General features: G+C 42.4%; 53 protein-coding genes, 1 tRNA gene and 1 pseudogene (2 of these 55 cut by a window edge). 24 read left to right on the top strand and 31 right to left on the bottom strand.

Annotation, left to right across the window (positions count from 1 at the left end):
* On the top strand, positions 1-506 hold the 3' portion of the coding sequence (locus tag F2B13_RS12180) for a GNAT family N-acetyltransferase (RefSeq protein ID WP_149304328.1). It extends 439 nt beyond the left edge of the window; the window shows 506 of its 945 coding nt (coding positions 440-945); the start codon falls outside the window, past its left edge; the stop codon is at positions 504-506.
* 58 nt (positions 507-564) lie between these two features.
* On the opposite strand, the gene F2B13_RS12175 is transcribed toward F2B13_RS12180, so the two are convergent.
* A tRNA-Ala gene (locus F2B13_RS12175) sits at positions 565-641 on the bottom strand.
* Between the two features lie 52 nt (positions 642-693).
* Positions 694-1,494, bottom strand: a complete 801-nt coding sequence (locus F2B13_RS12170) for a universal stress protein (protein WP_149273436.1) — start codon at positions 1,492-1,494, stop codon at positions 694-696.
* A gap of 48 nt (positions 1,495-1,542) precedes the next feature.
* Here F2B13_RS12170 and F2B13_RS12165 point away from each other — a divergent pair, with 48 nt between their 5' ends.
* From F2B13_RS12165 to F2B13_RS12145, 5 genes are all read left to right on the top strand, one after another.
* On the top strand, positions 1,543-2,043 hold the full coding sequence (locus F2B13_RS12165; RefSeq protein WP_149273434.1) for a GNAT family N-acetyltransferase: 501 nt from the start codon (positions 1,543-1,545) through the stop codon (positions 2,041-2,043).
* Between the two features lie 13 nt (positions 2,044-2,056).
* Positions 2,057-3,388 (top strand): MATE family efflux transporter, encoded by a 1,332-nt coding sequence (locus F2B13_RS12160; RefSeq protein ID WP_394348970.1) that lies wholly within the window; start codon positions 2,057-2,059, stop codon positions 3,386-3,388.
* 54 nt (positions 3,389-3,442) lie between these two features.
* Positions 3,443-4,213 (top strand): enoyl-CoA hydratase/isomerase family protein, encoded by a 771-nt coding sequence (locus F2B13_RS12155; RefSeq protein WP_149273430.1) that lies wholly within the window; start codon positions 3,443-3,445, stop codon positions 4,211-4,213.
* Positions 4,214-4,524: 311 nt separating this feature from the next.
* Positions 4,525-4,773, top strand: coding sequence for a hypothetical protein (locus tag F2B13_RS12150; protein WP_149304327.1), 249 nt, complete (start codon positions 4,525-4,527; stop codon positions 4,771-4,773).
* 69 nt (positions 4,774-4,842) lie between these two features.
* Positions 4,843-6,063 (top strand): PHP domain-containing protein, encoded by a 1,221-nt coding sequence (locus F2B13_RS12145; RefSeq protein WP_149304326.1) that lies wholly within the window; start codon positions 4,843-4,845, stop codon positions 6,061-6,063.
* 10 nt (positions 6,064-6,073) lie between these two features.
* Here F2B13_RS12145 and F2B13_RS12140 read toward each other — a convergent pair whose 3' ends face one another.
* Positions 6,074-6,715 (bottom strand): 2OG-Fe(II) oxygenase, encoded by a 642-nt coding sequence (locus tag F2B13_RS12140; protein WP_149304325.1) that lies wholly within the window; start codon positions 6,713-6,715, stop codon positions 6,074-6,076.
* Between the two features lie 87 nt (positions 6,716-6,802).
* Here F2B13_RS12140 and F2B13_RS12135 point away from each other — a divergent pair, with 87 nt between their 5' ends.
* Together F2B13_RS12135 and F2B13_RS12130 are read left to right on the top strand one after the other, a co-directional pair.
* Positions 6,803-7,252 carry a 6-pyruvoyl trahydropterin synthase family protein gene (locus tag F2B13_RS12135; RefSeq protein WP_149304324.1) on the top strand — a complete coding sequence of 150 codons (450 nt, stop codon included), beginning with the start codon at positions 6,803-6,805 and terminating at the stop codon, positions 7,250-7,252.
* A gap of 55 nt (positions 7,253-7,307) precedes the next feature.
* The gene (locus F2B13_RS12130) at positions 7,308-8,063 is read left to right on the top strand and encodes a UDP-2,3-diacylglucosamine diphosphatase (protein ID WP_149304462.1); all 756 of its coding nucleotides are present in this window, start codon (positions 7,308-7,310) and stop codon (positions 8,061-8,063) included.
* Between the two features lie 36 nt (positions 8,064-8,099).
* On the opposite strand, the gene F2B13_RS12125 is transcribed toward F2B13_RS12130, so the two are convergent.
* The 3 genes from F2B13_RS12125 to F2B13_RS12115 form a co-directional block, all read right to left on the bottom strand.
* Positions 8,100-9,359, bottom strand: coding sequence for an MFS transporter (locus tag F2B13_RS12125; protein WP_149304323.1), 1,260 nt, complete (start codon positions 9,357-9,359; stop codon positions 8,100-8,102).
* 246 nt (positions 9,360-9,605) lie between these two features.
* Positions 9,606-11,294: a single-stranded-DNA-specific exonuclease RecJ gene (gene recJ, locus F2B13_RS12120; protein WP_149304322.1), complete on the bottom strand. Its 1,689-nt coding sequence runs from the start codon at positions 11,292-11,294 to the stop codon at positions 9,606-9,608.
* Positions 11,295-11,585: 291 nt separating this feature from the next.
* Entirely contained in the window at positions 11,586-12,014 is a 429-nt protein-coding gene (locus tag F2B13_RS12115; protein WP_149273412.1) for an OsmC family protein, read from the bottom strand.
* A gap of 50 nt (positions 12,015-12,064) precedes the next feature.
* Between F2B13_RS12115 and F2B13_RS12110 the strand changes: the two genes are divergently transcribed.
* The gene (locus tag F2B13_RS12110) at positions 12,065-12,667 is read left to right on the top strand and encodes a carboxymuconolactone decarboxylase family protein (RefSeq protein WP_149273410.1); all 603 of its coding nucleotides are present in this window, start codon (positions 12,065-12,067) and stop codon (positions 12,665-12,667) included.
* A gap of 68 nt (positions 12,668-12,735) precedes the next feature.
* On the opposite strand, the gene rsmI is transcribed toward F2B13_RS12110, so the two are convergent.
* Entirely contained in the window at positions 12,736-13,404 is a 669-nt protein-coding gene (gene rsmI, locus F2B13_RS12105) for a 16S rRNA (cytidine(1402)-2'-O)-methyltransferase (RefSeq protein WP_149273408.1), read from the bottom strand.
* A gap of 222 nt (positions 13,405-13,626) precedes the next feature.
* On the opposite strand from rsmI, the gene F2B13_RS12100 reads away from it, so the two are divergent.
* On the top strand, positions 13,627-14,466 hold the full coding sequence (locus tag F2B13_RS12100; protein WP_149304321.1) for a hypothetical protein: 840 nt from the start codon (positions 13,627-13,629) through the stop codon (positions 14,464-14,466).
* 37 nt (positions 14,467-14,503) lie between these two features.
* Here F2B13_RS12100 and F2B13_RS12095 read toward each other — a convergent pair whose 3' ends face one another.
* Positions 14,504-15,211, bottom strand: a complete 708-nt coding sequence (locus F2B13_RS12095) for a hypothetical protein (RefSeq protein WP_149275378.1) — start codon at positions 15,209-15,211, stop codon at positions 14,504-14,506.
* 123 nt (positions 15,212-15,334) lie between these two features.
* Here F2B13_RS12095 and F2B13_RS12090 point away from each other — a divergent pair, with 123 nt between their 5' ends.
* From F2B13_RS12090 to arfB, 7 genes and pseudogenes are all read left to right on the top strand, one after another.
* The gene (locus F2B13_RS12090) at positions 15,335-15,979 is read left to right on the top strand and encodes a thymidine kinase (RefSeq protein WP_149304320.1); all 645 of its coding nucleotides are present in this window, start codon (positions 15,335-15,337) and stop codon (positions 15,977-15,979) included.
* Complete coding sequence (gene alr, locus F2B13_RS12085; protein WP_149304319.1) at positions 15,979-17,103, top strand: alanine racemase; 1,125 nt, start codon at positions 15,979-15,981, stop codon at positions 17,101-17,103. Before F2B13_RS12090 ends, alr begins: the two co-directional genes overlap by 1 nt.
* A gap of 86 nt (positions 17,104-17,189) precedes the next feature.
* Positions 17,190-17,597 (top strand): large conductance mechanosensitive channel protein MscL, encoded by a 408-nt coding sequence (gene mscL, locus F2B13_RS12080; protein ID WP_149273399.1) that lies wholly within the window; start codon positions 17,190-17,192, stop codon positions 17,595-17,597.
* Between the two features lie 210 nt (positions 17,598-17,807).
* Positions 17,808-18,797: an aspartate-semialdehyde dehydrogenase gene (locus F2B13_RS12075; RefSeq protein WP_149304318.1), complete on the top strand. Its 990-nt coding sequence runs from the start codon at positions 17,808-17,810 to the stop codon at positions 18,795-18,797.
* A 172-nt stretch (positions 18,798-18,969) separates the two neighbouring features.
* Positions 18,970-21,035, top strand: a pseudogene (locus F2B13_RS12070) (prolyl oligopeptidase family serine peptidase); the annotation flags it as partial.
* Positions 21,036-21,124: 89 nt separating this feature from the next.
* Positions 21,125-22,105, top strand: coding sequence for an ABC transporter ATP-binding protein (locus tag F2B13_RS12065; protein WP_149273393.1), 981 nt, complete (start codon positions 21,125-21,127; stop codon positions 22,103-22,105).
* Entirely contained in the window at positions 22,105-22,509 is a 405-nt protein-coding gene (gene arfB / locus F2B13_RS12060; RefSeq protein WP_149273390.1) for an alternative ribosome rescue aminoacyl-tRNA hydrolase ArfB, read from the top strand. Before F2B13_RS12065 ends, arfB begins: the two co-directional genes overlap by 1 nt.
* 54 nt (positions 22,510-22,563) lie before the next feature.
* Here the strand turns inward: arfB and F2B13_RS12055 are convergent, their stop codons facing one another.
* From F2B13_RS12055 to F2B13_RS20465, 3 genes are all read right to left on the bottom strand, one after another.
* Positions 22,564-25,038 (bottom strand): outer membrane beta-barrel family protein, encoded by a 2,475-nt coding sequence (locus tag F2B13_RS12055; RefSeq protein ID WP_149304316.1) that lies wholly within the window; start codon positions 25,036-25,038, stop codon positions 22,564-22,566.
* A 67-nt stretch (positions 25,039-25,105) separates the two neighbouring features.
* Positions 25,106-25,921 carry a helix-turn-helix domain-containing protein gene (locus tag F2B13_RS12050; RefSeq protein ID WP_149304315.1) on the bottom strand — a complete coding sequence of 272 codons (816 nt, stop codon included), beginning with the start codon at positions 25,919-25,921 and terminating at the stop codon, positions 25,106-25,108.
* A 409-nt stretch (positions 25,922-26,330) separates the two neighbouring features.
* Entirely contained in the window at positions 26,331-26,492 is a 162-nt protein-coding gene (locus F2B13_RS20465; RefSeq protein ID WP_149304314.1) for a dual specificity protein phosphatase family protein, read from the bottom strand.
* A 352-nt stretch (positions 26,493-26,844) separates the two neighbouring features.
* Here F2B13_RS20465 and F2B13_RS12040 point away from each other — a divergent pair, with 352 nt between their 5' ends.
* Positions 26,845-28,986 carry a catalase gene (locus F2B13_RS12040; protein WP_149273382.1) on the top strand — a complete coding sequence of 714 codons (2,142 nt, stop codon included), beginning with the start codon at positions 26,845-26,847 and terminating at the stop codon, positions 28,984-28,986.
* A gap of 67 nt (positions 28,987-29,053) precedes the next feature.
* Positions 29,054-30,259 (top strand): NAD(P)/FAD-dependent oxidoreductase, encoded by a 1,206-nt coding sequence (locus F2B13_RS12035; RefSeq protein WP_149304313.1) that lies wholly within the window; start codon positions 29,054-29,056, stop codon positions 30,257-30,259.
* 29 nt (positions 30,260-30,288) lie between these two features.
* On the opposite strand, the gene dinB is transcribed toward F2B13_RS12035, so the two are convergent.
* The gene (dinB, locus tag F2B13_RS12030) at positions 30,289-31,389 is read right to left on the bottom strand and encodes a DNA polymerase IV (protein ID WP_149273377.1); all 1,101 of its coding nucleotides are present in this window, start codon (positions 31,387-31,389) and stop codon (positions 30,289-30,291) included.
* A 28-nt stretch (positions 31,390-31,417) separates the two neighbouring features.
* Here dinB and F2B13_RS12025 point away from each other — a divergent pair, with 28 nt between their 5' ends.
* The 3 genes from F2B13_RS12025 to F2B13_RS12015 are packed head-to-tail and all read left to right on the top strand — an operon-like array spanning position 31,418 to position 33,050.
* Positions 31,418-32,086 (top strand): NAD(P)H-binding protein, encoded by a 669-nt coding sequence (locus F2B13_RS12025; RefSeq protein WP_149273375.1) that lies wholly within the window; start codon positions 31,418-31,420, stop codon positions 32,084-32,086.
* Positions 32,083-32,550 carry a CYTH domain-containing protein gene (locus F2B13_RS12020; RefSeq protein WP_149273373.1) on the top strand — a complete coding sequence of 156 codons (468 nt, stop codon included), beginning with the start codon at positions 32,083-32,085 and terminating at the stop codon, positions 32,548-32,550. Before F2B13_RS12025 ends, F2B13_RS12020 begins: the two co-directional genes overlap by 4 nt.
* Positions 32,551-32,552: 2 nt before the next feature.
* Positions 32,553-33,050, top strand: coding sequence for a YciI family protein (locus F2B13_RS12015; RefSeq protein WP_149273371.1), 498 nt, complete (start codon positions 32,553-32,555; stop codon positions 33,048-33,050).
* A gap of 215 nt (positions 33,051-33,265) precedes the next feature.
* Here the strand turns inward: F2B13_RS12015 and F2B13_RS12010 are convergent, their stop codons facing one another.
* The 19 genes from F2B13_RS12010 to F2B13_RS11920 all read right to left on the bottom strand — a co-directional run bounded on the left by F2B13_RS12010 (position 33,266) and on the right by F2B13_RS11920 (position 56,716).
* On the bottom strand, positions 33,266-34,669 hold the full coding sequence (locus tag F2B13_RS12010; protein ID WP_149273368.1) for an efflux transporter outer membrane subunit: 1,404 nt from the start codon (positions 34,667-34,669) through the stop codon (positions 33,266-33,268).
* Between the two features lie 132 nt (positions 34,670-34,801).
* On the bottom strand, positions 34,802-37,957 hold the full coding sequence (locus tag F2B13_RS12005; protein WP_149304312.1) for an efflux RND transporter permease subunit: 3,156 nt from the start codon (positions 37,955-37,957) through the stop codon (positions 34,802-34,804).
* Between the two features lie 21 nt (positions 37,958-37,978).
* The gene (locus F2B13_RS12000; RefSeq protein ID WP_149304311.1) at positions 37,979-39,118 is read right to left on the bottom strand and encodes an efflux RND transporter periplasmic adaptor subunit; all 1,140 of its coding nucleotides are present in this window, start codon (positions 39,116-39,118) and stop codon (positions 37,979-37,981) included.
* Between the two features lie 9 nt (positions 39,119-39,127).
* Entirely contained in the window at positions 39,128-39,619 is a 492-nt protein-coding gene (locus F2B13_RS11995; protein ID WP_149273362.1) for a GbsR/MarR family transcriptional regulator, read from the bottom strand.
* Between the two features lie 621 nt (positions 39,620-40,240).
* Entirely contained in the window at positions 40,241-41,260 is a 1,020-nt protein-coding gene (gene pheS / locus F2B13_RS11990; RefSeq protein ID WP_149304310.1) for a phenylalanine--tRNA ligase subunit alpha, read from the bottom strand.
* A gap of 89 nt (positions 41,261-41,349) precedes the next feature.
* Positions 41,350-43,218 carry a SulP family inorganic anion transporter gene (locus tag F2B13_RS11985; RefSeq protein ID WP_149273358.1) on the bottom strand — a complete coding sequence of 623 codons (1,869 nt, stop codon included), beginning with the start codon at positions 43,216-43,218 and terminating at the stop codon, positions 41,350-41,352.
* Between the two features lie 95 nt (positions 43,219-43,313).
* Complete coding sequence (locus F2B13_RS11980; RefSeq protein ID WP_149273356.1) at positions 43,314-43,940, bottom strand: carbonic anhydrase; 627 nt, start codon at positions 43,938-43,940, stop codon at positions 43,314-43,316.
* 112 nt (positions 43,941-44,052) lie between these two features.
* Positions 44,053-44,682 (bottom strand): carbonic anhydrase family protein, encoded by a 630-nt coding sequence (locus F2B13_RS11975; RefSeq protein WP_149273354.1) that lies wholly within the window; start codon positions 44,680-44,682, stop codon positions 44,053-44,055.
* Between the two features lie 65 nt (positions 44,683-44,747).
* A complete protein-coding gene (locus F2B13_RS11970) occupies positions 44,748-45,554 on the bottom strand; it encodes a universal stress protein (RefSeq protein ID WP_149304309.1) in 807 nt (268 codons plus the stop codon).
* 5 nt (positions 45,555-45,559) lie between these two features.
* Positions 45,560-47,152, bottom strand: coding sequence for a SulP family inorganic anion transporter (locus F2B13_RS11965; RefSeq protein WP_149273350.1), 1,593 nt, complete (start codon positions 47,150-47,152; stop codon positions 45,560-45,562).
* Positions 47,153-47,222: 70 nt separating this feature from the next.
* On the bottom strand, positions 47,223-47,519 hold the full coding sequence (locus F2B13_RS11960) for a hypothetical protein (protein ID WP_149304308.1): 297 nt from the start codon (positions 47,517-47,519) through the stop codon (positions 47,223-47,225).
* A 56-nt stretch (positions 47,520-47,575) separates the two neighbouring features.
* Positions 47,576-48,325, bottom strand: coding sequence for a tetratricopeptide repeat protein (locus F2B13_RS11955; protein ID WP_317132010.1), 750 nt, complete (start codon positions 48,323-48,325; stop codon positions 47,576-47,578).
* A gap of 40 nt (positions 48,326-48,365) precedes the next feature.
* Positions 48,366-50,096: a BatD family protein gene (locus F2B13_RS11950; RefSeq protein ID WP_149304461.1), complete on the bottom strand. Its 1,731-nt coding sequence runs from the start codon at positions 50,094-50,096 to the stop codon at positions 48,366-48,368.
* Positions 50,097-50,149: 53 nt separating this feature from the next.
* On the bottom strand, positions 50,150-51,010 hold the full coding sequence (locus F2B13_RS11945) for a tetratricopeptide repeat protein (protein WP_149304306.1): 861 nt from the start codon (positions 51,008-51,010) through the stop codon (positions 50,150-50,152).
* On the bottom strand, positions 51,011-52,057 hold the full coding sequence (locus F2B13_RS11940; RefSeq protein ID WP_149304305.1) for a VWA domain-containing protein: 1,047 nt from the start codon (positions 52,055-52,057) through the stop codon (positions 51,011-51,013). It lies immediately after the preceding gene.
* 53 nt (positions 52,058-52,110) lie between these two features.
* Complete coding sequence (locus F2B13_RS11935; protein ID WP_149304304.1) at positions 52,111-53,109, bottom strand: vWA domain-containing protein; 999 nt, start codon at positions 53,107-53,109, stop codon at positions 52,111-52,113.
* Between the two features lies 1 nt (position 53,110).
* Positions 53,111-54,721: a hypothetical protein gene (locus F2B13_RS11930; RefSeq protein WP_394348974.1), complete on the bottom strand. Its 1,611-nt coding sequence runs from the start codon at positions 54,719-54,721 to the stop codon at positions 53,111-53,113.
* A 50-nt stretch (positions 54,722-54,771) separates the two neighbouring features.
* The gene (locus F2B13_RS11925; protein WP_149304303.1) at positions 54,772-55,638 is read right to left on the bottom strand and encodes a DUF58 domain-containing protein; all 867 of its coding nucleotides are present in this window, start codon (positions 55,636-55,638) and stop codon (positions 54,772-54,774) included.
* Between the two features lie 76 nt (positions 55,639-55,714).
* Positions 55,715-56,716 carry an AAA family ATPase gene (locus tag F2B13_RS11920; RefSeq protein WP_149273333.1) on the bottom strand — a complete coding sequence of 334 codons (1,002 nt, stop codon included), beginning with the start codon at positions 56,714-56,716 and terminating at the stop codon, positions 55,715-55,717.
* Between the two features lie 191 nt (positions 56,717-56,907).
* On the opposite strand from F2B13_RS11920, the gene F2B13_RS11915 reads away from it, so the two are divergent.
* Together F2B13_RS11915 and F2B13_RS11910 are read left to right on the top strand one after the other, a co-directional pair.
* Entirely contained in the window at positions 56,908-57,663 is a 756-nt protein-coding gene (locus F2B13_RS11915) for an SDR family NAD(P)-dependent oxidoreductase (RefSeq protein WP_149304302.1), read from the top strand.
* Positions 57,660-57,671: the 5' end (the start) of an ATP-binding protein gene (locus F2B13_RS11910; protein WP_149304301.1), read on the top strand. 1,125 nt of this gene lie beyond the right edge of the window; 12 of the gene's 1,137 nt are visible here — the first part of the coding sequence; it begins with the start codon at positions 57,660-57,662; its stop codon lies off the right edge, out of view. The genes F2B13_RS11915 and F2B13_RS11910 overlap by 4 nt, the downstream gene beginning before the upstream one ends.

The raw sequence follows: 57,671 nt of genomic DNA, 5'->3' as shown, positions 1-57,671 counted from the left end.
TTGATAATAGGTTTGAAGAAAAGAAAACGGCAAACCATAATTTACCCAATTGGCAGTACTATCGCGACTTGGTATATCCGATGATTTTGAAGAAGCGGGCCTCTTTATTCGTCATTTATGACCAAGAAAAACCTATTACTATAGCCCTTCAATTCCATTTAAAACAAACGGTGTTCAGCTACATTCAATCGTATCATATTGACTATTCGCAATATAATATGGGTGACATTTGTATGTTGAAACGATTGGAATGGTGTTTTGAGCAAGATTATAGAGTTTTAGACCTTTCCATGGGAGTAACCGATTATAAAATAAAATGGTGCAATCATCATTATGATCTCTATTTTCATGTTTTCTACAAGGCAAACTCCATCAGTACCTTGTTCAAGGCCAAAATACAATGTGAAAAGCTAAGGTTTAAGCAATATTTGAGAGACCGGAATATTCTAGGAAAGCTTGTTCGCTACGATAAGATTAAGTATCGAATCGGTCAGCTACGGGGATAAAAAAGGGTTTATATAATAAAACCTCAACTACCTAAATAATGGTGGTTGAGGTTTTTTTTGGTGGAGAATACCGGAGTCGAACCGGTGACCTCTTGCATGCCATGCAAGCGCTCTAGCCAGCTGAGCTAATCCCCCAAAATTTCAGGCTTCAAAGAAAATACTTTTTACGAACCTATCAAAATACTTCTCAATCTTTCTTGACACTCAGTACCAACACGGGAATTCGGGAAGAAAACTCAGATTTTGGAATGGTATTCTTTTCCCAAAGGCTTTTAAAGAATCCACGTTTTCTTCTAAATACACACAAAAGGTCAGGATGCTGTGATTGAAAATGTTCTAGAACCCCCAAATAAGTCGTCGGAGCTTCAGTAATGGTCATTTGCGAACTAATGTCCATTAGTGCAGTGTTAATTTTTAAGTCATCATCTGTGTAACCTGGGGTTTTGACCAACAAAAGATTGACTTTGGCTTCGAACTTATTCTTTATTTCTACCAGAGGGTTGAGAATTCGTTTTCTTTTTAAAATACCTGATTTAAAAGCCGTTAAAATAGTTTTCAAGGGCTTAAGTGTGCTACCTCGAGGCACAATCAAGGTCGGAATATTGGTTCGCTTTATTATACGGCCAGAGACATTCCCCAAGAAGAGCTCTTCGGTAACCTCGTTGCTCCTTGGGGCAATGATAATAAGATCGATTCCCAGTTCTTTGTCGATTTCTTTAAGGCCGTCTATAATGTCACCGTTATAGGAGGCCATTTTTATTTCTATGCCCTTGGCATCGACTTTGTCGATGACTTCCTTTAAGCGTTCTTTTCCACTTTCGGCGACTTTTTGTTCTACATTGACTAAGCTTTTACCGGCCCCGACAGAGACGTTGTGGACTTCCATGACAAAAATCTTAGAAGAGAACTCCTTGGCAAAATCAATGGCATATTGCAAAGTGTGAAAAGCATCAAGGGAAGTGCCTATAGGCACAAGTATATGTTTCATTGGTGTAGCGATTTATCCATTAAATTTACAATTAAAATGTAATCAAAGATGATTCGATGTGCAAAGATATCGGAAATACCCCATATTCTTACCATTGTCAAAGCGTGTACGTCCCATATGATCGAAAAAGGCATTTTTCAATGGAACGATGAATACCCTTCTAAAGAAGCTTTTGCCAAAGACATACAAAGAAACGAGCTTTATGTGTTGGAAGAGCGCGGTAGAATTATTGGAACAATCGTGGTTTCAACGCTGATGGATGCCGAATATGTTCCTGTAACCTGGTTGACACCCAATACTAATAATCTTTACATACATCGACTTTCCGTTCATCCAGATCGTCAGGGAATGGGTTATGCCCAAAAGTTAATGGACTTTGCCGAAAACTACGCCCTTGAAAACGGTTTTGAGTCGATACGCTTGGACACCTTCAGCCAAAACAAACGCAACCAGCGTTTCTACGAGGCCAGAGGCTATCGAAAGCTAGATGATATTTACTTTCCAAAACAGAGTCAACATCCTTTTCATTGTTACGAATTAGTGTTGTAATTTGGCCCACTTGATGGCTAAGGTTACTTTTAAAAGTATTAATAATTTGGCGATTCCGGCCACTATTGCCGGAATCGCCGAACCCTTATTGTCCATTACCGATACGGCCATCGTTGGCAATATACCTGTAGATGGATTGGAATCGCTGGCAGCTGCGGGTATCGTGGGCTCGTTCCTCTCTATGCTGATTTGGATTCTAGGGCAGACACGAAGTGCGATTTCCGCCATTATTTCACAATATTTGGGAGCCGGTCGGTTGGAAGAGGTCAAAACATTACCTGCCCAAGCTATTTTTTTGAATATCGGCCTGAGCATCTTGGTATTATTGTCCACCATTTTCATTGTTGAGGAAATTTTTGAGCTACTCAATGCTTCGGGCAAGATTCTCGATTTTTGCATCTCATACTACGCTATTCGGGTATGGGGCTTTCCGTTGACCCTTTTTGTATTCGCCGTAATGGGTATTTTCCGTGGCTTACAGAACACCTATTTTCCTATGTTAATAGCCCTGGTTGGTGCGCTTTTAAATGTTGTTTTGGATTTTATACTCGTGTATGGCATCGAGGGATGGCTAAGCCCTATGTACCTAGAAGGAGCGGCGTGGGCCAGTTTGATCTCCCAAATGATAATGGCTATCATGGCCTTTGTTCTACTCCTATGGAAGACAGACATAAGTCTCAAGTTAAGGCTGCCATTACATACAGAGCTTGGTCGGTTGGTGATCATGAGCCTGAACCTTTTTGTTCGTGCGTTGGCCTTAAATACCGCATTGATCCTGGCCGTTCGTGAGGCAACAGATCTCGGGCCAAGATACATAGGCGCCCATACCATAGCCATTAATCTTTGGTTATTTTCCGCTTTTTTTATCGATGGGTACGGAGCCGCCGGAAATATTATGGGAGGCAGGCTTTTGGGCGCTAAGGATTATGATGGATTATGGTCATTGGCCAGAAAAATAATTTCCTACGGAATGCTTGTCAGCTTTGTTCTCGTGGCAGTAGGTTTTCTCTTCTACAGACCTATAGGATATCTTTTTTCGAAGGAACCGGAAGTTTTACATGCCTTTTTTGCCATCTTTTTTATAGTACTAATAGGGCTACCTATTAATACAGTGGCGTTTGTTTTTGACGGTGTATTCAAGGGAATGGGAGAAATGAAATATTTAAGGAATACATTACTTGTGGCCACCTTTTTGGGGTTTGTTCCCCTACTTTTTCTCGGAAAATATCTCAACTGGGGGCTTTATGGAATTTGGGTGGCATTTACGGTCTGGATGGCCATTCGAGGAGGGGCATTGGTTTGGAAGTTCCGTAGAAAATTTCTGCCGCTACTACAAAACACCTAATTTTGGGAGGTAAAAAAGATACAGAGGAAAAGATTAATCCAGTAATTTCGTAGCATGCAAACTACAAGAGAGAACGGAAGCATATATACCGAGATAAATGGCCATGTAGCCACGGTAACTTTTGGCCATCCGGCAAGCAACTCATTTGTTGCCGAGATGTTGGACCGATTGACCGACGAATTGGAAAAACTTTCGGACAATCAAAACGTTACGATAGTCGTTTTAAAATCAGAGGGGGATCGCGCTTTTTGTGCTGGGGCTTCTTTCAATGAGTTAATGGCCGTCTCAAACCTTGAAGAAGGGAAGGTTTTTTTCAATGGTTTCGCCAAGGTGATCAATGCCATGCGTGTATGCAAGAAGGTTATTGTGGGCCGAGTACAGGGTAAAGCAGTAGGGGGCGGTGTGGGATTGATCGCCGCATGTGACTATGTATTTGCTTCGGTCGATGCCTCTATTCGCTTGTCGGAGCTTACCATTGGTATTGCACCGCTGGTAATCGCCCCTGCGGTCGAAAGAAAAATCGGCATTGCTGCACTTTCCGAACTCTCCCTCGCCCCCACGGAATGGAAAAATGCCTATTGGGCGCAAGAAAAAGGACTTTTTTCAAAGGTTTTTGAATCCCGTAAGGAAATGGATAAGGAATTGGATTTTTTCGTGGTGAAGTTGTCATCGTATAATCCAGAGGCGTTGCAAGATTGGAAAAAAACCCTTTGGGAAGGAACAGCACATTGGGATACCTTATTGATATCACGTGCCGCCCTCACTGGCAAGCTCGTGCTTTCCCAGTTTACAAAAAATGCCTTGGCCAAGTTCAAAAGCAATTAATTAATTCTTAATCTGACATGGGCGGAAACCTGATTTTTTTAACATTAGCGGTAGTAGTCATTGTGATATACATTATCAATCGTATGAGAGGGAATAAAATGCGGCGTAAATAATAAGTAAATAACCTTCACGTTCTATTTCAAAACCAAGTATATGTCTATTGTAAATTTTTTAAACGGGGACCTTATCTTTCCTTTTTTGATTTTGCTAGTGCTTGCCGTTTACTTCATTAACCGAATACGGACCCGTAGAAAATTCAAACGGTAAGAGCGCGTAGGAAAATAACGGCGCAAAGACGAAAAAATGTAGTAATGAAAAGAAATATCGACGTTGATGAACTATTCTTTCTTAAGGTCAGGGCCCTCGCCAAGGCTGAAGAGACTACGATGATTGCCGTATTGAAAAAAGCGGTTCAGTGTTACCTAGCGCAAACTTCAAAAAAAGAGCAAGCCCCGATAGAAGAAAATCTTGCCGATTTATTACTGGTTCAAGATGTGGATACTTCCATTATTGTTGATGAAAAAGCACTATTGTACCTTCTAGCCAAAACGCACTCTTAAAATTAAACTAGACATTCCATATCTGCCCTGAGGAATTAGTACCTTTGTATTCAACCAATATTTGAATTCATGGGCCTCTTCACATCTAAAAACTATATTTTTCTATCTGTTTTGCTGTGTGTCTTTAGCAGTTGCAAGAAAAATTCATCGGCGACGACCAGCGAGACATCGCAGCGCTGGTTTAAAGGAAACCTGCACACGCATTCCTACTGGAGCGATGGAGACGAATTTCCTGAGGTCATCCTGAATTGGTATAAAACCAATGGGTATCAATTTTTAGCCCTTTCTGACCATAATACGCTAGCCGAAGGAGATAAATGGATTACCGTTTCCGAAGACTCTATTTACGAGCAGGCATTTCAGGCCTATCTAGACACCTATGGTGAAGAATGGGTCACGTATCATATTGATTCTGGCCGCACCCAAGTGAAGCTGAAAACCTATGAAGAGTATCGTAACAAGGTAGAGTCCCCGGGAGAATTTATAGTGATACGGTCAGAGGAAATTACCGACAGATTTGAAGACAAGCATATCCACATGAACGCCACTAATATTCAGAACAAAATTGAACCTATGGGCGGTAACAGTGTGGCAGAGGTGCTTCAAAATAACCTAAATCAGGTTTTAGACCAACGAAAGGCCACTGGAGTGCCCATGATTCCCCATATAAATCATCCTAATTTTTACTATAGTATTGATCTTGAGGATATGATCGCCTTAGATGGGGAACGTTTTTTTGAAGTATATAATGGGCATCCTATGGTTCATAATATGGGTGATTCTACGCATATTTCTACCGAAGAGATGTGGGACCTTATCAATATTTCATATCTCGAAAAAGGGAAACCCCTCATGTATGGTCTAGCAACCGATGATTCTCACAGCTACCATACCATTGGTGAAAAATGGAGCAATGCCGGAAGGGGCTGGGTGATGGTAGAGGCAGATACCTTATTACCCTCCGCTCTGATTAATTCGCTGGAAGCGGGCAAATTCTATTCAAGTACCGGAGTAAATCTAAAGAAATTACAGTATAAAGAAGGTACGTTATCAATCGAAGTAGCCCCTGAAGAAAATGTCGATTATAAGATTGTGTTTGTAGGCTGCAAAAAAGGGCAAACGACTACGGAAGAGCTAAAGATAGTAAATGGTACGAGTGCCGAATACGCGCTAGACGATGATATTCGATTTGTAAGATGCAAAATTACCTCCTCGAAATTACAGGAAAACCCCATTGAAGATTTACGGTACGAAATGGCCTGGACTCAGCCCATCTTGCCTGTTCCCTAAAAAGAAAAGGCTATCGCGTTTTCAACCAGCCGGTGATGCTCAGTCGCTGTCTAATGGCCGCCTTTACCTCGTGTTCCAATACACGGCTTTCAAAAACTGCGGCCCTCCCGGGAAATGGATATACCGTCTTGGGTACTTCTCCGGCGGTGCCCTTTAGATAAAGAACCAGTTCTCCACCGTGCTCAGGGAGCCAGTCATCTTCGTTTAAATTGCAGACTACCGAAAGTTTTCTGCGATCGTCGTTCTCAAAAGCATCTAAGTGCCGTTTGTAAAATTTTCCTTCAGGGTATACGGCATAATGAAACTCCGTTCGCAAAATACCTAGAAAACAGGTCTTGTTCAAGTACACGACCAAATCGTTGATACGGTCTAAAAATAACCTATGGCTGTAATCCGTGGTATGTTCATAGATCCATAAAATGAAATCGCCCCTGATACCCGTTTTTATGGTTTCATTGGTGCGATTGCCAATGGCAGCCTTTTTGAAACAATCGTCTTCATATTTTTTCAAAAGGTCAGTACGTAGGGAAAGCACTAGGTTCTCCTCCAAAAAGCCGTCAATGACGCTATGCCCATTTTGTAAAATATCATCGATTACCGATTCATCCAGCGGGTTGATCGAGAAGGCCAGTTGCTCGAATAGCTCTTCCACTTCTTTGTGGTTTAAAAAGTGGACAAATGTAGTTCAAAAACAGATCGGTTTTGCAAATTGAATACCTTTGCCCTACAAGAAGACGTTATGGGCACGATAAGAATTACAAAACAATTTAATTTTGAAACAGGCCATGCCTTATTCGGGTATGATGGAAAGTGCAGAAATGTACATGGCCATAGTTATAAACTGTCCGTTACCGTTATCGGTACGCCGATAACCGACACTTCCCACGTTAAGTTGGGAATGGTAATCGATTTCGGTGATCTGAAGAAAATCGTTAAGGAGGAAATCGTAGAAAGGTTCGATCACGCCACGGTATTTAATCGAAACACCCCACACATAGAGTTGGCGGAAGAGCTAACAGCCAGGGGGCACAATGTGATCTTGGCCGATTATCAACCTACCAGTGAGAATATGGTGATTGATTTTGCTGCAAAAATAAAAGCGCGCCTTCCTGGGCATATACGCCTGCATTCGGTAAAATTGCAGGAGACGGACTCGTCGTTCGCTGAATGGTTTGCTTCGGATAACTAAAGCGTCTTGGTCTACCATAGGGGGATTCGTTATATTTACCTTTTAGATGAGAACAATAAAACTTCCAGCGGGCAAAAAGGCCTATTTCGCCAGTGATAATCACTTAGGAGCCCCGACCGCTGAAAAAAGTGAGCCCAGAGAGCGGAAATTTGTAGCGTGGCTCGACCAAATTAAAGCAGATGCCGGTGTTATCTTTCTGGTGGGAGACCTGTTCGATTTCTGGTTTGAATATAAGACGGTAGTACCGAAAGGTTTTGTGAGAACATTGGGTAAACTTGCGGAAATCGTCGATTCGGGTATTCCTATCTATTATTTTGTTGGTAATCACGACCTTTGGATGAACGGTTACTTTGAAGAAGAACTCCACATTCCTGTTTTCCATCGACCTCAGCAATTTGAAATTAATGCGACCTCTTTCTTTATCGGCCATGGAGATGGGTTAGGACCTGACGATAAAGGATATAAGCGTATGAAGAAAGTTTTTGAAAATCCTTTTGCAAAATGGATGTTCCGTTGGTTGCATCCAGATCTTGGTGTTCGTTTGGCGCAATATTTCTCGGTCAGAAATAAAATGATATCAGGAGCCGACGACGTGAAATTCTTGGGGGAAGACAAAGAATGGCTTGTACTGTATGCGAAGCGCAAGCTCGAGACCCAACATTATGACCATTTCATATTCGGGCATCGCCATCTGCCTCTTGAAATCGATCTTACCGAAACATCGCGATATACAAATTTGGGCGATTGGATCTCTTATTATACCTACGCGGTTTTCGATGGAAAGAAATTGTCATTGGAAACCTATCATTAATATAGCAAAAACTAATTTGGGCATGTAATATTCGCGCTAATCTTGAGACTCATGCTCATCGATATCCTTTTGCAGGTCGAGGGCCCTGAATGTGGGTGAGGCAAAGGCCGTCAGCCCTACGGTAAGTAAAGTCATAGTGCCGCCAAAAACCACAGCCGTTACAGTACCCATCAATTTGGCGGTCAGACCACTTTCAAAGGCACCGAGTTCATTGGAAGAGCCTACGAACATTGAGTTTACAGAAGCGACCCTTCCCCGCATTGAGTCAGGGGTCTTTAATTGAAGAATGGTCTGCCGTATAATCATAGAAACACCATCGACCGCACCACTTAAAAATAGGGCTATTACCGATATCCAGAAATAGGTCGACAGACCGAAAACGATAATACATAAACCAAAGCCGAATACCGCCCACAGTAATTTTTTACCCGCATTGCGATGTAATGGGAACCGGGTCGACCCTAACATGGTTATAGCAGCTCCTACTGCCGGAGCGGCCCTTAAAATCCCGAATCCTTCGGCGCCAACGTGAAGTATATCTTGGGCAAATATCGGAAGAAGGGCAACAGCTCCCCCAAAAAGAACCGCGATCATATCTAAAGTCAACGCTCCTAATATGGCCTTGTTGTCAAACACGAAACGAAGGCCTTCTTTCAGGCTTTGAAAAACGGGTTCGCCTATTTTCGGATTGAGTATCGGTTTTCTTGATATTTGAAGAAGCATGAGAAGGGCAATCAATGAAAAAGCGAAAATAAGGCACATAGACCAATGGACACCAATCCAACTAATGGAAAAACCAGCTAGGGCAGGCCCTAGAACAGCACCTAATTGCCATGTGGTCGTACTCCATGTTGCCGCATTTGGATATACTTTTTTGGGTACGATAAGGGCAATCAAGGAAAAGATGGTCGGTCCTAAAAATGCCCGAACGATGCCACCTAAAAAAACCAGCGCGTAAATAATATAGAGTACGGTAGCGGTTGCTATACTGTTTTCCATCGAAGGCCAACTCAATATAAAAAGCCCAAGGCTTAGAACAGAAAATCCCAAGATACACTTCACCAACAAATTGCGCTTTTCTTTCTGGTCGACCACGTGACCGGCAAATAAGGCGGTTGCCACTGCAGGAATTACTTCCATAAGCCCAATAATGCCTAATGATAAGGGGTCTTTTGTTAAAGAATAGACCTGCCATTCAATAACAATGAATTGCATCGACCAGGCAAATACCATGGCAAAACGAACCCCCAAAAAAACATTGAATTCTTTAAAACGTAAGGCCGCGTAAGGATCCATATGGGTGGATTACTAAGGAGGTCGCAAAGATAATTCGATATCCCGTGCGACTAGCACGAAATGCTACAATTTTGTTCTCTTAGCTCTGACCCTGGCCATTACCGACCCGGCAGTTGGTTTTTTAGGGTCGATTGACAATAGTAGGTGAAGTATTTGATCGACGAACGGACCACTATTTGATAGTACGAGTCTGTATTTGGCCTTTTGATATCCTTTCTACCAGTTGAACAGACTGGGCGGTCGGTTTTATTTAATGTCCTTAATCTTCAATTGAAGGCTTACCGTTCCCTGCCATTCATTTTCGTCAAGACAAAACGCAGCACTAAAGGGACTACGCGCAACAACGCGGTCTAATCTATTCCCTAAGTTAAAGCCAATGGCCCCGATAGGACCTACACCATATTGAGTCAGCGAAAGTTTTAGATGCTTTTCACCCTCTCCGACCGCTTTAGCATATCCACTGTCAGACAGATTTTCAGACATAAAAACAGGCGTCATGTTTCCAGGCCCAAAAGGGGCAAATTGTCGAATGATTCGAAAAAGTTTTGGGGTTATTTGGTTAAAATCGACGGGGGCATCTACCAAGATTTCAGGGGTCAAAAGTTTTGGATCAATGGTCTGGCCGACCACTTTTTCGAACCTGTCCTTGAAATTCTGGTACTGTCCTTCCCGCAAAGTGAGCCCTGCCGCATATTTGTGCCCTCCGAACTGTTCGATACATTCGGCACACCCTTCGAGAGCGGTGTATACATCAAAACCCTTTACCGAACGTGCCGAGGCCGCCAATTTGTCACCGCTTTTGGTAAAGACCAAGGTAGGGCGATAGTAGGTCTCCGTCAATCGGGAGGCCACAATGCCAATCACTCCTTTGTGCCAAGTATCCTTGTAGACGACCGAAGTAAAACGGTTTTCCTCTTTATTGGCCTGGATCTGTAAAAGAGCCTCTTGGGTTATTTCTTGATCAAGGTCACGCCTATCTTTGTTGAATTTCTCAATTTCGTTCGCAAAGACCACCGCTTTTTCCATATCGGTTTCTACAAGCAGGGTTACGGCATGTTGGCCGTGTTTCATGCGTCCGGCTGCATTAATGCGTGGGGCGATGATAAAAACGACATCGGTAATCGTGAGTGTTTTCTTTTTTATTTGATTAATAATGGCTTTGAAACCTACCCGAGGATAGGAGTTGATTACTTTCAAGCCATGATAGGCCAGAACACGGTTCTCGCCCGTTATCGGAACAATATCGGCGCCTATGGCGGTTGCCACCAAATCTAGATAAGGAGTCAAATCTTCGATTGTTTTTCCGTGGGCATCGGCCAAGGCTTGTACAAGTTTGAAGCCCACACCGCAACCGCATAGCTCGTCAAAGGGATACTTACAATCTTCCCTCTTCGGATCTAAAATGGCTACGGCGCTGGGTAGTTCTTTTCCAGGCCGATGATGATCACATATCACAAAATCGATTTTTTTCGCTTTGGCATATGCTACTTGGTCAATAGCCTTTACACCACAGTCTAGCGCAATAATAAGTGAAAACCCATTATCTTCTGCAAAGTCGATACCTTGATAAGAAACTCCATACCCCTCGGTATATCTGTCGGGGATATAAGTAGCTACATTAGGGTAATAGGTTAACAAAAAAGAAGATAAAAGGGCAACCGCAGTAGTTCCATCCACATCATAATCTCCATAGACCAGAATGTTTTCTCCTTGTGATATGGCTCGTTCAATACGCGACACTGCTTTACGCATATCCTTCATTAAAAAAGGATCATGTAGGTCGGAGAGTTCTGGGCGAAAAAATTTTTTGGCCTCCTCATAAGAGGTTATTCCCCTCTGTAACAACAAGTGCGCCACCAAACTGTCGACATTTAATGCCCTGGCCAATTGGTCTATCCGATTTTGTTCAGGCTTAGGTTTAATAGTCCAACGCATAATAAAGTTAAGTTCAATAGACCAGCAAGGCACATGGTGTCTTTAATGGCCACGATGTTATTCCAAATGGGCTTTCCAGTACCCATTCCAGTTTTGTTCCATTTGCATTCCGAGATTCTATGCAAGTAGATGTGTCACTGATTCCATAATGGCCCCTTAGATTTCAGACAAGCCCTTGAATAAGGTGTTTCATCGAGATTTGACTTGCCTAATTTAAATGGACCGGAAAATTGGAGCCTGCTTGCTTGCCAAATAATGGTACACAAAACTTAGGTTATCTATATAGAACTATTAGGTATGGTGATACCTTATTTGGATGTCCATTTTTGCAAAACTTCGAAACATCTCCATGACCCCACAATATTTTTCAACAGAAAGGTCAACGGCCCGTTGGAGCTTCTTTTCATCAAGATTTTTCCCGTGAAAATGATATTCCACGGTGACCGCATCATAAAATTTGGGATGTTCCTCTGTTAAATTTGCGATAGTCTCGATATGGAAGTCATCTACTTCAAGCTTCATTTTTTTTATCAAGGAAACCACATCGAGTCCTGAACATCCGGCCAGACTTGAAAGCATCAGTGCTTTAGGGCGCAATCCCTTTCCTTCACCGCCATCATCGGGGCTCGCATCAATGGTAAAGTTCAACCCTGAAGGGTTGGTACTTTCGAAAGCCATCTTTCCCGACCATTTTGTGCTGATATGATTTTTCGTAGGCATAATTTTTTGTTTATTTTCTAACTACAAAAGTAATCTAAAGAAAATAAACCATGCCACTTGTACCGCCGCTTGACCCCGACCATGATGATGAAACCAAAAAATTGGCTGAGTTCTTCAACGAGACCTTGGGTTTTTGTCCGAATTCGGTTTTGACCATGCAACATCGCCCCGCCATTTCCAAAGCCTTTATTAATCTTAACAAGGCTGTGATGGCAAATGAAGGCCAGGTTACCTCTGCCTTAAAACGTCTGATTGCTTGGGTAAGCAGTAACGCTACGGGATGTCGGTATTGTCAGGCGCATGCCATAAGAGCCGCGGAACGCTATGGGGCCGAGCAGGAAAAACTGGACAATATTTGGAAGTACCGCACCCATAATGCATTCTCGGAGGCAGAAAGAGTGGCTCTTGACTTTGCACTAGCGGCTTCGCAAGTACCCAATACGGTAGATAGTGTACTCAAGAAAAGGCTTTACCAGTTTTATACGGAAGGAGAAATCGTAGAAATGCTCGGCGTCATTGCCTTGTTCGGCTATCTTAACCGATGGAATGATTCGATGGGTACTTCGATGGAAGAGGGAGCGATAGAAAGTGGCGAAAAATATTTAGGCAAGTATGGCTGGGATCAAGGAAAACACGGAGGCTCTGAATATTGAATTTGCTTGATAGATATTGGAACTCCGTAGGAATTTATATAAAAGTCACCTTAAGATGCCAATAAGACTTATTTCCCCCCAATAACAATAACGATTTCACCTTTAGGCGAGTGTTCCGAATAGTACTGTAGTACCTCTTCGGCGGTTCCACGAATAGTTTCCTCATATATTTTGGTCAATTCGCGCGATACGGAAACCGGCCGGTCCGCACCAAAATAAGTAACGACATCGGACAGGGTTTTTACTAGTTTGTACGGGGATTCATAAAAGATTAAGGTGCGGGTTTCTTCGGCTAGAAGTTGTAAGCGGGTCTGGCGCCCTTTTTTAGGCGGCAGAAAACCTTCAAAAACAAACTTGTCGCTAGGAAGACCACTTTTTACCAATGCAGGAACGAAGGCCGTGGGCCCGGGAAGACATTCTATCGGTATATCTTCAGCGATACAGGCCCGAACCAATAAAAATCCGGGGTCGGAGATAGCCGGAGTGCCTGCATCTGAAATAAGGGCCATAGTTTCACCTTTCTGTATTCGGTTGACAAGCGTATTTACGGTCTTGTGTTCGTTGTGCATATGGTGACTTTGCATGGGCGTTTCAATATCAAAGTGCCGTAAAAGTTTGCCGCTGGTTCTCGTATCTTCGGCCAAAATAAGGTGTACCTCCTTCAAAATACGTATGGCGCGTAGCGTCATATCTTCTAGATTACCTATGGGTGTCGGAACCAGATAAAGTTTGGCCATTTCTTTTTTTTAACCATCGTGTTGCCTTCAAAAGTAGCTAATTCAAGATAAACCTTGTCATAGAAAAATTGCTTCCTTTTTCATTACTTTTAAGACGATTTTCTTTTTTCGACTATGAAATCACGATTGGTACCCTTTAAAAGGTTAAGCTATTGCTATGCGAAAACATGGATATCGGCGGTTGCCCTTTCCATGTGCATGGCATGTAGCAGCGCAAAAAAAATGAACCCTTCACCAATGATGGCCCAGGTGCCCTCACCCATGCAAGAACATATTAGGGAACATGGTCGAATCAAGGATACGGTCCAACTGGGCCGAAAGGAAATCTTGGAAGGCGTGTTAGCAGAACCGGTTACCCTTTACCTTCCTCCCCTTGCCAATACTTTAGGCGAACTTGATTTGTTAATCCATTTTCATGGGGCTCCCTTTGTACCTATCGATGCGATGTACCACCTTGAAAGGCCTATGGCCCTGGCCGTTGTTCAATTAGGCTCAGGCTCTTCGGTGTATGGCCGGCCTTTTGAAGACACCACGGTATTTCTTGATTTTATTGTGGCGATACGGAACAAATTATCCTTACAGAAAATCGGTAAAATCTATTGCAGTTCTTTCAGTGCGGGCTACGGTGCGGTTCGGGAATTATTAAAATCCCATTTCGATGAATTGGATGGCATCCTACTTTTAGACGGTCTGCATACGGATTATATTCCAGATAAGACCCGATTAGCGGATGGCGGAACACTTAACACGGATAAGTTGAGCAATTTTTTAAAGTATGCGAAGGCAGCGGTTGCGGGTAGAAAAAGCTTAGTGATTACCCATTCGGAAATATTTCCCGGAACGTATGCGAGCACAACGGAAACAAGCGAATGGTTGCTCGAGCAATTGAAGTTACCACGAAATGCAGTGCTCAAACATGGCCCGGTGGGGATGCAACAGTTGGCGGAAACGAAACAAGGTCGATTTAGGGTCTTGGCATTTGCAGGTAACACTGCGCCCGACCATGTAGACCATTTTCACGGGATGCTTGAGTTCCTGAATATGCTTTTTGAGGAACCCTGAAAATACCCAAGAATATATTTTTGAAGGTGAATCGCCTCTAGCTAAACCTCCGTTCGATGATTTGCATAAAGCGTACCGCATATTCTTCTTTACCGGCCCAATGGTTATAATCGGGTTTAACCATGTTTTCGATAAAAGAAATCGAACGTTCTTCAGAGTCTATCGTGCTAAGTTGTGAGAGCACCCGATTATAGTCTTCAGTGCTACCATTGAATAGATGTTTAACGAATGCAATTCTGTTATTGAGATCTACTTTGATTTCCTTATGTGCCAATCGATCGTTGAGTGACTTTAGGGGTGTTTCCTTTTTTTGGGCCTCTTCTTTTGGAGGCATAAAAAGTTCTTTATCATTCTTCAGATAATCGGGTTTTGCCAGAAACTCGGCCAACACCTCGTCTATCGGTTTTTCATCTGCTTTTGGGGTATCGTTGGGCATTTCAGAAACCATGTGTTTAATGGTGTCGATACCTGGAATCATTATATCTTCTTGATGTGGATTACTTTCGGGAACGGATGAGTTTGCACTCAGTACCGCAGCGGCCATTTTTTCAAACTTGGCACCGATAATACTCTTGGAGACATCTACTTCAATATCATGTAACTTTTCTTCTATAAACTTCAGTACTGCGAGCTTTTCATAAAGATTTTTGGCGGCCGTGTATAAATCTCCAATATCGTTCATATCTCCCGAAGTGATGATATCGGTAGAAAGCTTCCGAAGTTCTTCCTTTAATCTTTTCTTCATCATTGATATTTTTAATCTTTTGTAACAGATAAAAAGGTATCTCTATCTTTGTTAACTTTATTCCTTAAAGCTGTCTTACAGTATAACAACGAAAAACCCATTACTTTCGTCTAAAATTACAAAATGTTTCTCGAAAATACTGTCAACCACAAAGAACAATTCGGCTGGATCGAGGTTATCTGTGGTTCGATGTTCTCTGGTAAAACCGAGGAACTGATCCGTAGGTTGAAGCGCGCACAATTTGCCAAACAAAAGGTTGAAATTTTTAAACCCATGATCGACGTGCGTTACGATGAAGACAAAGTGGTTTCGCATGATGCCAACGAGATTCGTTCTACAGCGGTACCTGCGGCTGCGAATATCCGTATTCTTGGTGATACGTGCGATGTTGTGGGCATCGATGAGGCCCAGTTTTTCGATGACGAAATTGTAACGGTCTGTAACGATCTTGCCAATAAAGGGGTGCGTGTTGTGGTAGCTGGTCTCGACATGGATTTTAAAGGGAACCCTTTTGGTCCCATGCCTGCTTTGATGGCTACTGCCGAATATGTTACCAAAGTGCATGCCGTCTGTACCCGAACAGGAAATTTGGCCAACTACAGTTTTAGAAAATCGAGCAACGACAATATTGTAATGCTTGGCGAGACGGAAGAATATGAACCCCTGAGCCGTGCTGCTTTCTATAAGGCAATGCTTCGTGAAAAGATCAGTAAGATTGATGTGGAAACCGAGGAGGTCCGACCCGATCATAAGAAATTGGAGAATTAGTGGAGCAATTTAGCAATAAAGAGAATCGGTTAGGTGAGACCGTACTCGAAATCGACCTTGGCGCATTGGCCCATAACTACCATTATTTTAAGAAGAGGTTACGGCCGACCACTAAATTTTTGGGAGTGGTAAAAGCTTTTGCCTACGGCAGCGATTCAATAGTAGTAGCGAAGTGCCTGGAAGATTTAGGTATCGATTATTTGGCCGTAGCCTATTTAAAGGAAGGCATGGCCCTTCGTGAGGCCGGAATCAAACTGCCCATTTTGGTGCTTCACCCCCTACCGATAAGTTTTGAAGATATTATTAAACATGATCTAGAACCTAGTTTATACTCCCCAAAAATTTTAGAGAAGTTCTTACTAAAGGCCCGAGAATTAAAAAAGAGGGCCTATCCGGTACACCTAAAATTCAATACGGGCCTCAATAGATTGGGGTTACAACAAAGCGATATCAAAGATGTGGCCAGGCAACTCAATGAAAGCGAAGAAATAAAAGTGGTCTCTGTTTTCTCCCACTTGGCCGCATCCGAAGATATGAACGAGAAAGAATTTACCCTTGGCCAGATTGAAAGGTTCTGCCAAATTATGGAGGAGGTAAGTTTGAGGCTAAAGAGCAGGCCTTTTAGGCATATTTTGAACACCTCCGGTATTATCAATTATCCTGAAGCACAGTTTGAGATGGTGCGTAGTGGTATTGGGCTATACGGCTTCGGAAACGATGCAAGAATCGATGGAGACTTGCATCCAGTGGCGACCCTAAAGACCGTTATCTCACAAATTCATGACATTGAACAGGGGGAAAGCATCGGCTACAATAGAGCGTTTATTTCGGATAGGCCCAAAAAGACGGCCACTTTGCCCTTGGGCCATGCCGATGGTATTGGAAGACAATATGGGGGTGGAAATACCTATGTGACGATTAATGGACAAAGTGCCCTTATTATAGGGAATGTATGTATGGATATGATTATGGTAGACATAACAAATATACCCTGTGAGGTCGGTGATGAGGTTATTGTCTTTGGGGCAGACCCTACTGCCGAGCAATTTGCCCGCACAGCAAGCACGATTTCGTATGAAATTTTGACAGGAATATCGCAGAGAGTGAAACGAGTTATACGATAGGACAAAATTAAATTAACATATTAATTAGAAAACTTTTTTTATTAATTTAAACACCATTAAACAATTAACAACTAAAACACAAAACCATGTGGAAAGAATTTAAAAATTTTATTATGACTGGCAATGTAATCGATTTAGCCGTTGCCGTTATCTTAGCCGGAGCTGTTGGCCTTGTTGTCAATGGGTTCGTAAATGACATTATGATGCCTATTGTAGGTTATTTTGCAGGAGGTATGGATTTCTCCGAAATGAAAATAGTACTGTCGGAAGCAATAATGGCCGCTGATGGAACGGTAGAGAAGCCTGAAAGTGCAATTAGGTATGGGGCCTGGGTCAATTCAATTATAAACTTAATTATTGTGGGCTTTGTATTGTTCATGATAGTCAAGTCGTACAATAAAGTGCGTGCGCCCAAGCCAGAACCCGCTCCTAAGGGCCCGACCACGGAAGAGCTTCTTGCTGAAATTCGAGATGAACTAAAAAAGAAGAATTAAACGCTTTTCGCGCTATCGAGAAAGGGAGCAGTACTGCTACCAAACCCTTATTTTTATAAAACCGCCAATGTAAATCGCAATTGCCTTGGCGGTTCTTTTATGCTAAAATGTTAATTTTGAAACATTTTGTTATATTTATATAAAAAATGAATTGTTTACTTGTACGATGTCAGGTATTCCAGTACATTTGCGCCCTCTAATTTTAAATACATGAAAGTAGCTGTTGTAGGTGCCACCGGTATGGTCGGCGAAGTAATGTTAAAAGTATTGGCAGAACGAAGTTTTCCCATTTCGGAGCTTTTGTTGGTCGCCTCGGAACGGTCCGTAGGAAAAAAACTGGTATTCAAGGGAAGGGAATATACCGTGATAGGTCTGGCCGAGGCGGTAGCGAAAAAACCAGATATTGCCATATTTTCTGCGGGAGGCGATACCTCTTTGGAATGGGCGCCGAAATTTGCCGCTGCAGGCACTACAGTGGTCGATAACTCGTCGGCGTGGCGTATGGATGCGACTAAAAAGTTAATCGTACCCGAAATCAACGCACATACCCTGACTAAAGAAGATAAGATTATTGCCAACCCTAACTGCTCTACGATTCAACTGGTCATGGTATTGGCCCCCTTACATAAAAAGTATGGCATGAAGAGGGTTATCGTATCAACATACCAATCGGTATCAGGAACGGGCGTCAAGGCGGTGAAACAACTCGAGAACGAGATGGCAGGAGTTGAGGGTGAAATGGCCTATCCCTATCCTATAAATAGAAACGCCCTTCCTCATTGTGATGTGTTTTTGGATAACGGGTATACCAAAGAAGAAATGAAACTGGCTCGGGAACCTCAGAAAATCTTGGATGACCGAACATTTTCTGTTAGTGCTACTGCGGTTAGAATACCTACTGCAGGTGGGCATTCAGAATCTGTTAATGTAGAGTTTGAAAAAGATTTTGAATTGGGGGAGGTGCGAAAACTTCTGAACGAGACCCCTGGTGTCACGGTACAAGACAATCCTGATAACAACACCTATCCCATGCCTATTTATGCCCATGATAAAGATGACGTATTTGTAGGACGTATTCGAAGGGACGAATCGCAGCGAAACACGCTGAATATGTGGATTGTCTCAGATAATTTAAGAAAAGGGGCGGCCACCAATGCAGTGCAAATTGCAGAATATCTTATCGCCGAAAAATTGGTGTAAGGGGGTAGATTGTTTTATTGTATAGTAAAACCTATAGAACCTATGGTTTGTATAGGTTTTTTTGTGCTAATTTTGGCAGGTTGATAATTTTGACGGCCAAGCGATGGTCACACACCTCCGCGCTTCTTGTTTTTAATGGCTGTTAAGACCCCAAAAAGCTGTTGAATTGAAATATCCTACCACCACTAAAGTCGATACGGTTGACACCTATTTTGGGATTACTGTTCCGGATCCCTACCGATGGCTCGAAGATGACCGAAGCAAAGCGACAGAGGCTTGGGTCAAGGAGCAAAACGCGTTTACTTCCGGTTATTTGAACAAAATTCCCTTTCGCAAAGCCTTAAAAACAAGATTGCAAAACCTTTGGAATTATGAAAAGCTCGGAGCGCCCTTTAAAGAAGGGGATTATGAGTACTTTTTTAAAAATAATGGGCTACAGAACCAACATGTACTTTATCGTACCATGGATGGAGGAGCGGCCGAAGTATTTTTAGATCCCAATACGTTCTCGGATGATGGTACGACCTCTTTGAGCGGCATAAGCTTTAGTAAGGATGGCTCACTTGCGGCCTATCAAATTTCGGAAGGTGGTAGTGATTGGCGAAAGGTTATTGTCATAAATACCCACACCAAAGAACTTATGGACAGGTTGGTCAATGTAAAGTTTAGCGGCCTTGCATGGAGAGGAAACGAGGGCTTCTACTATTCGAGCTATGACAAACCGGAAGGAAGCAAGCTATCAGGAAAAACAGATCAGCATAAGGTATACTTTCATAAATTAGGCACCTTTCAAGAAAAAGACCAATTGGTATTTGGGGATGGGCCTAATGAAAAGCATAGGTATCTAGGCGCATCGCTTACCGAAGACCAGCGGTATCTTGTGATTTCTGCCGCTATTTCAACTTCTGGAAACAAGCTTTTTGTTCAAGACCTGCAGAACCCTAAGGAAAGCCTCGTTCCCGTGGTCGATGATACAAAGTCCGACAATTATGTGTTGGACAATGTGGGTTCAAAACTTTACATTGTTACCAATAGGCAAGCCCCCAATAAAAAAATAGTTACGGTAGAGGCTTCAGATCCAGGTACTCGGCATTGGGTCGATCTTGTTCCGGAGACTGATAATGTGCTCATCGCTTCAAAAGGGGGAGGCTATTTGTTCACTGAATATATGGTAGAGGCCACAAGCCGCGTACTTCAATATGATTACGAGGGAAATCTAGTGCGGGAAGTAAAACTCCCTGGATTGGGAACCGCTTCTGGTTTTGGAGGTAAAAGGGACCATAAGGAATTCTATTTTTCCTTCACCAATTACATTGTGCCTCCATCTTCGTATAAATACAATGTCGTCACGGGCGATTATCAATCGTATTGGAAACCGGATATTGATTTTAATCCCGAAGATTATGAATCCAGCCAAATCTTTTATCCTTCCAAAGATGGCACGCGAATACCTATGATAATCACACATAGAAGGGGTTTGATTCGAAATGGCCAGAACCCTACTATTTTATACGGGTATGGTGGTTTTAATATCAGTCTTACTCCTAATTTCAGTGTGGTCAATGCCCTTTGGCTTGAACAGGGAGGTGTTTTAGCCGTACCGAACCTCAGGGGTGGGGGCGAGTATGGCAAAAAATGGCATACTGCGGGCATTAAAACTCAAAAACAGAATGTATTTGACGACTTTATAGCCGCCGCTGAGTACCTGATCGACAACCAGTATACCACTTCTGAATATTTGGCCATTCGGGGGGGTAGTAACGGCGGCCTTTTGGTGGGTGCTACAATGACGCAGCGGCCAGACTTGGCAAAGGTTGCTCTTCCGGCCGTTGGAGTGTTAGACATGTTGCGATATCATACGTTTACGGCAGGGGCCGGATGGGCTTATGATTATGGTACCGCTCAAGACAGTAAAGAAATGTTCGAATATCTATTGGGCTATTCGCCATTACACAATGTCAAAAAGGGCGAAACCTATCCCGCAACTTTAATAACGACAGGTGATCACGACGATAGGGTCGTACCCGCACATAGTTTTAAATTTGCGGCTGAACTTCAGGAAAAGAATGTAGGGGATAATCCCATACTCATACGCATTGAAACGAAAGCCGGACATGGTGCAGGTACTCCTATACATAAGACTATTGAACAGTATGCCGATATTTTTGGTTTTACGTTGTACGCTATGGGCTATTCCGAATTGCCGAATACAGAAGTTTAAAAGAGTTTAAAGAATAATGGATTGACATCGTTCATGTCAATATAATGCGCTAAACTTCGTTTTTAAAAGAAACAGCTCTTAATTTATCCAACTTGAACATTGGTATATGCTACAAATCGACCACGTATCCTTTGCCTACACTGACGGGGTAACCGTATTGGACAATATCAACCTCAAGATTGCCAAAGGCGAACATATCTCTATTATAGGTGAAAGCGGTTGTGGTAAGAGTACCTTGCTCAAGATCATATACGGCCTCTTGGAAATAGAAGTCGGCGAAGTATATTGGAACGATGCGCAAGTGTTGGGACCAGCGTATAACCTTGTGCCTGGAGAACCTTATATGAAGTATCTTTCCCAAGATTTCGATTTGATGCCCTTTACTACGGTCGCTGAGAATATAGGTAAATACCTTTCGGTATTTGAGCCCGAGGAATCCAAGGCCCGTATTCAGGAATTGTTGGAAATGGTCGAAATGACCAATTTTGCCAACACTAAGGTCCGCTATCTTAGTGGGGGGCAACAACAGCGGGTGGCCTTGGCGAGGGTCTTGGCCCAACAACCTCAAATACTACTCCTTGACGAACCCTTTAGCCATATCGACAACTTTCGAAAGAACGAATTGCGACGCAATCTTTTCGCCCACCTTAAACGTAAAAAGATTACGGTTGTAACCGCCACCCATGACCCGAACGACGTCCTATCGTTTGCGGATCGAATGGTAGTTCTTAAAAACAAATTCATCATCGCCAAGGATACGCCCAAAAATCTTTATGAACATCCCAAAGACCTTTATATAGCGTCGTTGTTCGGAGAGGCCAATAAGATACCGATCAATATTCTGAAATCATATGCCGACACCAAGAGGCGTATTATCGTCTATGCCCATGAATTTAAAGTCTCCGGAAAATCCGGACTTGAAGTGGTCGTGAAAGCTGCTTACTATATGGGAGGCCATTTTATGATTGTTGGTGTATACGAAGAAGAAGATGTGTATTTTCACCATCATAAACCTTTGGAAGTAGGAAAAGTGGTTTTTTTGAACATTTCAATCGAAACGATTAACCAGAGAATGGCAGGAATGTAATGGATGATCGACGCGTAGTGCAGGAATTGGGTTTTAAGGCCGTAAGAAGTAGTGGTGCAGGTGGTCAACATGTGAACAAGGTCGCTACCAAAATCGAATTTAGTTTTGATGTCGATGCCTCAAACGCCCTTTCCCCACATGAAAAAGCAAGGATACGTAGAAAATTGAAACATAGGCTTACCAACGAGAATATATTACGCCTGCAATGTGATGAAACCCGTAGCCAACACAAGAACCGTGAGCTGGGGGCCAAGCGATTTCTTGAACTGTTAGAGCACGCCTTACAAGTCAAGAAGAAGCGCCGAAAGACAAAACCTTCGCGATCATCTATCGAAAAACGATTAAAGGTGAAGAAAAAAAACGCCCAAAAAAAGGCACATAGACAAAAGCCTTCCTTAGACTGAAAAGTACGATGAAAAAATCGCTATAAATGATTTGCACTTCCAAAAGGGTCGTCCCTAAAATTCTTGTTTGCCAAATTCACTATCAATGAACTTCGATTTGTTCTTGTTTTGATTGAAGTTGTAAGAAAGATTCAAAAGTACCATATCTACCTCATAAATGTAGTTGGTCGTCGTATAGAATTGACCCTCCCTATAGGTAGTGATACGTTGTTCGTTGCTTCGCAAAAAACCCAAATCGATATGTTGCCATTGTAGGGTGGCCGTAAGTCGATCATCGAGAAAGGTTTTCCGTAAAGTAAGATTGGGGGAATAGAAGCGAGAGTCTTCACCTTGAGCTGTTATTTTTTCCGAAATATAATTAAAAGTAAACTGTAACGAAGTCGAAGGGGAAACGGTATACGTACTAGTTGCATTAATGGAATAGACAAAGGAATTGTTGCTTATGGATTGTCCGCTGTATTCTCCTTCAATCGAATAACCGTATAGATTGGCCCCTAGAAAATTCGACCAGTTTTTTGTAGGCTTAAGTTCTACTCCCCATTCTAAACCTATGGATTTCGCATCTCCCACATTGGAGTAAATTCGATTTAAAATGGTATCGTTGTACACCGTATTGACCCTATTGACCAGGTTTTTCGTATTTCGATAGTAGGTAGTGGCAAAAACTGAATTGCCGCTACCAAAGGTCTTACTAATACCCAGTTCAAAAAGATCGACGAACTCTGGTCGTAAAGTCGGGTCCCCTTGTTCTAAGGTTTCTGAGTGCTCACGTTCTGGAAAAGGGTTCATTTTAAAAGTAGTGGTACGTTCTACTCGTTTGCTATAGGCCGCTTTTACCTTCGCCAAATTTTCAAAGGTATATTGTACGGAAGCTGATGGAAAAGGTTTTACATAATTATAGGAATACGTAGTGTCTATAAGCCCCAGTTTATCACGAAGGTCTAAAGTTCGCTGCATGGCTTCTACCCTTAGACCTACGGCATAGTCCCATTTTTCTTTAGAAGCTGTCATTTGGGCGTATCCTGAATGAATGCTTCTTTTCAAATCGACTTCACTTGAAAATTCAGGAACAAGTTCATATTCATCAGTAAGGTTATCGCGGCGTTCATAGACAAAATCTCCGGTATGATCGAGGTTTCTATACTGGTATCCGGTATCCAATTGTCCAAAGGAAAAGGGCTTCCAAGAATAGTCGATTTGAAAGCGAATACCGTTCAAGGGGTTATCGTTGGTATTGTATTCTTGTTGGTACACGATATTTCTGTTCGGTTCCCCGAGATTATCACTTTCAGTTGGGCCTCCTAGCAATGTATATTCGTATAAAAAAGAGGTAGACAATCGTGACTCGTTTGAAAAAATACGGGTATAGTCAAGGCTGCCCAAAATAAAATCACTTTTTCGTGTACGGAGGTTGTGATTGAAATACCGGAAGGTATAGAAACGTTCGCCACCTTGGGCCGGTGCAATACTATGATTATCATAATATACAATGTCTGCCAAACGGTCTTTTTGACGTTTTCCAGCATAGAATCCTAATGAAAAAACCTGTAGGCTATCAGGAATGAAATCAACGGTGAACCTTCCGCTATAATTAATTTCATCAAAACTGCGTTCCCCTGTTGAAGGGAATTGGGTAAGGGTGTCGTTAATAATCGTAAAAACATCCCCTTCACGTCTTCCTCCTAAATCATTTCTTTGATAATTGGCTCCTAAGGAAAGATTCCATTTACCGCTTTTGAGGTTGTAGGTAATATCGGCACCATACCTTTGATGCGCCCTCTCATTTCCGTATGATTCTATTGAGGGAAAGCCGCCTTTTATATTAATTTGGGTAAATGTACCGTCGGTCGCCCCCTTTTTAGTAATGATGTTCATAATGCCCGCTTTTCCTTCTGGGTCATATTTGGCAGAGGGTGCCGTGATGATCTCGACGCGCTCTATGGCATTAGCCGGAAGCTGATTAAGTAAAATATCGGTGTCGCCCTGTATCGGATTACCGTTCAGAAGCACCACGAAGCCAGTGCTTCCTCGAACACTGATCTCACCCTGGCCGTTAACGCTTACTGCCGGTATGTTCTTAATAATATCGGTAGCACTGCCCCCTTGGCTATTTTGAAAATTCTTTGTGTAGAATATTTGCCTATCTATCTTATTTAGTACGGTGGCTCGTGCGCCCTCGACCACTACCTCATTCAGCTGATGCTCACCAATGGTAAGTACGATAGTACCCAAATCAATATTTTCGTCTTGATTATTTATCGATATAGCTTCGATGGTCTTGGTTTGAAAGCCAATAAAGGAGGCTTCTAAGTAGTAATTTCCATTTGTAATCCCGTATATGGTAAAAATTCCATCTTTATCCGTGATTACCCCGGTAACGAGCTTGTTGGTCTCCTTTTCAAACAGGGCCGCAGTAGCGTATTCCAGAGGATAGTCGGAGGTATCGTCCGTTATTTTACCGATAATTTGGCTGAAAGACACCAGCGGTACGCTAAAAATGATAAATAGGATCGCGGCATTGAGGTTCATAGGCAAGGGAGCTCAGTACCGCGAAATTAGTCTCATGCCCCTTTGATTAATGGTCTTTATGAAAAAGTTAAGGTACCAATGCTTTTCTTTTAAATTGCAAGGGGGTTTTTCCCTCATGGCGTTTAAAATATTTTACAAAATGCGAAACATCGCCAAAGTCTAACTTATAGGCAATTTCCGAAACGGAAAGGTCGGTGTACAACAGTAAACGCTTGGCCTCTTTAATGATATGTTCTGCAATCACCGTGGATGCGGTTTTGTTCCATTTTCTTTTGCAGAATGTATTGAGGTTTTGGGCCGTGGTGTTGAGCTTTACCGCATAATGTGAAACGTCGTTCTTGATGTGGGTTTCCAGTAGAGCCAACATGCGCAAGGCCAAATCATCATGGGCTGAAGTTTCAATTGCCTGGGCATACATCAGTATTTTTGAAAGCAGTGCCTTTAAAATTCCTTCAAGAAATACAATATTATCGGCATTATCGCGGATTTCATTGGATGCAATTTCAAAGAGCCCTTGAATACTTGCATCTTCCGGTAGATGTATGACTCTTAGATTTTCGATATGCCTGAGTTGAATATTGATATGTTTGTCCAAGGTTTTCGTTAAAAAGCATTCCTTGAGTATAACTACATAACCCCGAGGCTCTGAATCGATATGCCAATGGTGTATTTCGTCTTTTTTAACAACAAAAATTTGTGGCGGTCGAATAGCATAGCCTTTATCGTCCATATAATGAATTCCAGAACCTTCGGTAAAATAAACCAGTTCGAGATATTTATTATGTCGATGGGGCTTTGTGTAACGCTTATTAGGATCAAAAGGTTCAATTTTAATATCTGCGAAAGCGGAAATTTTCGAATACGTTTTAATTTTTTTGCGCATTATTTTTTGGTTCAGTTCAAATTCTACAATCGAATCTAAAGGTCAAGCCCATTAGTCCCAGATAGATATAATTTTTACCCTGTCTTAGGGCATCCTAAAAATAGCGGTTTGGGAAGACTTTCAAGCTGTAAATAGATAGTGTAATTATAATTGGGCTATTTTTAAAGTGGTCTGGGAACAAACGCCGAAAGAAATATCCTCCAATTTTTCCAGATGTGGCCTCTCTCCTTTTTGGTATTTTCATAGGGTAATCTTGGTTGGCCTGATACAGTAAATCGGTGTTACCCATGGCAATCCAATAGCGTTGTACCCCCATTTTCTATTTGTACTTTTTGGTTGTATCAATAGGCTGATAGATTTGGTCGGAGGCATCTTCCTGATGTATACTGGCAACGCAAAATTAGACCACCTAATCGAAGGTATTTGGGTAATACCTACTAGTATGCATGATTTGAAAACCTCCTATCGAGAGGCTGGCAGTGGCTCCACTTTCTTTATGGGGCATGACCTTGCCATTCTCTTCAATGAATGAGACAATATCCATAAAATGGGATTCGAATAGCCCGCTCATAATTTGGAGAAGTATGAATGGAGGTTTGTCCAATCCTTGACTTCCCTGACTGTTCCCGCCACATTAACAACATTTCCGTTGGGTATTCCTATAATGATCTGTTTGGCTTTTCCAACAGGGTAAAGCTGTTAAACATAGTTGCGCATGTACCGAATTATGGAGCGACTAAGGCCCTTTTTACATGTGATGTAGGATTTTTCGTTTAAGGTCAATCAAAAAATGTATGAAGCGCTTGAGAGGTGGCAATAGTCGCTAGTTTAGAAGGCCATTAAATGTTGGCATCATTGAACCACATATAAGGCGCTTTCTTTTTTATGAAATCGCCACAATCTTCATCTAAAAATCTAAATACATGGCTAAAAAAGCGGATACAGGCGATACGAAATCTATCAAACAAGAGCAGTTAAAAAGGGATACCGTAGATTATCAAGATAAGCCGATGACAACACGTCAAGGGCTAAAAGTAAACGATACCAATTCTTCTTTAAAGGCAGGGCCGCGGGGTGCCACGCTCTTGGAAGATTTTCTTTTGCGGGAGAAAATCCACAATTTCGATCATGAGCGGATACCTGAGCGTATTGTACACGCTAGGGGCAGTGCGGCCCATGGATATTTTGAGCTTACCGAAAGTATCGAGGAGTATTCGAAGGCCGGTATTTTTACGGACACTTCTCGAAGAACGCCAGTTTTTGTGCGGTTTTCAACCGTGGCGGGCTCAAAAGGATCGACCGACCTGGCCAGGGATGTTCGTGGCTTTGCCGTAAAATTTTACACAGACGAAGGTACTTGGGATTTAGTGGGAAACAATATGCCCATCTTTTTTATCCAAGACGCGATGAAATTTCCCGATTTGATCCATTCGGTAAAACCTGAACCGAACAATGAGATCCCCCAAGCGGCTTCGGCCCACGATACCTTTTACGATTTCGTTTCGCTAACTACAGAAACATTGCACAATCATATCTGGGTTATGAGCGATAGGGGCATACCCCGAAGCTATCGAATGATGGAAGGTTTCGGCATTCATACCTTTCGCTTGATCAACAAAAAGGGAGAAGCCCATTTTGTAAAGTTCCATTGGAAACCTGAGTTGGGCGTCCATTCCGTAACCTGGGACGAAGCGGTAAAAATTAGCGGGGCAGATTCTGATTTTCATCGCCGTGATCTATGGGATGCCATAGCGGCAGGGCAATTTCCGGAGTGGGAACTCGGAGTTCAAATTATTCCCGAAGCCGATGAGCACAAATTCGATTTTGACCTATTGGATCCTACCAAATTGATACCCGAAGAGACCGTACCTGTTAAAATTATCGGGAGAATGGTACTCGATAGAAATCCCGAGAACTTTTTTGCGGAAACCGAGCAGGTGGCCTTTCTTCCGGGGAATATTGTGCCAGGTATCGATTTTACCAATGACCCATTGCTTCAAGGACGTCTATTCTCTTATCGAGATACCCAATTATCGCGATTGGGAAGCCATAATTTTCATCAAATACCGATCAATCGACCGGTAACGGATGCACATAATAATCAAAGGGATGGTCATATGCAGATGGAAATTCCAAAAGGTCAGACCGCTTACTTCCCAAATTCGTTAAGTGGAGGATGCCCATACCTCAATAGCGTTGCCGAAGGTGGTTTTGAATCATACCAAGAGCGGATCGATGCCAAAAAAATCCGGACAAGAAGCGAAAGTTTTAGCGACCATTTTTCACAACCTGCCTTGTTCTATAGAAGCCTGGCCAAATGGGAAAAAAAGCATGTGGCCAATGCCTATTCATTCGAACTCGGAAAATGTAATCATGACCACATCAAAGAACGTATGCTATGGATTATTGCCCAAATCGATACGGATTTGGCCGCAGAAGTAGCCGAAAATTTAGGGATGCAGGTGCCCAAAAGCATTGAGAAACCTATTAATCAGGCCGTAGGAGCCGATGCGGACATAAAAGCCCATCAACCCGGTAAAAAACAAATATATTTAAAAAAGTCACCCAAACTAAGTCAGGCGAACACCGTTTTTGAATCGATAGCCACACGTCAAATCGCGTTTCTCGTGGCCGATGGATTTGCCATGAAAGGTTTCGATGCCATGAAAAAAGCATTGGAGAAGGAAAAAGCCGTGGTCAAATTAATAGCACCTCATGGGGGTATGGTGACCTGTGATTCCGGAATGGAACATAAAGTCGATGCGTCGATAATGACCACCGAGAGCGTACTGTACGATGCAGTATACGTTCCGGGGGGCGAAAAGTCAATCGATAGATTGGGCAAAAACTCAAAATGCATCAAATTTATCAATGAAGCCTTTAAGCATTGCAAGGCTATGGCCTTTGAAGATGAAGGAAGGGAACTTCTTAAAAAAAGTGCCATTAAAAATTCTACGGAAGACAAAGCATTATTTCTGAACGAAAAGCCAAAGGATTTTATATCGGCCATTGCAAAGCACCGCAATTGGGAACGTATGGAAAAGGCAGAAGCTATTGCCGTATAAGGCAGTACTTTGGTCCGGATTTTCTCAAGTACAGGCACGAGGGTACAATTTACCATTTAGAAAATTTATGAGGCTGCGATCAAGTGAACCGTACTGGTTGGAAAAGAATGGCATTATTAATTCGTATCCTTCCTTAAGAAAAAATGTTAAAACGGATATTCTTATCGTAGGAGGGGGTATTACGGGAAGCTTGATCGCTCATCAGTGTATTGACGATGGCTATGAAACCGTACTGATAGACAAGCGGGAAATAGCACATGGAAGTACCTCCGCGACCACGGCTATGTTACAATATGAAATAGACGTGCCCCTCAAGGATTTGATAGGAAAAATAGGGGTGGACGCTGCGGTCGCCAATTATAGGGCATGTGCTGACTCCATTGATCAGCTGGGTAAAATATCGGAAACCGTTACGTCTACATGCGGATTTCAAAAAAAGGAATCCCTTTATTTTGCCGCCTACAAGAAAGACATAAAGGGTCTTATGCGCGAATTTGAGGCTCGAAAAGAAAATGGTTTTGCCGTAGAGTGGCTCACTCCCGAGTTGATCAAAAATAAATTCAATATGCACCACACCTTCGGTGGGATACTTTCGGCCCAAGGAGCGAGCATTGATGCTTTTCGTTTGGCTCACGATATTTTAGCCTATAATTTCAAAAAAGGACTTGAAATTTACGACAAGACCACTATAGCTACCATAAACTATCAAAAAAAAGGCGTCGAGGTAGCATTGAAGAACGGTTGTGAAATTCAAGCATGGAAATTAATTTTTTGCAATGGTTTTGAAAGTACAGAAATCATCAATGAGCAGTTCGTAAACTTGATATCGACCTTCGCCATGGTAGGTGAACGGCAGCCAGATAGTAGTCGTAAAATTGAGCACACCCTTTTTTGGAATACCGCTGACCCCTATATCTATTTGCGTACTACCGAAGATGGAAGACTGTTGATCGGAGGAGAGGATGAAGCATACACCAACCCTGAACAACGAAATGCCAGCATTGGGGATAAGGCGAAAAAATTAGAAAAATATTTGAAAAAAATCTTGCCCGAATATGATTTTGTGAACGACTTTGCCTGGGCCGGTACTTTTGGGGAAACAAAAGACGGTCTTCCTTATATCGGCCCACATAAAGCCTTTCCAAGCACATATTTTGTTCTAGGTTTTGGGGGGAACGGGATAACCTTTTCAGTAATTGGGATGGAGATCATATCTTGTTTATTGAAAGGCAAACCCCACACCTTGGCCCCATATTATCGTTTTGAAAGATAGGATCCTGAGCAGGATTAACCGTGGCAAGTTTAAAAATCGAAACGTAGCTGTACGGAAACAGAATCCCTGTTATCTTCGTCTTTCTCCTCTTTGGTATTAAGGTTTGATAGGGAAATACCCAACAATCGTACGGAATTATGGAGTTCCTCTTGATATAGCAAATCTTTAGCGGTTTCCATAATCAGGCTTTTATCCGCAATAAAATAGGCAAGGGTCTTGCTTCTGGTATTGAGGGTGAAGTCACTATATTTTATTTTTAAGGTGACGGTTTTACCTGCAATGTTCGATTTCCTCAAGCGGCGCTCCAGTTCTTCCGCGATATGGTCTAAACGTTCGAGCATAAAGACTTCACTGCTGAGATTTTCGCTAAAAGTACGCTCGGCACCGACCGATTTTGGAGTGCGGTGCGGTTTCACAGGGCTATTGTGAATACCACGGACTACATGGTAATAGTAACCGCCGCTCTTGCCAAAATGATCTTCCAAAAATTCGAGGGATTTTGTTTTTAGGTCTTTACCCGTAAAAATGCCATATTTATACATCTTTTCCGCAGTCACTTTACCCACCCCATAAAATTTTCGGATTTCAAGCATTTCCAAAAAATCATCTACTTCTTCGGGATTTACTGTTTTTTGACCATTGGGTTTATTGATATCACTGGCCACTTTGGCGATAAATTTATTGACGGAAATTCCTGCCGAAGCCTTTAACCCGGTTTCATCAAAAATGCGTTGACGTATCTCTTTGGCGATTAAAGTAGCCGAAGGATTCCCTTTTTTATTGACGGTGACATCGAGATAGGCCTCATCTAATGAAAGCGGTTCCACTAAATCGGTATAGTCGTAAAAAATACCCCGAATTTGTTTGGAAATTTCCTTGTATCGATCGAACCTTGCTTTCACAAAAATAAGCTCTGGGCAATTTCGCTTGGCCAAAACACTGCTCATAGCGCTGCGAACCCCATATTTTCTGGCTTCATAGCTCGCAGCGGACACCACCCCCCTTTTTGAACTTCCACCCACGGCTATCGGTTTGCCCCGTAGTTCCGGGTGGTCCAATTGCTCCACGGAAGCATAAAAGGCATCCATATCGACGTGGATGATTTTCCGTAAGGGTTTGGCATTTGACATATAGCAAAATTAGGTTATATTTAATTGTATGGATGCGGTAAAAAAGACGGCCATTGTACTTGGTGCTACGGGCCTTACAGGAGGAAAATTACTTGAATTATTACTTGAGGATGAACGGTACGGTACCATAAAGCTCTTTTCAAGATCTAGTGTACAGCTAACTGGGCAAAGGATTATGGAGTATACGGGCGATTTGACTCATCTTGAGCGCTTTAAGAACGAATTTACCGGTGATGAAGTCTACTGTTGTATAGGCACCACGAAATCAAAAACGCCGAATACCGAAGTCTACCGAGCTATTGATTATGGAATTCCCGTGAGTGCGGCCAGGCTTTGCAAAGAGAATAAAATTGATACCTTCATTGTTATTTCTGCTTTGGGGGCAAATCCGAAGAGTAGTATTTTTTATAATCGTACCAAAGGTGAAATGGAAGATGCCGTTTTACAGGTGGGACTCCCGAAAACCCATCTTATGCAACCGTCGCTGATCAGTGGTAAACGAAAGGAAAGGAGAATAGGCGAGTGGTTTTTTAAACAGTTGATGCGCCTGGCCAATTTTGTATTGGTAGGCCCTCTTAAGAAGTACCGTTCGATTCGACCGGAGACCATTGCAAGGGCGATGGTATGGCTGGCAAATCATAATGAAAAACGGACAAGGATACCTTCCGACCAGATCAAAAAAATAGCTTTGCAGTGATAGAAATCGAAAGAAAGTTTTTGGTCGTATCCCTGGAGTTTAAAAAAGCGGCTACTTCGAAACAAAGAATTGTTCAAGGTTTTTTGAACACCCATCCTGAACGAACGGTTCGCGTACGTATCATGGGCGATTTGGGATACCTGACGATTAAGGGTAAATCTAACCAAGCAGGTACCACACGTTTTGAATGGGAAAAGGAATTGGATGTGACAGAGGCCGAAAACCTAATAAAGATTTGCGAAACAGGGGTAATCGATAAAGTGCGTTATTATGTGCCATTTGGGCAGCACCTCTTTGAAATCGATGAGTTTTGTGGCGATAATGAGGGTTTGATCGTTGCCGAAATAGAGCTTCTCAGTGAGCAGGAAGATTTTGAAAAGCCTTCGTGGTTGGGAGAGGAGGTCACCGGGAAAACAAAATACTACAATTCGAGGTTGAGCAAAGAACCTTTCAAAACTTGGTAAAGATGAAACACACAATGGTCACTTTGATTTTTATCGCTCTCATGGCATGCAATGATTACAAAGTTAAAAGTAAGGATGCTAAAATAAAGCAGGAAGCCCTAAAGGAGGAAACGACTGTAAAGCAACAAAAAGAGGTATTGGTGTCAAAAGGATATCAAATTTTTGATTATGTGGACGAAGAGACCCAAGATACCGTTCTCATGCAGCAATACTTTATTGCCTTTTTGAAGCGCGGCCCAAACCGTTCTCAGGATAAGGAAGAGGCAGATAGCTTACAGCGGTTACACCTAGCCCATTTAGGGAAGATGTACAAAGAAGGCCATGCCGATATATCTGGACCTTTCGGCGATGACGGCGATATTCGGGGCATTACCATTTATAACACGCCAACCCAAGAAGTGGCCGATAGTTTGGCCAATTCAGATCCTATGGTAAAAGCGGGGCGTTTGGTTATTGAAATTCATCCCTGGTGGGCCGCCAAAGGGTTTGGGTTACGTTAGTTATCTTTTTATCATAAGATAATTACAAAGGCTTTCGGTAATTCCGGAGGGCTATCTATAACTTACCCCAACCCGATATGACTTGTGGTGGTGGCTTAGGGCACAGTTACGATTTTGCGAATGTAAGTATCGCCTCCGCTTTCAACTGGTTGGGTATGAAGGTATTTTTGACTGTAATATTTATTAGAAGCAGGCCCTGTTTCTCTGCTCAACACTTATCTCCACCCTCCTCCTAGGGCACGATAGAGCGATACTATGGCCTGCAATTGGTTCAACTTGTTGTTGACTACATTGAGTTCGGCGCTCAATGCGGCCTGTCGGGCCGTTAGTAGATCGAGATAGTTGGCGAAACCATTGTTCAGAAGTATTTCTGAATTGCTTTCGGCCTTTCTCAGGGCTTCGACTTCCTTTTGACGAAATTCGTATTTTTCACGTTCTGCCTCGAAATCGAAAAGGGCATTGGAAACTTCTTGACCCGCGGTAAGCAAGGTTTTTTTGAAGTTGAGTAGACTCTGCTGCTGTTGGGACTCGGCAACTTCATACTGTGTTCGAATTTTTCGTCTATTGAAAATAGGTTGGGCCAGATTTCCTACAAGCGTGGCGAATAAGGAGGCAGAGTTGAACCATTTGTCGAATTCCAAGCTTTGAAACCCACCCGTTGCTGATATGGTAAAGGAAGGATAGAAGTTACTACGGGCTACATTAGTTAACTCAAAAGTATTTATTAAATCGTATTCGGCGGCGATGACATCTGGTCGATTTCTTAATAGAAGGGTAGAAAGGCCGATTTGAAGATCTATATCGATCTTTTGTTCCTGCAAGCTACTCCGTTCAAAATGCTGCACGGGTTTACCCAACAAGATAGCCAATGCGTTTTCGGTTCGAAAGATGTTTTTTTCAAGATCGATCAACAGGGCCTGGGCATTGTACAATTGTGCCGCGGTTTGGTCAATGGCCACTTGGGTTACATTTCCGGCGTCTTTCAAAGCCTCAATAGTTTCTAAGCTGCGTTTTCGATTTTCAATGGTCTGCTCGGTAATCCTGTACTGCTGGTCTAAAGCCAAAAGTTGATAATATGTAATTGAAATTTCGGAAACCAAACGTGTCTTAACCGCTTGTTGTGCCGCCACAGTACGAAGATAAGAGGCACGGGTCGCTCTGCGATTGCTTCTGATCTTGCCCCAAATGTCGGCTTCCCATGAGAGATTTGCCGTTAACTGGTATTGCTGTATGGCCCCAGAAAAAAAGGAACCGAACTGACTGTTCCTTGATAGTTCTTGATGGGTGAGGCCCACACTCGTTTCCAATGACGGAAAATACCCGACCTTACCTTGTTTCAGGTAGGCTTCGGCCGCATTAATTTGCTGAATTGCGATACGTATGTCGAGATTGTTTTGTAATCCTTCTTCAATATATCCTGTTAAATCGGGGTCGATAAAGAGGTCACGCCAAGAGACATTCGCCATGGAAACCGTATCTGTCGATGTCCGGTCCGTTCGGTAAAGCTCGTTAACTTCCTCCATTTCGGGCCGCTCATAATTCTTGGCGGCAAAACAAGAGACCAGTAGCAGAGGTAGGGCCGATATTAGAAGAAAACGATATGATTGAAAAATTTTCATCAGTTGCTATATGTTTAATTTTATGTGCTCCCCTAGATTATACCCCTTTTTCGAAAAGGAGCGCTTATATATTTCCGATGATAGTGGGTCAGTTACGGCCACTAAAAAGTCATATTTCATAGTCTCCTTTTTTTAATTGGATTTTTCATTCAAAACTTCATTTTGGGTAGCTGTGGGTGGTCCCGATATTTTTTCCTGTATCCATTGAAACAGCATAAATAGAATGGGAATAACAAAAACCCCTAATACGGTTCCTATTAAAAGGCCACCAACGGCACCGGTACCGATCGAACGGTTTCCTTCAGCTCCCACGCCACTAGCAAGAACAAGGGGCATCAATCCAAGAATAAAAGCAAAGGAGGTCATAAGTATCGGGCGCAAACGAGCTTCCGCCCCGTCTATGGCAGCGTCTAACAAAGATTCTCCCTGTTTCCTTCTCTGAAGGGCAAATTCTACAATGAGAATAGCATTTTTAGCTAAAAGGCCAAGTAGCATAATCAGGGCGATCTGAAAATAAATATTGTTTTGCAGTCCTGCCATTTGTGTGGTGAAATACGCCCCGAATACCCCTAGGGGCAGCGAAAATAGCACAGAGAATGGGAGGAGATAACTCTCATACTGTGCGGCCAGTAGAAAATATACAAAAACGATGGATAAAAGGAATATGGTAAGTGTCTGGTTGCCTGCATTGACCTCTTCCCGTGTCAAGCCTGAAAAAGCGGTCGAATAGTTTGAGGGCAAGGTGCTTACCACCTCTTGTACCGCTTTGATTGCATCTCCAGAACTATATCCCGGGTTCGTAGCCGCTGTAACCGTAGCTGAATTGAAAAGATTGAAACGGGTGACCGATTGGGGGCCATATACTCTTTCAAGTGTAATGAATTCCGTTATGGGCGTCATTTCACCGCTACTGGTGCGTACATATAATTGGTCGAGTGACGACTTATCGGAACGGTCTTCGGGCAATGCTTGAACATACACGCGATATTGTTTACCAAATCGTGAAAAGTCTGCAGCGAACACCCCTCCGATATACCCTTGAAGCGTGGAAAATATGCTGCTTATAGATACCCCTAATTCTTTGGCACGAGGTACATTGAGTTCCATTTCGTATTGAGGGTAACGTGTGTTAAAAGAGGACTGAGCGTATTGAATTTCAGGTCTCTGAGTCAATTTGCCGATAAAATCTTGATTCACTTCATCCAGCTCGTTGAAACTGCCTCCCGAGCGATCGAGTAAATTGACCTCTACACCCGTCGAACGACCAAAGCCCGGTATGCTAGGCGGGGCGAAGAATACAATGTTCGCCTCGGGAATTTGTGCCGCAGCGGCAAACATTTTTGCAGTTATGCTTTGTAACGAAAGCGAATCGGCACCTCGTTCATCCCAATCTGCAAGCCTAATAAATCCAAGCCCAAAGTTGCTTCCGGCACCGCCTAGAAAACTTCGGCCCTCGATGACGGAACCGGCTAGTACACCCGGTATTTCCTTAATCTTGTTGTACAGTTTCTGGTTTACTTCATGGGTGCGGTCTAACGATGACCCTGGAGGAAGCTCCACATTTAAAAAGATGATGCCTCTATCCTCGTCGGGTACGAAGCCAGTTTTCAAAGTAGAGGATGACCACCAAATTCCTCCTAAAGCCAATAGTAGAATTACAGCGGTAATCCATTTATGGCGATATAAAAAATGTACGGATTGGCCATATCGATTTACCGTTGCATAGAACCCCCTGTTGAATGCATCAAAAAAGCGTTGTAGGAGCTTTCCCTTTTTGGAATTTTGCTTGTCTCCATGACCCTTTAAAAAGAGAGCGCATAAGGCTGGACTAAGGGTTAGGGCGTTCACGGCGGAAATAATGATCGCGACAATCAAAGTGACGCCGAACTGCTCATAAAATACCCCGGTAGGACCTTGTACAAAGGTGACGGGTATAAACACGGCGGCCATTACCAGGGTTATGGAGATAATAGCGCCTGAAATTTCATGCATGGCATTTAGGGTGGCCTTTTTGGGATTCTCTTCACCTTCGTCGATTTTAGCATGAACGGCTTCGACCACGACTATAGCATCGTCGACGACGATTCCAATGGCCAATACCAAGGCAAAAAGAGTTAACAGATTAATGGAGTAGCCAAACAAATTGAGAAAGAAAAATGTTCCGATGATCGATACGGGTACGGCTATCGCAGGGATGAGCGTAGATCGAAAATCCTGTAAAAAGATAAACACCACTAGAAATACGAGCAAAAAGGCCTCGATAAGGGTGCTGGTCACTTTTTCGATAGAGGCATTCAAAAAGTTATTCGTGTCGTATGGCACAAAAATCTCAATCCCGGTGGGGAGGTTTTGGCGTATGGTCACGAGTTCTTCATGGATAGACTCGATAATTTCACGGGCGTTCGATCCTTTCGTTTGGTATATTCCCATGTTTACCGCTGGAAATCCTCGTGTAGATGAACCCGCCGAGTAGGATTGGGCACCTAGTTCAATATCGGCAACATCGCCAAGGCGCAAATAGGTTCCATTTCCCATGGCCTTAATAACAATATCTCGGTATTGCTCTTCAGTTTTAAAACGACCTCCATATTTGATTACATAAGAAAAGGCCTCTCCGTCGTTTTCACCGAGCGAACCTGCGGCCGCTTCCAGGCTTTGTTCCCTTAGGGCAGCAGTAATGTCAGATGGTAACAAATCGTATGCGGCAAGCTTCTCCGGTTTTAGCCATATACGCATCGCATATTCTTTTGCGCCGAACACATTTACGTTACCCACCCCATTCACACGCTGTATTTCAGGAATGACGTTGATATTCAAATAGTTTTGAATGAAAGTATCATCGTAATCGTCGTTGGTACTGTAAACCGACATAAACATAAGGGCGCTCGTCTGCTGTTTTTGGGTAGTTACACCCGTTTGGAGAACAGCCTGTGGCAATAACGGGTTAGCCCTTGACACCCGATTCTGAACATTAACGGCTGCAATATCAGGGTTTACGTTTTGATCGAAGAAAACAGTTATGGCCGCAGTACCATTATTGGTGGCCGTTGAGGTAATATAGGTCATTCCCTCAACACCATTGATCTGTTCTTCGAGGGGAATAATAACGCTTTCCAGAATAGTCTCGGCATTAGCACCTGGGTATGTGGCACTCACCTGAATAGTAGGCGGTGCAATGTCCGGATACTGTGTAATGGGCAGGGCAGTTAGTCCCAAGACACCGAGAATTATCAGAAGTATGGAAATTACTGTAGATAGTACAGGGCGTTCAATAAATGTTTTCAGCATAGTTTTCTAAGTTCTGTACCGTTATCTAAATACTTTTTGAATAGGCTGGGCGATACTATCAAAGGGAATTTCTTGAGGCTGTATTTCTGTTGCTCCCCTTAATTGCGAAACACCTTTCGCTACGATGCGATCACCTTTTTTCAATCCTGAGGCCACCACATAAAGGTTGTCAATTTCTTGTGTAATTACTATACTGGCAGCCGTGGCCATATTTTCTCGGTCTAACTTGTACACATAAGTGGTTCCTTGACGTTCGAAAGTAGATTCTTTGGGAACCACCACGGCGTCTTCAAAAGTTTTGGGAACTTGAATTTTACCACTATTCCCGTTGGTCAACAATCTCGAAGGGTTGTCAAATTTGGCCCTGAAAGAAATAGAGCCTGTATTTGGATCTACTTGTGAATTGATAGTTTCTATAGTGCCTTGCTCCTCAAACAGACTATCGTTGGGTAAAAGAAGATTTACCTTAGGCATTTTTTCAATTTTTTGTGAAATAGTGGCCCCTTCAGCGTTTTGGATGAAGTTCAGATAGTCTTTTTCGTTCATCGAAAAATAGGCATATACTTGGCTGATGTCCGAAACCATAGTCAGGGGGGTTTGATTAGTAGGACTAACAAGTGTTCCTTTACGAAGTCTGACGTCCCCAACATAGCCATCTACCGGGCTTTTAATATTTGCGTAATCAATATTGGCTACAATACTGTTATAGCTACTTTTTGCCTGCTGTAATTGGGCCTTGGCGGTTTCGAGCTGTACTTCACTAATGATATTTTTGTCAACCAAAGGTTTTAGCTTTTCCACCTCTACTTCAGCGGCATTTACATTTGCAGCCGCCGCAGCGGCATCTTGATTGAGCGATTGTGTTTCAAGTTTGAAAAGTGTTTCCCCACGATTGACCTTTTGCCCTTCATCTACCAAAACATCGGTAATATATCCGGCCACCTTTGCCCTAACCTCACTATTCACGACACCCTCTATACTGGCGGGATAAGTGACGTATGCAGTAAGGGTTTTAGTTGGGATCTCTACCACGGGCAAAGACATGGCTAGTTGTTGGCCAGCGGCATTTTGTTGACCGCTCGTGTCGTCTTTACAGCCCAAAACCAGAAGTAAGCTGGCAAAGATCAGGCATGTAACGGACAAAATGGAATAGTTTTTCATGTTATCGTATTAAGCGGTTTTTACTTTTTCTCTCAAATCGACCATCGTCGCACAGGCTAGGGACAAAATTTTGAGGTATTCTTTATGTATTTCCAATTCAAATTTCGGGTCTTCACTACAGCTTAAATTGCGATTGCACTGCTTTTTATATTCAAATATCTCTTGATGGATATTGCGTTCACAAGTCCATTTGTCAATCATCTCATCAATCCATCTTAACTTAGCCTCAGGCGGTATGATGAAATATTTTTTACGATCGCCAGGTTTGGTGTAATAAGCGATTCTTTTAATAGCTTGAAGTGTAGCCAAGTGAGTCGATATTGTACTTTTACTTGCACTAAGATTCTGAACGAGTTCACCAAAAGACACTCCCTTCTTACCCGTTAAAATCAAAGTTGAAATGATACGGGCGGCCAACGGTGCCAACTGCTCCTTTTCCTCGAGGTGGACTCCCAATCTTTCAATAAGGCGCATGCGATCTTGCTCCAATTTCAATTTCATAATTAAGGATTGAGTAAGCAGCGAAAATACAATTAGTTCGGTCAAAACCGAACCTGTCGAACTTAAAATGTTGTTTAGCCTCGGTTGTTGAAAATTATTTCAATTGATTTGAAACCTATTTGTAATAAGGCTTTATGCTTCATCACTGCATATAAAAGTACGGTTCAGAATTGAAAAAGACGATTTGTTTTGTTTAATAATGCAGGAGAAACACAAAAAATATCATCTTGCTAAAATACCGGGCCTTTCGATGAGGGGAGTATTTACAAGGGCCCTTTCATTTATAGAATCCTCAGGGAATATAAAACGTATTTTAAAAAGTTTGTCTTCTGCAATAAAGGGTATAAAAAATCATTGTTCAAAAGTATTAGCTTTTCTGGTACCAATTCTATTTTTTCAAAAGGCCTTGAAGAAATGGTTGCGATATCCCGGCGGATAATAGAGGTTTTCTTTTGTTATTGAAACCCCTAGATACCACCAACACCATTGTTATGGTATCGGTCCGATTATTAATGACATAAGAATTCCATTCTTGGGAAAGAGAATCGGGGTAGTCCGTTTCTGTGCGACGCGACGAATACCTCTTTGGCAACCGGTATGTCGATGTGTTTTTATGCCCCTTTATAGGGCGCTCTTAAACTGCTCTAAGAAACGCACATCATTCTCGCTCAGTAAACGAATGTCGGAAATTTGATGAAGTAGGAGTGCGATTCTGTCTATGCCCATGCCAAAGGCAAAGCCCGAATATTCCTTCGAGTCGATACCGCAATTATCGAGCACATTGGGATCTACCATGCCACATCCCATTATTTCTAACCAACCTGTTCCTTTCGTCATTCGATAGTCGGTCTCAGTTTCGAGGCCCCAATATACATCGACTTCTGCGCTAGGTTCGGTAAAAGGGAAATAGGAGGGGCGTAAACGAATCTTCGATTTTCCAAAAAGTTCGGTGGTGAAAAATTGAAGGGTCTGTTTCAAATCGGCAAAAGAAACATCCGTATCTATATAGAGGCCTTCAACTTGATGAAAAAAACAGTGCGATCGTGCCGAAATGGCCTCATTTCGATACACCCTACCCGGTGATATGGTACGAATGGGTGGTTTATTGTTTTCCATATAACGCACCTGTACCGAAGAAGTATGGGTACGCAATAATATATCGGGATCTGTTTGAATAAAAAACGTGTCTTGCATATCACGTGCCGGATGGTATTCGGGTAGGTTGAGCGCCGTAAAGTTATGCCAGTCATCTTCAATTTCCGGACCTTCGGAAACATTAAAACCTATACGTGAAAAAATATCTATAATTTGGTTCTTTACAATGGAAATAGGATGTCGTGATCCTAATTCCAATGGTTCTCCGGGCCTGGTCAAATCTTCATAAAACGTACGGTCTTCTTGATGGTGGGCCAATGAGTCTTTAAGGTGGTTTACCTTTTCAGTAGCGGCCGCTTTTAGGCGATTAATGGCCTGGCCATATTCCTTCTTTTGCTCGACCGGCACATTTTTAAATTCTGAAAAGAATCCATTTAACAAGCCTTTCTTGCCCAAATATTTTATTCGAAATGCTTCCACGGCTTCTAAAGTGTCAGCAGAGAAACTTTCAACTTCCGCAATATGCTTTTTTAAATTGTCTATCATACCCTTTAAACTGGAGGTGCAAATTTAGGACATTTGAAGTATTGACCGATGCATATTACGGTAAAAACAGGATAATTGAAGTGAAGTAATCAAGCGTAGAGGTCTTTCACATTGTTTTTAATCCATTCCAAACAGTCTTCAAAACTATTGAAAATGTGTTCTTCAGGTATCAAATCCGGTACTAAATCAACCCGTTCCATCATATATCTCGGCTGTTTTAGAACATCTACCAACAATATAGTGATACCTGATTTACGCAAATCGATAAGTACATCTTCCAAAGTATAGAGGCCGGACTGATCCATATACTGCATACGATCCATTCTTATAATAACCGTAGATGCCGTTCTTGGAATCTGATCGGCAAGCTGCTGAAACTCATTGGTAGAACCAAAAAAGAGAGGGCCTTTCACGTGCTTGATAAAAACTTCTTCACTGAGGTTTTTTGGAAACTCCGATTCATCTGCCCAACCCTCTTCTTTTTCCAAGGCTTTTACATCAGATCGCTCGGCCGTTAAGTCGCCCATCTTTTTCATGAACATCAGAGAAGCTATTACTAGCCCTACCCCGACGGCATATACTAAATTCCAGATAGAGGAAAGTACGAGAACGACCAGCATAATGACGACTTCAGAACTAAACCGTACTGGCCCGATACTGACATCCTTTGGTAAACTGGGGATGGCTTTCAAGCCTTTATAGTCCATAACCCCAATTCCGACCGTTACCAAAATACCAGCGAGAACGGCAGCGGGTATTTGCGATGCCACAGGGCCGAGTGCCAATAAGATTACCAATAATAAAACGCCAGCAATCATGCCCGATAATTTGGTCTTGCCCCCCGCATTGATATTGACCACGGTACGGATCGTTGCTCCAGCTCCCGGAATACCACCAAAAATTGCGGCAATACTATTACCGATACCTTGGCCCACCAATTCTTTGTTGGGCTGATGTTTTGTCTTGGTCATGTTATCTGCCACTACTGAGGTTAGAAGTGAATCTATGGCTCCCAATAGCGCTAAGGTCAAGGCGGTAAAAATATAGGGTGTGACGGCAGACAATTCAAATTCCGTGAAAATGCCAAGGTTGGGTACCGGAAAGCCTGTAGGAATCTGTTCTATGGGCCTATAGTCCAGTTCAAAGCCATAGGCTACACCTGAAACAACAATTAGAGCGACTAAAGCACTTGGAATTAGCGTTGTAATCCGCTTAAAACCATAGATAATTATGATGGTAGCGATTGCAAGGATAAACTCGAGCCAATTGATGTTCCGTACGGCCCTCGGTAGCATCTTGATTGCGCCGAGAACGCCTGAAGCTTCGGTTTTAGCCAAAGTACGAGCCTCTCTGGTCATATCTTCTGTCGTAATGTCGCCTGCCCGTTTAATGGTCTCCTGAAAGTTTTCTAAAACCAATATACCTTCGCCTGCTTCTTCTTTCAAAATATTATCAAGAATGATTTCTTCGGCATGTGGCATGAATTGTGCCACGAATTCCTCATCCTCTTTTGGATAATAGCCGATGGCCGGTAAGATTTGGGTAACCAAAATAATTACACCTATGGCTGTCATAAAGCCAGAAACAACAGGATAGGGAATATAGCGGATGTATTTCCCGATACCGATGAGTCCGAGAGCTATCTGCATAAACCCTGCCAAAAGAAATACAATGAGAATAGCAGGTAGGGCCTGCTCTAGACTTCCGTCGTTCGACGCCACTATTCCGGCAATAATCACCATACTCACCGCGGTCATAGGGGCCGTAGGTCCCGAAATCTGAGTGTTCGTTCCTCCAAACAGTGCAGCAAAAAAGCTTATGAAAATGGCTCCGTAAAGCCCTGCGCTCGGGCCCATACCTGAACTTACTCCAAAAGCCAATGCCAAAGGGAGCGCAACTATTCCTGCCGTAATACCCCCAAAAAGATCTCCCCTGAGATTAGCGAAAAATTTTTTCATGGCGGCATATTAATTTGCTAGTTGATTTTTCAAGATATGATTTTTAAATAGATAACCCAACGAGACCGACTTGGAGATCTTCCGGTTATACATGCTTAATCTAAGTGATAAATTTCCATGATATCCTCCAAGTAGCCTTCAAAATCAATTTTCAAGTCAATGAGTTTGCCCTTATGTACGTCGAAAACCCAACCATAAACTTTTAATCCGCGGTCTCGGTACGCCTTTTGCACAGCGGCGGTCTTGATTAGGTTGACGCATTGTTCCTTTACGTTGAGTTCAACGAGTCGATCATATTTTTTCTGCTCTTCTTTTATGGCATTGAGTTCTTCTCGATGAATGCGGTAGACATCACGTATATTGCGTAACCACGGATTGAGAATACCTAAGTCGGCCGATTGCATAGCCGCTTTTACACCTCCACAGCCATAGTGCCCACATACGACAATTTGTTGTACCTTAAGATAATCGACGGCATAATTGACTACCGACATGGCATTAAGGTCTATGCTGATGACCATATTAGCGATGTTCCTGTGAACGAATACTTCTCCCGGACCTGCGCCCATAAGTTCCTCGGCAGTCACCCGACTGTCTGAACAACCGATATAAAGGAGTTCTGGGCTTTGCCCTTTTCCCAAAGTAGTGAAGTAATCGGGGTCGGTGGAAAGCCTTTCAGCAATCCAACTCTTATTTTTTTCAAAAACAGTTTCTAAGTCCATGATTTTAGGCTTAAATGGATAGACCATGGGAAAGATAGTCTAAAAACGGACAATGCCCATACAAATATATGGGCATCAAGTAATTTACGTGTACTGAAAAGCGGCAAACGGGTCACTCGTAAAAATCAACGGCACCGGTAGAAATATCATACATGCCCCCTACAATTTTGACCTCCCCATTGTCTTCAAGTTCAGCTAGAACTTTGCTTCGTTCCCGGATGTTGTCCATGGTAATTTCAACGTTTTTGGCGGAAACGCTGTCCACAAATTCAAGATTACTGGAGTTACGTTGACTTTCATCGCGGGGTTCTTTTACTGCAGCGACCGCTGGCTCGATTTTATTGATCAAGGCCGTCAAATTACCTAAGCGTGCATGATCACACGCTCCCTTGATAGCCCCGCAACTCGTATGACCCAGCACTACTATTAATTTAGTACCGGCCAATTTACATGCAAATTCCATGCTCCCCAAAATATCTTCGTTCACGAAATTTCCTGCAATACGTATACTGAATATGTCGCCCAATCCCTGATCAAAAACAAGTTCGGCAGAGACACGGGAGTCAATGCAGCTCAGAATGGTAGCGAAAGGGAATTGTCCCTCGCTGGTATCATTCACCTGTTCTAAAAGGTTTCTGTTGGCTTTGAGATTGTTTTGAAACCGTTGATTGCCTTCTTTAAGGAATTGTAGCGACTTTTCCGGAGTCATGGTGGCTTGTGTTTCTTTTGTATGTGCTTTCATAATTTTAAATTTTATTTATTTTAAATTCTACCTTATTGAAATTAAACTTGGGTGATTATATCACTTCAGCTCGAAACCAAGAGATTCGTATCTAATTTTGCTACTACTTGTTTTATTTCGGCAGAGGTCAGGTTCATGTGAAAGTTTGAATCTCTTTCGGCTCGATCTATGAAAAGTAAATTAATATTGTTTTTTGAAAGGTAGTTTGTAAGATTTTTAACGGTACTTTCATTATGCTCGAACACATATTCCACCCGTTTTTCGCCTGAAGAAACCTCAATTTCTTGGGGTGTGGAAACGTTTTTAACAAAGTTGAACGATTTTAGGGGCTTCCGTGCATGAAGCATCAGATTGTTGGCGAATGTTAAGCTCTGCGACGGTTCGGAATTGTTGAGAATACCAAGATTCAATTCCCCGTCGGGCTCTAAAACACTTTTATCCGTGGCGATGAGCACAGTTCCTTTAAAGGTGTCTAAAACAAATTCGGTAATACTGCTCCCAATTAAATTAAAGGGGCGTGATTTTCGTTTTCCTACGACGATCATATCTGGCCGGCGCTCTTTGATAAAACGTGTAATTTCATTTTTTACGTTGCCGAAGGTAAAGGAGTATTTGATATCGATCCCATAGCTTTTTGAAATGGGATCGATAATGGATTTCATTTTTTTTTCGGTATCGGTATGCTCGGAGTTAATGGAACGCATGGCCGAGAGTTGATTTTCCTCTCCGATAATATCAGTAGGCTTCTTCACGCTGAATACTTCAATATCTGCGTGAATCATTTTGGCCAGACAAATCGTACTCACAAGTGAACTGTGAATAGCATCTTTTAAATCTGAAAATAAAACTATTTTGTATTTGTCCTTTTCCATAGCATTTAGCTTAAGCTGAGCTTTGATTTTGGTCTATTTTCAAAGAATTCGGCGAAACTAGAGGGGTTTTCTACAACACCCCTTTTAGAAACGAGCTTTATGTCTATGTTACGTTCTTTGGCCTTATATGCGAAATCGTCCAATATTTCTATAATGTCATTGTCTAGATACCTCGTTTTCAACAAATCAATTTCTAGATAGGTTTCCCTTGGCAAACTATCCAATTCTTTAAGAATCGCGCCCTTGTTAAAAAAGGTCACCTCTTCGGCAAGGGTCATTTTTATTTTGTGCTTCCCGTTGCTTTTATCTTCAATATGAAGAAAATGCGAGTTCTGGTAACTCTTCAATAGAATGACCACAATCCCAACGGCTAGGCCCAAACTGATTCCTATGAGCAAATCGGTAAAAACGATTCCTACAATGGTCACAATGAAAGGTACGAACTGTTTCCAACCCAAATTGTACATTTTTTTGAAAAGCGCTGGTTTTGCGAGCTTATAGCCTACTAAAAAAAGAATGGCTGCCAAAACGGACAAGGGAATCATGTTCAAAAGCGTTGGAATCAAAATGACGGATATCAACAATAAAAAGCCATGTATTATCGCAGATAATTTGGTGCGGCCACCAGATTGAATATTAGCCGAACTTCGAACGATAACCTGAGTAATGGGCAAGCCCCCGATTAAACCTGAGATTATATTTCCGGTACCTTGGGCCAATAGTTCACGGTTGGTCGGTGTAACGTTTTTATGAGGATCTAATTTATCGGTCGCTTCTACACACAATAAGGTTTCCAGACTAGCAACTAGCGCTATGGTGAAAGCTGTGATCCATACTTCTGGGTTGCCTATAACACCGAAATTCGGAAAGCTGAATTGAGCTAGAAACGATGATGCATCTTCCGGGACTGGAACGCTTACAAGATGTTCTTTAGAAATAGACAGTACTTCACTATTCTGCGTCAAGATGAAAAAGATAATACCAATGGCGACTGCAACTAAGGGCCCCTGAACGAGTTGGAATATTTTACCTTTTTTTGACAAAACAGTTTCCCAGAGTATTAAAATTGCCATTCCTATCAGGGCCACTAGGGTCGCTCCTGGACTTATATTATTTACCGTATTCAGGATTTCAGAGAAAGTGTTTTCACCATCGACCTGAAAGAAGGCCCAATCGCCTTCTGGGTCGGGATCGTACCCAAAAAAGTGTGGAATCTGTTTTAGGACGATAATAATTCCGATTCCGGTAAGCATTCCTTTAATTACGGAGGAAGGAAAATAGTATCCAATGATACCCGCCTTTAAAATTCCGAAGATCAATTGAATTACGCCACCCAAGACCACAGCGACCAAAAAGTTTTCGAATCCGCCAAGTGTACCAATGGCCGTTAAAACTATAGCGGCCAAACCGGCAGCAGGCCCACTGACCCCTATTTTAGAGCCACTAATGGCACCCACAACGATACCGCCGATAATACCGGCTATAAGACCTGAAAACAAGGGTGCCCCACTAGCTAGTGCTATACCCAAACACAGGGGAATTGCTACGAAAAATACAACGACACTTGCGGGAAGGTCGCTCTTTAAATGTTTAAACATATCATATGATTGTTAAGTCTTCCTCAAAATAAACGGAAGACAGATTAGTCAATAAAAGAATAAAATGAAACTAACCGATATGTTTGGGAGGGGGAGGCACTATTTCTAGGGTATAATCGAAATGGCCCATAATATGATAAAAACCAGAATTTGACTCTATTGAATGGCTCAATAGGGAAAAATCCAAAGAGTTACTGCTTACGAATTTTTCTTCGCCATTTGACTTTTTGCCGGTTTCTTGGTGTTCTTCTTCGTTTAAATTGGTAACGACCACGGGCTTATCAATATCACATAAAGTGATAATACTTGGTGCCACGATGGCAAACAGCCAAAACAAAAGCAGTGATATCCGAAGAATTTTTTTCATGAATTGAGGAAAATGCAAATATAGAAGACTAGAAATGAAATATTGTTAAGTAAAGTTTAAAAATCTTTCAGCATTTTTATGTCTTCTTCGGGAATCCATCCGGTCGAACCATCGGCAATCTTAATTTTTTTCCATTCATTGAGGCCATCCAGCACATGTACCTTCGTACCTTCATGAAGGGCGAAGGCCTCCTGGCTCCTTTGATTAGGTTCCGATTTAACGCTTGATTCCTGAGCAAAAACAATTGCCGGCTGATCGGCCGTAAACTTGCTGTATTGCAAAAAGGCAAAAACTAGGGAAATAACAGTAAGAAGCATGAATATCACGCTGGTAACAAAAGAAACCCGCTTCTTAGAGGAATATTGAAAGCTATAAAAGGCAATGTAGAACAGCACAAAAAGAATCATGAAAACGATGGCCAGGTAACTCCACTGGTCAAAAGAGAGAAAACCGATGATATTACCATAAATTTTCGACAATCCTGTTTCAGGCAGTTTTTCGATAGCATCTAAGGTCATGTTCTGGGCATAAGCAAGATTGCTTTTGATTTCAGAATCATTGGGCTTAAGTAGCAGTGCTTTTTCGTAGTAGTAAATACTCGGGGCGATTTCGTTCAGTTTATAATACGAATTTCCCAAGTTGTAATAGAGTTCAGCAGAATGTTGGCCATTGTCTAAAATTTCTAGATAATTATCTACGGCCCTTTGGTACTCTCCTGCGTTATAGGCCTCAGTGGCTTGGTCGAAGAGTGTTTCGCTTTGGCCGAAGGTCATTGTTGCAAAGACGAAAACCAATATGTAGCACATTTTTTTCACTAATAATTTTTTATTTGCTATACCAAGCTCTTTAAAGTTGCTTATCTAAATTTGAAATTACTTCACTGGCCTTATCGTAATCTTGTTGCATCTGTACTCGTGAAAAAGGACTATAACGAGCCATCTCACAGCTGGATAGCAAAGCCACAAAACCGTCTTTTGTAGGCGTATCGATATTTTTTTCTGTAAGAAGGGTGGCAATTCTGTCTTTACTGAACTCTGAGGTTTCAATTTTCAGTTTTGACTTTAAATAGTTATGTAATCCTTTTTCCAAGGCAATATAAAAACTGTCTTTGTTGCCCAGTTCCTTCTTGGCTTTTGATAGGTATTTACGCGCTAGCTTATTGGCCCTTCTGACCCGATTTCCAACCACATCACTCGCGATGGCCTCTCTTTTCTTACTGAAAATTATGGTAATGGGTATGAGAACCAAGGGTAAGAGCAGCCATAGGTAAAAAGAAGTGGAACCAAAAAAGTAATTAGATCCGATAGCGCTAAGGTTAGGCTTGAGTTTTATAAAATTGAATTGGTTTCCTGGAGAAACCGACCTTTTAGTATTATTGGTAGTATTTGTTGTTGGCACACCAGATGAATTCAATGGTCCTTCCTTCACGTTAATTACTATTTCGTCTGAAGTAAGGGTTTTGTACGTTTCCGAATTTGGATCGAAGTAGGTAAACGAAATACTGGGGATCGGATATTTGCCCTTGAAAGAAGGGACAATGGTGTAATTATTGCTCACTTTACCTTGAGATCCCGAGAGTGTGGTACGTACGCTTTCTTCAAATTCAGGCTCATAGACTTCTAAGGAACCAGGTAGGTTGGGCTCCGGCAATTGGAATAATTTTAAATTCCCCTTACCTGACACCTGTACCTTTGCTTGCAGTGATTCTGAAGCATTGAGCACGGTTTTGCTCGTGGTTACCGCAAAATCGAAATTGCCAACGGCACCGCTAAAGTTCACTGGTTTTCCGGCTTGGGGTAAAGGCTTTACATTGATAATTCGATTGCCTGCGGAAACCGTTTTATTGGTTTGAGAATAGACCCGACCGCCAAAAAAGTCACGCTTGTTGGTAGGTACTTCGACCGTTACATCCAAGGATAAAGGCTCAATTTCCAGTTTCCCCGATTTTTGTGGATAAAGCACTACTCTTTTTAGTATCACATAGCGATAGGGCTTGCCCTTGTAGGTTCCATTTTCTGCCGAAAGCCGGCTTACCGGAATATCCTGGCTCCAAAAGTTGTTGTATTTAGGGTTGTCAAGGGGTTGATAGTTCGATACGCTTACCGAAGGGCTGACGTATAGCTTATACACGACGCTTACTGCTTCGTTGAGATAGGGGCTGGTCTTCGACACTTCCGCTACCAAATGGAGACTTTCATCGGCCACATCATCGACCGTTAATTGGTCACTTGGTTTATCTACCGCAGCTGTTACCTCTACTTCCTTCGGCAATGATTTATAGGTTTTACCATCAATAATAATGGTGGCCTGGCCAATGGTGAAATTACCACGGCCTGTCGGCGCCAAGGTATACGAATAGGTTTTGGAATAGCTCCTTACCCCGTTGATCCAAGAAGAGCTTATCGATTGAGAAGGGCCCATGAGTACACGGAATCCTTCGAAATTTGGTGGATTGAAATTATCGCCATCACGGTTCATGCTAAAGTCTACACGTAACCGCTCATTGATGCCCAGCTTTTCTTTACTGAGCTTCATTTCAAAAGTAACCGCAGTCTCCTTTTGGGCATATGCCGACATTAGGCTACATGCCAATAAAAAAAATGTAATATAGTTTCTATAAAAAAGCGGCGTTACCAATCTTTTTCTGTTTTGGTTTTGACACCCTTGACTTTTTGGGCATCTATTTTTTCCTGTACTTTTTTCTCTTCGTTCTGCATAGCGTCTAACAGGTTTTGAATCTGTTGTTTGCTCAATTGATTGGGTCTGGGTTGTTGGGGCTGTTCCTCTTCTTGTTGATCTCCCTGCTCAGGCTGCTTGTTCTGTTCCTCTTTTTGTTCGCCGTCACCTTCTTTGTTTTCATCTGGTTTTTCTTCATTTTGGTCACCCTCATCTCCTTGGTCTCCTTCTTCGTTTTGTTCTTGGTCTTTGTTGTCTTCCTTATTGTCTCCCTCTTTATTATCCTCGTTTTGATCTTGCTGATCTTGCTGATCTTGTTCGTCTTTATTATCCTGGTTTTCCTTATTTTGCTCTTCGTCGTTCTTGAGCATTTCTTTGGCCAAAGCCAAATTATAACGAGTTTCCTCGTCCGTCGGATCGTTTCGTAGTGCTTCTTTGTAGGCTTCGACCGCTTTTTGATATTCTTTTCGTTTCATAAAAACATTGCCCATATTATGGTATGCATTATGTTTCGCCTTTTTATCGGTGGCCAATTCCCCGGCCTGTTTGAAGCGGCCAAATGCCTCGCTATAAGTTTCTTTATTATAGTATGCGTTGCCTAGATTGTAAGGTGCTGCAGGATTTTCGTCACTTTTGGCAATAGCTTTTCTATAGTCTACTTCTGCATCGACGAAATTATTTTCAGACAGTTCCTTATTAGCCTCCCAGGTTAAGTTTTTAGACTCTCTGAGCGCCTCCTGTTGATTTTTGTTTTCTTCTTGTGGAAAGGAGAGGAAACCTATAAAAAGTAATAGTATCGAAATTGAATTTTTCATTTATGTTATTTCCTTTTCATTGAACAGATTCAACTTTCTGAGCCATTGGGTCTTCTTGTCCAAGACAAAAATGTCTAAAAATAAGCATAAGAGGCCAATGGCCAAGAACCATTGAAATTGATCCTTGAATTCAGCGAACTGTTTGGCCTCAAATTCTTTTTTGTCCATTTGCAAAAGTTCTTCCTTAATAAAATCTACGGCTTCTGCTGTGTTATCTCCATTGATATATGTTCCATTACCCTCATCTGCAATCTCTTCCAAGACGACTTCGTTCAGTTTGGTAATTACAACTTCTCCTTGGGCATCTTTTTTAAGACTTTCAACTACGCCATTGCGTTTTAGGGGTATGGGAGCACCCTTGGTTTTACCTACTCCGATAGTATACACCCGAATACCCTCTTCTACTGCTTTTTCTACGGCTTCGATAACGGAGCCTTCCGAGTGATCTTCACCGTCTGAAATGATAAAAAGCACACGGTTGGTTTGCTCGGCATCATTATAATAGGTTGCTGCCAAATCAATAGCCTGATCGATAGCAGTACCCTGAGAGGTGAGCATATCGGTGTTCATGCCTTGCAAAAACATTTTAGCCGCACCGTAATCCGTGGTTATCGGTAGCTGCGGAAAGGCCTGTCCGGCATAAGCGATGATACCGATGCGATCACTGGCCAATTGATTGATTATTTCCGATACTAGACGTTTGGCCTTTTCCAATCGATTCGGGGCGATGTCTTCCGCGAGCATGCTTTTCGAGACATCTACTGCAAATACAATATCAACACCTTCCCTTTTTACCGTTTCCAGCTTTGTTCCTATTTTAGGATTGACCAACCCTAAGGTCAAAAATGCCAGCCCTAATAGAAAAAGTAATAATTTCAAGCTTGCCTTGAAGTTCGATCGATCAGGGGTGAGCCTTTTGAGCAACAAGGGTTCTGCGAATCTACGTTGGGTTCGCTTTTTCCAAACTTGTAGCAAAACAAAAAAGACAAAGATCACGGGAATGATCCCGAGCAAATAGAAATATACTTTTTCGTCTAATTGAATCATTGTTTATTTTAGTATTTGGAGCAAAATAGCACTCCCTTTTCAAATTTCGCTCTTTAAATGAAACTTCTAAAAAGCGAGTTTCTCAAAACCCATTCCAATAAAAGCAAACCTCCTGCCAAAAACACCCATGAACGAAACTTTTCTTCATATTTGTAGTATTTGAACTCTTCTATCTCGGTCTTTTCAAGTTTATTTATCTCCTCGTATATGGCCTCTAGTTTTTGGTTGTCGGTCGCCCTAAAATATTTGCCCCCGGTAACCTTGGCGATATCCTTTAGAAGGGCTTCATCAATTTCTACCTGTCGCATGCCATACCTAAAGGAACCATCGGCATTATAGGCTATGGGCGACAACGCATTACCATTGGTGCCAAGACCAATGGTGTAGGTTTTAATGCCAAACTCAACGGCAAGATCTGCAGCGGTCTGTGGCTCTATAAAACCGGAATTGTTGACCCCGTCGGTTAGCAAAATAATAATTTTGCTAGCAGCCTTGCTTTCCTTTAGACGGTTTACGGCGGTTGCGAGGCCCATTCCGATTGCGGTACCGTCGTTTAATTGGCCGTAAGTAATTTCGCGAAGGGCACTTAAGACTATCGCCTTATCGCTGGTAATCGGGGTCTTTGTATAGCCTTCGCCGGCATAGGCGACCAACCCTATACGATCGTTAGGCCGTTCTTTGATAAACTTGGCCGCCACATCTTTCAAAGCCGCCAAACGGTTGGGTTTTAGGTCGCGGGCCAGCATACTTGACGATACATCGATAGCCATGACAATATCGATGCCTTTGGTCGTCTTTGTTCTTGTAGAGATATCTTCTGTTTGCGGGCGTGCCATGGCGATCACAATGAAGGCCAGGGCGACAAGTCGCATTAAAAACAGAAGCGGTTTTAATTTAGGGAGGAAACCTTCATTCGAAAACCCTACTATGCTGGGTATTTTCAAAGAGGCAACCTGGTCTTTTCGCTTATAGATATGCCATACCACGGCCAACGGAAGCAATAGAAGCAGCCAAAAAAACTCAGGGTTCGCAAAGGTTATATTCTCCAACATGCTATACTTCTGTTTTTACATCGATGGTTCCCAAAATACGATTTACGATATCTTCGGCATAGGCGTCACCATCTTGCCAGGTTAACATAATTTGTTGTTGAAACCCTTTGCCTCCGAAAAGGATAATACTATATTTTCCCCTTACTGATTCTTCAGAGCCAGGTGATGGAAAAGTTCCGCTGCCATATATGCGAACACCTTTAACACCTGATAGTGTCGTGAATTCCTCTTGTTTTGTTAAAATATTTTTAGCGCCCTGGCTTTCTAATTTTTTGATCAGCGATTCAATCGACTTTTCATAATCGGGTTCAATATCCTTGTTCAGTGTAGTTGAAATGGTATGTACGGAGAAAAGATTATCGGCCTCGTCGTACACAAATGTCTGAATGTCTTTGATATTCGCTTTCGCTTCAGCGTTGAGCTTTACCTCTTGGCGTTTCAAGACCTCTGGGGTTTCAAGACTTATGGGGGGGTAACCATAGGTGCTTGCCACCCATTCGCTCTCAAGCAATTCTTTGGTGGGGTGCCCTATCACCGTATCCCTCACATAACCAAAACCATAATAGGCTACGGCTGCTCCTGTAAAAATTAAAAGGGCTGCTACAGCAGCGGCACTGGCAATAATAATTTTTTTCTTTTGCCTTTTACGAGCTACCTCTTCTTGGTATTCCGCCTGTTCCATCAGCTCTTCAACGGTGGGTTCAGGTAGGGCATCATGGGTTTTGGTTACAATATCTTCAATGGATTTTCTATCTTGTTCTGCGATTGATGTATCGGGTTTTGACTTGGCAAATTTGACCAAATCAGCGGTTTGCAATATGCGCTTGAACTGTTGTAAGGTGTCATGGTCGATTTTCAGTTCACCAGCGTCCCTAAGCATTTCAAGTTTTAGTATGAGTTCGTCCGTGGTGCTTTCGAGAGCGCTTACATGCACATCTTCTTCCAAATACGACCTTACGATTCCAGTAAGTTCTGAATAGTACTGCTTATATTCATCTTGGATCAGGTACTTCGAATTTTCTAATTTTTTCAGCTCTATCAAAGCGCGGTCATAGGGCGGCAACAAAGCTTCTTTCTCTTCTTTGGACAAAGGTTTTTTTCGAAAGACGAACCAATATAGTGCTCCTCCCAAAAGTGCGATCAATAGTAGGGCAATTACAAGTGTGATCCAGAATTTGGCATTACTCTTTTCAACTTCCATTAAAGGTTTGATGTCGTACATTTTCTGGGCCAGGGTATCTACAGGAACATTAGCTACCAAAATTTCGGTAGAATCGGTAAAGAATCCTTTGCCGTTTATTTCTATGCGCTGTGAAGGAAGTTTGTACGAACCTGAATCAAACTGGGTCAGGGCATAGATCTTTTGTAAGGTCATTCTATCGTTCTTACGGGTTGTATCCGTAGCGAATGCTTCAACTGTCTCCAAAGGGGAAAAAGTCTGTCCTTCGGGAAAAATGACCTGGGCGGTGGTATCGGTTTCTACGGTGACCGTAAACTTGATTTGTTCACCGATTTTTATGGATGTAGTATCGACATTCGACACCACGTTTGACCCATTTTGTGAGAAGGCAAAAAATCCTCCAAAAATGAATAATAGGAAACTCCATCGCATCCCGTGCAATATAAAGTTATTGATTCTTATTTTCGATTCTGTATTTTGCATTAACCTCTTCGCTTGAAATAGCCTAAAAGTTTCCTTACATAACTTTCGTCGACACGGCAGCTAAGTACGCCACAACCGGATTTCGTGAAAATTTCTTGAAAGTAATCGACCCGCTCACGATAGTAATTTCCATATGCGTTGCGCACACTTTTTGATTGTGTATTGACCAAACGTATTTTTCCGGTTTCGGCATCCTGCATTTGTACCATGCCCAGATTGGGAATGACCTCTTCACGTTCATCGTAGACCCGAATCCCGGTCAAATCATGCTTGTTCCCTGAAATTTTCAAAGTCTTCTCGTAATCTTCCGCAATGAAATCCGATAGCAAAAAAACAATGGCTTTTTTCTTTAGCACACTGCTTAAAAACTTCAAGGCCTCGGCAATATTTGTGCGGCTGCTTTTTGGTCGGAATTCCAATAACTCCCTGATGATTCGCAACACATGACTTTTCCCTTTTTTGGGAGGAATATAAAGTTCAACTTCATCGGAGAACAAAATAAGTCCTGCTTTATCATTGTTCTGAAGTGCCGAAAAGGCCAAGGTGGCCGAAATTTCCGTAATGATTTCTTTCTTGAACTGATTGGTAGTGCCAAAAAGTTCTGAGCCGCTTACATCGACCATCAGCATCATCGTCAATTCGCGTTCTTCCTCGAAAACCTTAACGTAGGGTTCGTTGTAACGGGCGGTCACGTTCCAATCGATACTGCGTACATCATCACCGAACTGATATTGACGCACTTCACTAAAGGTCATACCGCGTCCTTTGAATGTGGAATGGTATTCCCCGCCAAAAATATGATCCGAAAGACGTCGCGTCTTTATCTCGATCTTACGAACTTTTTTTAGTAACTCTTTGGTATCCATTGGCGTTTAAAGTTCAATGTTCAATGTTCATAGGTCATACGACCCAGAACTTTTTAACCTTAAACCTAGAACCTTTTTAAGGCACTTCGATCTCGTTTACGATCTTGTTGATGATTTCTTCGGAAGTAATATTCTCGGCCTCTGCCTCGTAGGTTATGCCTATTCGATGGCGCAATACATCATGTACTACGGCGCGAACATCTTCGGGTACCACATATCCCCTACGTTTTATAAAAGCAAAGCATTTGGCCGCATTGCCCAAGTTGATACTTCCTCTCGGGGAAGCCCCGAAACTTATCAACGGTTTCAAATGTTCGAGGTTATATTTTTCAGGATACCGGGTAGCAAACACAAGATCAAGAATATATTTCTCTATCTTCTCGTCCATGTAAACCTCGCGCACTGCTTGTTGGGCACTTAAGATTTGTTTAAGGGTAACCACGGGTTTTACGGTCTCGTAAGCCCCTAATAGGTTTTGACGCATTATCAATTGCTCCTCGTTCATTCTAGGGTAATCAATGACCGTTTTCAACATAAAACGGTCGACTTGTGCTTCGGGTAAAGGGTATGTACCTTCTTGTTCTACTGGGTTCTGAGTGGCCATTACCAAAAAAGGTTTATCCAAGATAAACGTCTCATCGCCTATGGTCACCTGTTTTTCTTGCATCGCCTCTAGTAGTGCGGATTGCACCTTTGCTGGGGCTCTATTAATTTCGTCGGCAAGTACAAAATTGGCAAAGATTGGGCCTTTTTTAATGGAAAAGTCATTTTCCTTAATATTGTAGATCAATGTACCCACCACATCGGCAGGAAGAAGGTCGGGGGTAAACTGTATTCTGCTAAAACTTCCCTTAACGGCTTTAGACAAGGTATTGATGGCGAGAGTCTTTGCAAGGCCGGGAACACCCTCCAATAGAATGTGTCCTTGCCCCAGAAGACCTATGAGCAGTCGTTCGACCATATGTTTTTGGCCTACGATTACCTTATTCATTTCTAGCATCAACAAATCGATAAAGGCGCTTTCCTGAGCTATTTTTTCATTAACTGCACTAATGTCTACAGCGGTGTTTTGTTCCATATATATCAAAAACTATTTGGTTGAGGCTGGTTGTAGTTAGTATAGGAGTGCAAATTGAAAATTTATTCACTGCTTCGCTGTTAACGATTGGTTAAAAAAAAACGTAACCCCCCATTTTTATGAAGTTTTTAAGGTAATTCTTTTTAATTTAAGCCACATAGGCAAATGCCGAAAATATAATATATCATATAATGAAAAAATTAGCATTGATTACAGGGGCAACAAGCGGTATAGGAAGATCTACGGCCATACTTTTTGCACTTCAGGGAATAGAACTGGTTTTATGCGGTAGAAGAAAAGATCGTTTGGATGGGCTTCAGGCCGAACTGGGTAAAGAAACCAGAATCCATACCTTAAATTTCGATGTCCGTGAAAAGGACGAAGTATTTGAGGCTATTGCATCATTGCCCGATGATTTTTCCAAAATCGATATTCTTGTCAACAACGCTGGAAATGCACATGGCCTTGATCCTATAGACAAGGGAGATCCGGCCGATTGGGATGCCATGATCGATATAAATGTCAAGGGGTTGCTCTATGTGTCCAAAGCGATAATTCCGGGAATGGTAGAACGAAGATCCGGGCATATTATAAATATAGGATCGACAGCTGCGAAAGAGGTATATCCGAAAGGAAATGTGTACTGTGCTAGCAAGCATGCAGTCGATGCCCTGACAACAGGTATGCGCATCGATTTAAACCCTTATGGCATTCGGGTGGGAGCGGTCCATCCCGGGGCCGTGGAAACTGAATTTAGCAATGTTCGGTTTAAAGGAGATGATGACCGTGCCGATTCGGTGTATGAAGGCTTCGAACCTCTGGTTGCCGATGATATTGCCCAAATTATTCATTTTGTAGTGACGAGACCCACTCATGTTAACATTGCCGATTTGGTGGTTACCCCAACGGCACAGGCCACTGCCACTATATGGAATAAAGAATCATGATCAACAAA

This window comes from Pareuzebyella sediminis (assembly GCF_008367235.1).
In the GTDB taxonomy this organism is placed as follows: domain Bacteria; phylum Bacteroidota; class Bacteroidia; order Flavobacteriales; family Flavobacteriaceae; genus Pareuzebyella; species Pareuzebyella sediminis.
This window is presented reverse-complemented; position numbering and strand designations above follow the sequence as displayed.

Excerpts from the sequence above, each read along its gene's own strand:
- F2B13_RS12005 (WP_149304312.1), bottom strand. The coding sequence starts at position 37,957 with ATGCTGAAAACATTTATTGAACGCCCTGTACTATCTACAGTAATTTCC.
- F2B13_RS11955 (WP_317132010.1), bottom strand. The coding sequence starts at position 48,325 with ATGTGCTACATATTGGTTTTCGTCTTTGCAACAATGACCTTCGGCCAA.
- F2B13_RS12165 (WP_149273434.1), top strand. The coding sequence starts at position 1,543 with ATGATTCGATGTGCAAAGATATCGGAAATACCCCATATTCTTACCATT.
- F2B13_RS12040 (WP_149273382.1), top strand. The coding sequence starts at position 26,845 with ATGGCTAAAAAAGCGGATACAGGCGATACGAAATCTATCAAACAAGAG.
- F2B13_RS12170 (WP_149273436.1), bottom strand. The coding sequence starts at position 1,494 with ATGAAACATATACTTGTGCCTATAGGCACTTCCCTTGATGCTTTTCAC.
- pheS (WP_149304310.1), bottom strand. The coding sequence starts at position 41,260 with ATGATAGACAATTTAAAAAAGCATATTGCGGAAGTTGAAAGTTTCTCT.
- F2B13_RS11915 (WP_149304302.1), top strand. The coding sequence starts at position 56,908 with ATGAAAAAATTAGCATTGATTACAGGGGCAACAAGCGGTATAGGAAGA.
- F2B13_RS11930 (WP_394348974.1), bottom strand. The coding sequence starts at position 54,721 with ATGCGATGGAGTTTCCTATTATTCATTTTTGGAGGATTTTTTGCCTTC.
- F2B13_RS11980 (WP_149273356.1), bottom strand. The coding sequence starts at position 43,940 with ATGGACTTAGAAACTGTTTTTGAAAAAAATAAGAGTTGGATTGCTGAA.
- F2B13_RS12065 (WP_149273393.1), top strand. The coding sequence starts at position 21,125 with ATGCTACAAATCGACCACGTATCCTTTGCCTACACTGACGGGGTAACC.
- F2B13_RS12110 (WP_149273410.1), top strand. The coding sequence starts at position 12,065 with ATGCCACTTGTACCGCCGCTTGACCCCGACCATGATGATGAAACCAAA.
- F2B13_RS12150 (WP_149304327.1), top strand. The coding sequence starts at position 4,525 with ATGAAAAGAAATATCGACGTTGATGAACTATTCTTTCTTAAGGTCAGG.
- F2B13_RS12100 (WP_149304321.1), top strand. The coding sequence starts at position 13,627 with ATGAACCCTTCACCAATGATGGCCCAGGTGCCCTCACCCATGCAAGAA.
- F2B13_RS11985 (WP_149273358.1), bottom strand. The coding sequence starts at position 43,218 with ATGAAAAAATTTTTCGCTAATCTCAGGGGAGATCTTTTTGGGGGTATT.
- F2B13_RS11965 (WP_149273350.1), bottom strand. The coding sequence starts at position 47,152 with ATGTTTAAACATTTAAAGAGCGACCTTCCCGCAAGTGTCGTTGTATTT.
- F2B13_RS11950 (WP_149304461.1), bottom strand. The coding sequence starts at position 50,096 with ATGTCGGCATATGCCCAAAAGGAGACTGCGGTTACTTTTGAAATGAAG.
- mscL (WP_149273399.1), top strand. The coding sequence starts at position 17,190 with ATGTGGAAAGAATTTAAAAATTTTATTATGACTGGCAATGTAATCGAT.
- F2B13_RS11945 (WP_149304306.1), bottom strand. The coding sequence starts at position 51,010 with ATGAAAAATTCAATTTCGATACTATTACTTTTTATAGGTTTCCTCTCC.
- F2B13_RS11960 (WP_149304308.1), bottom strand. The coding sequence starts at position 47,519 with ATGAAAAAAATTCTTCGGATATCACTGCTTTTGTTTTGGCTGTTTGCC.
- F2B13_RS12010 (WP_149273368.1), bottom strand. The coding sequence starts at position 34,669 with ATGAAAATTTTTCAATCATATCGTTTTCTTCTAATATCGGCCCTACCT.
- F2B13_RS11995 (WP_149273362.1), bottom strand. The coding sequence starts at position 39,619 with ATGAAATTGAAATTGGAGCAAGATCGCATGCGCCTTATTGAAAGATTG.
- F2B13_RS12000 (WP_149304311.1), bottom strand. The coding sequence starts at position 39,118 with ATGAAAAACTATTCCATTTTGTCCGTTACATGCCTGATCTTTGCCAGC.
- F2B13_RS12090 (WP_149304320.1), top strand. The coding sequence starts at position 15,335 with ATGTTTCTCGAAAATACTGTCAACCACAAAGAACAATTCGGCTGGATC.
- F2B13_RS12135 (WP_149304324.1), top strand. The coding sequence starts at position 6,803 with ATGGGCACGATAAGAATTACAAAACAATTTAATTTTGAAACAGGCCAT.
- F2B13_RS12095 (WP_149275378.1), bottom strand. The coding sequence starts at position 15,211 with ATGAAGAAAAGATTAAAGGAAGAACTTCGGAAGCTTTCTACCGATATC.
- F2B13_RS11925 (WP_149304303.1), bottom strand. The coding sequence starts at position 55,638 with ATGGATACCAAAGAGTTACTAAAAAAAGTTCGTAAGATCGAGATAAAG.
- F2B13_RS11920 (WP_149273333.1), bottom strand. The coding sequence starts at position 56,716 with ATGGAACAAAACACCGCTGTAGACATTAGTGCAGTTAATGAAAAAATA.
- F2B13_RS11970 (WP_149304309.1), bottom strand. The coding sequence starts at position 45,554 with ATGGAAAAGGACAAATACAAAATAGTTTTATTTTCAGATTTAAAAGAT.
- F2B13_RS12115 (WP_149273412.1), bottom strand. The coding sequence starts at position 12,014 with ATGCCTACGAAAAATCATATCAGCACAAAATGGTCGGGAAAGATGGCT.
- F2B13_RS12155 (WP_149273430.1), top strand. The coding sequence starts at position 3,443 with ATGCAAACTACAAGAGAGAACGGAAGCATATATACCGAGATAAATGGC.
- F2B13_RS12015 (WP_149273371.1), top strand. The coding sequence starts at position 32,553 with ATGAAACACACAATGGTCACTTTGATTTTTATCGCTCTCATGGCATGC.
- F2B13_RS12055 (WP_149304316.1), bottom strand. The coding sequence starts at position 25,038 with ATGAACCTCAATGCCGCGATCCTATTTATCATTTTTAGCGTACCGCTG.
- F2B13_RS20465 (WP_149304314.1), bottom strand. The coding sequence starts at position 26,492 with ATGAGCGGGCTATTCGAATCCCATTTTATGGATATTGTCTCATTCATT.
- F2B13_RS11940 (WP_149304305.1), bottom strand. The coding sequence starts at position 52,057 with ATGATTCAATTAGACGAAAAAGTATATTTCTATTTGCTCGGGATCATT.
- F2B13_RS11935 (WP_149304304.1), bottom strand. The coding sequence starts at position 53,109 with ATGTTGGAGAATATAACCTTTGCGAACCCTGAGTTTTTTTGGCTGCTT.
- recJ (WP_149304322.1), bottom strand. The coding sequence starts at position 11,294 with ATGCGTTGGACTATTAAACCTAAGCCTGAACAAAATCGGATAGACCAA.
- F2B13_RS12160 (WP_394348970.1), top strand. The coding sequence starts at position 2,057 with ATGGCTAAGGTTACTTTTAAAAGTATTAATAATTTGGCGATTCCGGCC.
- dinB (WP_149273377.1), bottom strand. The coding sequence starts at position 31,389 with ATGTCAAATGCCAAACCCTTACGGAAAATCATCCACGTCGATATGGAT.
- F2B13_RS12145 (WP_149304326.1), top strand. The coding sequence starts at position 4,843 with ATGGGCCTCTTCACATCTAAAAACTATATTTTTCTATCTGTTTTGCTG.
- F2B13_RS12025 (WP_149273375.1), top strand. The coding sequence starts at position 31,418 with ATGGATGCGGTAAAAAAGACGGCCATTGTACTTGGTGCTACGGGCCTT.
- F2B13_RS12035 (WP_149304313.1), top strand. The coding sequence starts at position 29,054 with ATGAGGCTGCGATCAAGTGAACCGTACTGGTTGGAAAAGAATGGCATT.
- rsmI (WP_149273408.1), bottom strand. The coding sequence starts at position 13,404 with ATGGCCAAACTTTATCTGGTTCCGACACCCATAGGTAATCTAGAAGAT.
- F2B13_RS12075 (WP_149304318.1), top strand. The coding sequence starts at position 17,808 with ATGAAAGTAGCTGTTGTAGGTGCCACCGGTATGGTCGGCGAAGTAATG.
- F2B13_RS12050 (WP_149304315.1), bottom strand. The coding sequence starts at position 25,921 with ATGCGCAAAAAAATTAAAACGTATTCGAAAATTTCCGCTTTCGCAGAT.
- F2B13_RS11975 (WP_149273354.1), bottom strand. The coding sequence starts at position 44,682 with ATGAAAGCACATACAAAAGAAACACAAGCCACCATGACTCCGGAAAAG.
- F2B13_RS12125 (WP_149304323.1), bottom strand. The coding sequence starts at position 9,359 with ATGGATCCTTACGCGGCCTTACGTTTTAAAGAATTCAATGTTTTTTTG.
- arfB (WP_149273390.1), top strand. The coding sequence starts at position 22,105 with ATGGATGATCGACGCGTAGTGCAGGAATTGGGTTTTAAGGCCGTAAGA.